At 44.0% G+C, this 57,671-nt stretch carries 51 protein-coding genes, 1 pseudogene and 1 riboswitch (1 of these 53 running past the window's edge); of the genes and pseudogenes, 35 read left to right on the forward strand and 17 right to left on the reverse strand.

Features of this window, described 5'->3' with window-relative positions; genetic code table 11:
* Nucleotides 1-71 precede the first annotated feature (71 nt).
* The 4 genes from ACED48_RS11800 to ACED48_RS11815 all read left to right on the forward strand — a co-directional run bounded on the left by ACED48_RS11800 (nt 72) and on the right by ACED48_RS11815 (nt 2,024).
* Entirely contained in the window at nt 72-425 is a 354-nt protein-coding gene (locus tag ACED48_RS11800; protein WP_017058478.1) for a hypothetical protein, read from the forward strand.
* On the forward strand, nt 400-1,161 hold the full coding sequence (locus ACED48_RS11805; protein WP_017058477.1) for a DUF6161 domain-containing protein: 762 nt from the start codon (nt 400-402) through the stop codon (nt 1,159-1,161). The genes ACED48_RS11800 and ACED48_RS11805 overlap by 26 nt, the downstream gene beginning before the upstream one ends.
* Before the next feature lie 123 nt (nt 1,162-1,284).
* On the forward strand, nt 1,285-1,536 hold the full coding sequence (locus ACED48_RS11810; RefSeq protein WP_017058476.1) for a TIGR03643 family protein: 252 nt from the start codon (nt 1,285-1,287) through the stop codon (nt 1,534-1,536).
* A 146-nt stretch (nt 1,537-1,682) separates the two neighbouring features.
* On the forward strand, nt 1,683-2,024 hold the full coding sequence (locus ACED48_RS11815) for an SH3 domain-containing protein (RefSeq protein ID WP_017058475.1): 342 nt from the start codon (nt 1,683-1,685) through the stop codon (nt 2,022-2,024).
* 86 nt (nt 2,025-2,110) lie between these two features.
* Here the strand turns inward: ACED48_RS11815 and ACED48_RS11820 are convergent, their stop codons facing one another.
* Complete coding sequence (locus tag ACED48_RS11820; protein WP_017058474.1) at nt 2,111-2,599, reverse strand: Sbal_3080 family lipoprotein; 489 nt, start codon at nt 2,597-2,599, stop codon at nt 2,111-2,113.
* Nucleotides 2,600-2,786: 187 nt separating this feature from the next.
* Here ACED48_RS11820 and ACED48_RS11825 point away from each other — a divergent pair, with 187 nt between their 5' ends.
* Nucleotides 2,787-3,074, forward strand: coding sequence for a hypothetical protein (locus ACED48_RS11825; RefSeq protein ID WP_017058473.1), 288 nt, complete (start codon nt 2,787-2,789; stop codon nt 3,072-3,074).
* Nucleotides 3,075-3,274: 200 nt separating this feature from the next.
* Here the strand turns inward: ACED48_RS11825 and ACED48_RS11830 are convergent, their stop codons facing one another.
* The 7 genes from ACED48_RS11830 to ACED48_RS11860 all read right to left on the reverse strand — a co-directional run bounded on the left by ACED48_RS11830 (nt 3,275) and on the right by ACED48_RS11860 (nt 10,862).
* Entirely contained in the window at nt 3,275-4,276 is a 1,002-nt protein-coding gene (locus ACED48_RS11830; RefSeq protein WP_017058472.1) for a substrate-binding domain-containing protein, read from the reverse strand.
* A gap of 152 nt (nt 4,277-4,428) precedes the next feature.
* Nucleotides 4,429-5,373, reverse strand: a complete 945-nt coding sequence (rbsK, locus tag ACED48_RS11835) for a ribokinase (protein ID WP_017058471.1) — start codon at nt 5,371-5,373, stop codon at nt 4,429-4,431.
* 212 nt (nt 5,374-5,585) lie between these two features.
* A complete protein-coding gene (gene rbsB / locus ACED48_RS11840) occupies nt 5,586-6,464 on the reverse strand; it encodes a ribose ABC transporter substrate-binding protein RbsB (protein WP_017058470.1) in 879 nt (292 codons plus the stop codon).
* A gap of 126 nt (nt 6,465-6,590) precedes the next feature.
* Nucleotides 6,591-7,583 (reverse strand): ribose ABC transporter permease, encoded by a 993-nt coding sequence (rbsC, locus tag ACED48_RS11845; protein ID WP_017058469.1) that lies wholly within the window; start codon nt 7,581-7,583, stop codon nt 6,591-6,593.
* The gene (gene rbsA, locus ACED48_RS11850; RefSeq protein ID WP_017058468.1) at nt 7,580-9,085 is read right to left on the reverse strand and encodes a ribose ABC transporter ATP-binding protein RbsA; all 1,506 of its coding nucleotides are present in this window, start codon (nt 9,083-9,085) and stop codon (nt 7,580-7,582) included. The genes rbsC and rbsA overlap by 4 nt, the downstream gene beginning before the upstream one ends.
* Nucleotides 9,086-9,184: 99 nt before the next feature.
* Nucleotides 9,185-9,604 (reverse strand): D-ribose pyranase, encoded by a 420-nt coding sequence (gene rbsD / locus ACED48_RS11855; protein ID WP_017058467.1) that lies wholly within the window; start codon nt 9,602-9,604, stop codon nt 9,185-9,187.
* Between the two features lie 214 nt (nt 9,605-9,818).
* Entirely contained in the window at nt 9,819-10,862 is a 1,044-nt protein-coding gene (locus tag ACED48_RS11860; RefSeq protein WP_017058466.1) for an endonuclease/exonuclease/phosphatase family protein, read from the reverse strand.
* A gap of 192 nt (nt 10,863-11,054) precedes the next feature.
* Between ACED48_RS11860 and bla the strand changes: the two genes are divergently transcribed.
* From bla to ACED48_RS11890, 6 genes are all read left to right on the forward strand, one after another.
* Nucleotides 11,055-11,918, forward strand: coding sequence for a class A beta-lactamase (gene bla / locus ACED48_RS11865; protein ID WP_029627291.1), 864 nt, complete (start codon nt 11,055-11,057; stop codon nt 11,916-11,918).
* Between the two features lie 234 nt (nt 11,919-12,152).
* A complete protein-coding gene (locus ACED48_RS11870) occupies nt 12,153-14,048 on the forward strand; it encodes an extracellular solute-binding protein (protein WP_017058464.1) in 1,896 nt (631 codons plus the stop codon).
* A 12-nt stretch (nt 14,049-14,060) separates the two neighbouring features.
* The gene (locus ACED48_RS11875; RefSeq protein WP_017058463.1) at nt 14,061-15,149 is read left to right on the forward strand and encodes a microcin C ABC transporter permease YejB; all 1,089 of its coding nucleotides are present in this window, start codon (nt 14,061-14,063) and stop codon (nt 15,147-15,149) included.
* Nucleotides 15,150-15,180: 31 nt separating this feature from the next.
* On the forward strand, nt 15,181-16,203 hold the full coding sequence (locus tag ACED48_RS11880; protein WP_004730360.1) for an ABC transporter permease: 1,023 nt from the start codon (nt 15,181-15,183) through the stop codon (nt 16,201-16,203).
* A gap of 9 nt (nt 16,204-16,212) precedes the next feature.
* Nucleotides 16,213-17,835, forward strand: a complete 1,623-nt coding sequence (gene yejF / locus ACED48_RS11885) for a microcin C ABC transporter ATP-binding protein YejF (protein WP_017058462.1) — start codon at nt 16,213-16,215, stop codon at nt 17,833-17,835.
* A 117-nt stretch (nt 17,836-17,952) separates the two neighbouring features.
* Nucleotides 17,953-18,498 (forward strand): RNA-binding S4 domain-containing protein, encoded by a 546-nt coding sequence (locus ACED48_RS11890; protein WP_017058461.1) that lies wholly within the window; start codon nt 17,953-17,955, stop codon nt 18,496-18,498.
* Nucleotides 18,499-18,729: 231 nt separating this feature from the next.
* Here the strand turns inward: ACED48_RS11890 and ACED48_RS11895 are convergent, their stop codons facing one another.
* Nucleotides 18,730-19,620, reverse strand: coding sequence for a LysR family transcriptional regulator (locus tag ACED48_RS11895; protein WP_017058460.1), 891 nt, complete (start codon nt 19,618-19,620; stop codon nt 18,730-18,732).
* A gap of 157 nt (nt 19,621-19,777) precedes the next feature.
* Between ACED48_RS11895 and ACED48_RS11900 the strand changes: the two genes are divergently transcribed.
* The 7 genes and pseudogenes from ACED48_RS11900 to ACED48_RS11930 all read left to right on the forward strand — a co-directional run bounded on the left by ACED48_RS11900 (nt 19,778) and on the right by ACED48_RS11930 (nt 29,283).
* Nucleotides 19,778-20,176, forward strand: a complete 399-nt coding sequence (locus tag ACED48_RS11900; protein ID WP_017058459.1) for a RidA family protein — start codon at nt 19,778-19,780, stop codon at nt 20,174-20,176.
* 198 nt (nt 20,177-20,374) lie between these two features.
* On the forward strand, nt 20,375-21,835 hold the full coding sequence (locus tag ACED48_RS11905; protein WP_017058458.1) for an aldehyde dehydrogenase family protein: 1,461 nt from the start codon (nt 20,375-20,377) through the stop codon (nt 21,833-21,835).
* Nucleotides 21,836-22,017: 182 nt separating this feature from the next.
* On the forward strand, nt 22,018-23,013 hold the full coding sequence (locus ACED48_RS11910; protein WP_017058457.1) for a membrane dipeptidase: 996 nt from the start codon (nt 22,018-22,020) through the stop codon (nt 23,011-23,013).
* A 229-nt stretch (nt 23,014-23,242) separates the two neighbouring features.
* Entirely contained in the window at nt 23,243-24,850 is a 1,608-nt protein-coding gene (locus ACED48_RS11915) for a BCCT family transporter (RefSeq protein WP_017058456.1), read from the forward strand.
* 233 nt (nt 24,851-25,083) lie between these two features.
* Nucleotides 25,084-26,888 (forward strand): annotated as a pseudogene (locus ACED48_RS11920) (hypothetical protein).
* Entirely contained in the window at nt 26,885-27,622 is a 738-nt protein-coding gene (locus ACED48_RS11925) for a DUF3726 domain-containing protein (protein WP_017058454.1), read from the forward strand. Before ACED48_RS11920 ends, ACED48_RS11925 begins: the two are co-directional and overlap by 4 nt.
* 368 nt (nt 27,623-27,990) lie before the next feature.
* Nucleotides 27,991-29,283: an alpha/beta fold hydrolase gene (locus ACED48_RS11930; RefSeq protein ID WP_017058453.1), complete on the forward strand. Its 1,293-nt coding sequence runs from the start codon at nt 27,991-27,993 to the stop codon at nt 29,281-29,283.
* 105 nt (nt 29,284-29,388) lie between these two features.
* Here the strand turns inward: ACED48_RS11930 and ACED48_RS11935 are convergent, their stop codons facing one another.
* On the reverse strand, nt 29,389-29,571 hold the full coding sequence (locus ACED48_RS11935; RefSeq protein WP_017058452.1) for a hypothetical protein: 183 nt from the start codon (nt 29,569-29,571) through the stop codon (nt 29,389-29,391).
* 294 nt (nt 29,572-29,865) lie between these two features.
* The gene (locus ACED48_RS11940; protein WP_017058451.1) at nt 29,866-30,090 is read right to left on the reverse strand and encodes a PAS factor family protein; all 225 of its coding nucleotides are present in this window, start codon (nt 30,088-30,090) and stop codon (nt 29,866-29,868) included.
* Nucleotides 30,091-30,363: 273 nt separating this feature from the next.
* On the opposite strand from ACED48_RS11940, the gene ACED48_RS11945 reads away from it, so the two are divergent.
* From ACED48_RS11945 to ACED48_RS11955, 3 genes are all read left to right on the forward strand, one after another.
* Nucleotides 30,364-31,164 carry a PhzF family phenazine biosynthesis protein gene (locus tag ACED48_RS11945; protein ID WP_017058450.1) on the forward strand — a complete coding sequence of 267 codons (801 nt, stop codon included), beginning with the start codon at nt 30,364-30,366 and terminating at the stop codon, nt 31,162-31,164.
* 148 nt (nt 31,165-31,312) lie between these two features.
* On the forward strand, nt 31,313-31,816 hold the full coding sequence (locus tag ACED48_RS11950) for a YgjV family protein (protein WP_017058449.1): 504 nt from the start codon (nt 31,313-31,315) through the stop codon (nt 31,814-31,816).
* Between the two features lie 12 nt (nt 31,817-31,828).
* The gene (locus tag ACED48_RS11955) at nt 31,829-32,293 is read left to right on the forward strand and encodes a GNAT family N-acetyltransferase (RefSeq protein WP_017058448.1); all 465 of its coding nucleotides are present in this window, start codon (nt 31,829-31,831) and stop codon (nt 32,291-32,293) included.
* Between the two features lie 254 nt (nt 32,294-32,547).
* On the opposite strand, the gene ACED48_RS11960 is transcribed toward ACED48_RS11955, so the two are convergent.
* Nucleotides 32,548-33,045, reverse strand: a complete 498-nt coding sequence (locus ACED48_RS11960) for a fasciclin domain-containing protein (RefSeq protein WP_017058447.1) — start codon at nt 33,043-33,045, stop codon at nt 32,548-32,550.
* A gap of 511 nt (nt 33,046-33,556) precedes the next feature.
* On the opposite strand from ACED48_RS11960, the gene ACED48_RS11965 reads away from it, so the two are divergent.
* The gene (locus ACED48_RS11965; RefSeq protein ID WP_017058446.1) at nt 33,557-34,051 is read left to right on the forward strand and encodes a GNAT family N-acetyltransferase; all 495 of its coding nucleotides are present in this window, start codon (nt 33,557-33,559) and stop codon (nt 34,049-34,051) included.
* A 213-nt stretch (nt 34,052-34,264) separates the two neighbouring features.
* Nucleotides 34,265-34,364: riboswitch (purine riboswitch) on the forward strand.
* An 89-nt stretch (nt 34,365-34,453) separates the two neighbouring features.
* On the forward strand, nt 34,454-35,452 hold the full coding sequence (locus ACED48_RS11970; RefSeq protein ID WP_017058445.1) for an adenosine deaminase: 999 nt from the start codon (nt 34,454-34,456) through the stop codon (nt 35,450-35,452).
* 80 nt (nt 35,453-35,532) lie between these two features.
* On the opposite strand, the gene ACED48_RS11975 is transcribed toward ACED48_RS11970, so the two are convergent.
* From ACED48_RS11975 to ACED48_RS11990, 4 genes are all read right to left on the reverse strand, one after another.
* Complete coding sequence (locus tag ACED48_RS11975) at nt 35,533-36,177, reverse strand: DUF2057 family protein (protein ID WP_029627289.1); 645 nt, start codon at nt 36,175-36,177, stop codon at nt 35,533-35,535.
* Nucleotides 36,178-36,542: 365 nt separating this feature from the next.
* Entirely contained in the window at nt 36,543-38,918 is a 2,376-nt protein-coding gene (locus ACED48_RS11980) for an ATP-binding protein (RefSeq protein ID WP_017058443.1), read from the reverse strand.
* Nucleotides 38,911-40,005: a cytochrome-c peroxidase gene (locus tag ACED48_RS11985; RefSeq protein ID WP_017058442.1), complete on the reverse strand. Its 1,095-nt coding sequence runs from the start codon at nt 40,003-40,005 to the stop codon at nt 38,911-38,913. Before ACED48_RS11985 ends, ACED48_RS11980 begins: the two co-directional genes overlap by 8 nt.
* Before the next feature lie 326 nt (nt 40,006-40,331).
* On the reverse strand, nt 40,332-41,894 hold the full coding sequence (locus ACED48_RS11990; protein WP_017058441.1) for an arylsulfatase: 1,563 nt from the start codon (nt 41,892-41,894) through the stop codon (nt 40,332-40,334).
* A 347-nt stretch (nt 41,895-42,241) separates the two neighbouring features.
* Between ACED48_RS11990 and ACED48_RS11995 the strand changes: the two genes are divergently transcribed.
* From ACED48_RS11995 to yegS, 10 genes are all read left to right on the forward strand, one after another.
* On the forward strand, nt 42,242-43,789 hold the full coding sequence (locus tag ACED48_RS11995) for an arylsulfatase (protein ID WP_017058440.1): 1,548 nt from the start codon (nt 42,242-42,244) through the stop codon (nt 43,787-43,789).
* A 192-nt stretch (nt 43,790-43,981) separates the two neighbouring features.
* Nucleotides 43,982-46,390: a tetratricopeptide repeat protein gene (locus ACED48_RS12000; protein WP_017058439.1), complete on the forward strand. Its 2,409-nt coding sequence runs from the start codon at nt 43,982-43,984 to the stop codon at nt 46,388-46,390.
* Between the two features lie 95 nt (nt 46,391-46,485).
* Nucleotides 46,486-47,469 carry a MoxR family ATPase gene (locus tag ACED48_RS12005; RefSeq protein ID WP_017058438.1) on the forward strand — a complete coding sequence of 328 codons (984 nt, stop codon included), beginning with the start codon at nt 46,486-46,488 and terminating at the stop codon, nt 47,467-47,469.
* Nucleotides 47,470-47,481: 12 nt separating this feature from the next.
* Nucleotides 47,482-48,444 (forward strand): DUF58 domain-containing protein, encoded by a 963-nt coding sequence (locus ACED48_RS12010; RefSeq protein ID WP_017058437.1) that lies wholly within the window; start codon nt 47,482-47,484, stop codon nt 48,442-48,444.
* Nucleotides 48,445-49,005: a DUF4381 domain-containing protein gene (locus ACED48_RS12015; protein ID WP_017058436.1), complete on the forward strand. Its 561-nt coding sequence runs from the start codon at nt 48,445-48,447 to the stop codon at nt 49,003-49,005.
* Nucleotides 48,998-50,077 (forward strand): VWA domain-containing protein, encoded by a 1,080-nt coding sequence (locus ACED48_RS12020; RefSeq protein ID WP_017058435.1) that lies wholly within the window; start codon nt 48,998-49,000, stop codon nt 50,075-50,077. The genes ACED48_RS12015 and ACED48_RS12020 overlap by 8 nt, the downstream gene beginning before the upstream one ends.
* Complete coding sequence (locus ACED48_RS12025; RefSeq protein ID WP_017058434.1) at nt 50,070-51,794, forward strand: VWA domain-containing protein; 1,725 nt, start codon at nt 50,070-50,072, stop codon at nt 51,792-51,794. The genes ACED48_RS12020 and ACED48_RS12025 overlap by 8 nt, the downstream gene beginning before the upstream one ends.
* A complete protein-coding gene (locus ACED48_RS12030; RefSeq protein WP_017058433.1) occupies nt 51,791-53,173 on the forward strand; it encodes a BatD family protein in 1,383 nt (460 codons plus the stop codon). Before ACED48_RS12025 ends, ACED48_RS12030 begins: the two co-directional genes overlap by 4 nt.
* 78 nt (nt 53,174-53,251) lie before the next feature.
* A complete protein-coding gene (locus ACED48_RS12035; protein ID WP_017058432.1) occupies nt 53,252-54,157 on the forward strand; it encodes a LysR family transcriptional regulator in 906 nt (301 codons plus the stop codon).
* A gap of 34 nt (nt 54,158-54,191) precedes the next feature.
* Nucleotides 54,192-55,100, forward strand: coding sequence for a lipid kinase YegS (yegS, locus tag ACED48_RS12040; RefSeq protein ID WP_017058431.1), 909 nt, complete (start codon nt 54,192-54,194; stop codon nt 55,098-55,100).
* Nucleotides 55,101-55,266: 166 nt separating this feature from the next.
* Here the strand turns inward: yegS and ACED48_RS12045 are convergent, their stop codons facing one another.
* Nucleotides 55,267-56,055 carry an SUMF1/EgtB/PvdO family nonheme iron enzyme gene (locus ACED48_RS12045; RefSeq protein WP_017058430.1) on the reverse strand — a complete coding sequence of 263 codons (789 nt, stop codon included), beginning with the start codon at nt 56,053-56,055 and terminating at the stop codon, nt 55,267-55,269.
* 137 nt (nt 56,056-56,192) lie between these two features.
* Between ACED48_RS12045 and ACED48_RS12050 the strand changes: the two genes are divergently transcribed.
* Complete coding sequence (locus tag ACED48_RS12050; RefSeq protein ID WP_017058429.1) at nt 56,193-57,524, forward strand: anaerobic sulfatase maturase; 1,332 nt, start codon at nt 56,193-56,195, stop codon at nt 57,522-57,524.
* Between the two features lie 93 nt (nt 57,525-57,617).
* Nucleotides 57,618-57,671: the start of a hypothetical protein gene (locus tag ACED48_RS12055; RefSeq protein ID WP_017058428.1), read on the forward strand. Its footprint extends 1,005 nt past the window's final position; only the first 54 of its 1,059 coding nucleotides appear in the window; the start codon lies at nt 57,618-57,620; the stop codon falls past the right edge of the window.

A 57,671-nucleotide genomic window follows, 5' to 3' on the forward strand; every position in this document is an offset into this window, starting at 1 on the left:
GGTGTTATGCGGTGGCTTCGTATTGCGTTGCTCACTACTTAGCTTAGCGTTAGAAGTTACAAGGAGATTAGATGCACAAGTTACAACAAGAGATAGAAAGTTGGTCTTGGTTAGAAGGTATAGATCATGGTTTGGATGGATATGAGCAACTTAACCAAATAGGACTTAAACTCAATAAAGAGCTACAAAAAGCTAGTCCATCAGACAGCAAACTACAGACTTTTGAAGAAAAAATAGAAGAACTAAGCCAAGAACGAAAAATATTCTTATCTCAAAGTGTAACTGGTCGCTTCATCAACAGTATTGAGGATAAAGCTGTTGCAGTTAGTTGTTTACGCACGCTTTTGAACCAACAAGACTCTGACATTGAGGGTATTGTTACAGCAATTTCTAGATTTGATGTCAGAGATCAGAATACAGGCTAAAAAGCAACAAGAGTCTTTGGAAAGTGAGTCTATTGCTCTAGAGAAACGAGCCCGAGAATCTGAACAATTAGTCATCAGCTTAGATGACAGAGTAAAAAAGGCTATTCAAGAGGCTGAAGAAAACAAGGATACATTTGTTGATCGGGTTGAAACTGACTTACAGGAAACTATCAACCTCAATTCCAAAAGGTACGAAAGTCAGATTGAAGAACTAAACACTAAACTGGAGTCTGAAAAACAGAAAGCTAAAGAAAAAATATCCAATTTTGTTGAGTCATACAAAAGTGAAATCCAACTCAAAGCACCTGTTTCATATTGGGAAGATAATAAAAAGTTCCACAGGAAACGAGCAAAATACTTTGGTATTGCATCTTTAATTATCGCTCCGTTCATTTTTGCTTTAATAACGTGGGTTGGTTGGGAAGTTCTTTCTACGGACTCAATTGTTTGGGGGAAGATCGGAGTTATTGTATTTGCGACATCTTTAGCTGTATGGCTCATAAGAATTTTGGTAAGAATGTATCTTAGTCATAATCATCTTGAATTAAGTTCGCAGGAAAGAATTATAATGACTAAATCTTACCTAGCTCTCTTAAGTGAGGGAGGCGCTTCTTCTCCTGAAGAAAGGCAGTTAGTTCTACAATCAATATTCAAACCTTCGGCAACAGGTATCATCTCAGATGATGCGGCACCACCAAGTGTTATTGAACTGATAAACCGAACGACCTCAAGATAGTAACTCTTAGTATCAAGTTTGAAGTGCGACTCCTTACCGTTTTGAAGGTTAAGCTATATATTTTGTGAACCATAAGCTAGAAATTAACGTACAAAATGCGACTTTTTAACTTAGGAATACAAAATGACTCTACAAGAAGAAAGAGCATCTAGAATTATTGAAATGGCATGGGAAGATAGAACTCCGTTTGAGGCGATAGAATTACAATTCGGCTTGAATGAAGCTGAGGTTATTCGCTTCATGCGTAGTAAACTGAGAAGCGGCAGTTTTAAATTGTGGCGCTCTCGAGTTTCGGGACGCTTAACCAAACACCAAAAACTGCGAAGCTTTGATATTACAAGATCTTATTGCCCAACTCAGTACAAGCATCGTTAAACTTACACCATACAAAACATTTAAGGCAGACTCCCAACGCTTGGCATTTTCGGTTTGCCTTGAATTTAGTGTTTACGGCACAATGGTTTAGGTTTGGTGGTAGCGTTGCTCACTACTTAATACAACGTTGATACTTTGGAGGATATATGGAAGTAGTTACTACTCAACAGCATGTCTCAGAGTACCCAAATCCGTTTTATTTGAAGCGAGGCGATAAAATAACGCTGGGTGAAATAGATGACGAATTTCCCAATTGGATTTTTATAACCAATGATACTGGTGAGCAAGGCTGGGCTCCAATTCAATATATAGAAAAGGTCGAAAGCAGCTCCTTAGGGGTAATGCTTGAAGATTATGACAATGTTGAGATCGATACCGTCATCGGTGAAAAGCTGACAGTGCTGCATGAACTCAATGAGTGGTATCGAGTTTCGAGATCAACATGCGAAATTGGCTGGGTACCAGTGCGCTCTGTACAACGTATTTAAACGCAAGTCACATAACAATAAATCAATATGACAGGGTTTATATATCAAAATATAAGTAGGCCTCATTTTTATGAGGCCTTCGAATATTACTGGTTTGGCTGGCCGCCAAGACAGATTAACTCGTTTGCTTCTTCTTCAGTTAAATTACTTAATAGTAGATCTAGAGTAATTTCTGTGCGGCGTTGAGCTGAACCAAACTTGTCAAATCCACCACATTTTACCGTGTCAATTTTCACAAGTGCTACGGTTTGCTTGTTGTCTTTTATTTCAACATTTAGAAAGCGCATGTAACTAGCCATATCCCACCACCAATTTGCAGAGTAGGTCAGTTTTGGGTTATCAGTAGTGCTAGAATTAGATTGCGAAATATCGACGACTTCATATTGGAAACCGTACTCATCTAATTTACTTGCAATGATATGTTTAATTGACTCTTTAGTGCGTCCATCATCAATGATCTGGATACTTTTATTTTCTATTTTAGTTGAATCAAGCTGCTGAAGTTCAAGGATGGCATTATTTGCACAGCCAGATATGAGTAGTATTGAAAAAATCAGGACGATTTTATTAAGCATTATAACGGTTCTCAATTATTATTTATATTAACTAAATGTTACCATATGGTATGGTGTTCATAAAATAGTTTTGTTCGTCTTAGAATTAAAATCCATTGCTCGCCCAAGGTTTCTTAAGTTAGCCCATGATACTGGAGCCTAGTACCTTTCTTGGGGGCATTATGTCTATGTACTATGAGGAATCGTTATGATAGTTAGCGAATATGTAGTGAAAAAACCTAATGATAAAGCGCTAAATTTGATTATTGAGCTAGGTTTGCCTGAACCAGGTTCAACGGGTGACTATCGTTGTAAATTTAGTGTTCTGGCATTGGGTATTGACGAGTATATTTATGGTGTAGATGCCATGCAGTCATATTGTATGGCTCTAAAGCGCTTTAATTTTCTGATAAATGACCTCATCTCGGAAGGTTATAAGTTCTACTATCCTGGCTTTCTTGATATGGAACTAGATATTCTTTCAACGTACTTTTAGGTACGAACATAACAAGAGACCATGGCATCAATAGCTAATTTTTGGCGTTATTCTTATCCTACATTAGACCGTCTTTAAGCATTACATCTTGTGTCATGACCATCTTTCGTATGTAGGTAACTTCAAGACAGCTGGGATACTTACATATCAGCCCGTTGTGAGTCTGTTGATATGCCTTGTTACTTTTTTTAGCAGACGATCTAGATTGCTTTTACGCTACTTCGTTCGACTAATGTTGGTTCGAGTTCCACAACCTGTGGGTAAGCATCAGGAGTTTGTAGTCTGCTTAAAAGGGTATCTACTGCGACTTTGCCTAAACGGTGCTTTGGCTGGTGGATTGTACTTAACGCGGGTGTCATGTACTTCGACAGGTGGATGTCATCGTAGCCAATGATAGACAGATCATTCGGAATCGATGTGCCATCTTGCGCCGCAGCGTGAATCACGCCCATCGCCATCATATCGTTACTGACGAACAAAGCAGACGGCATTTCGCCACGAGTTTTCAATGTCTGATAAGAGTCAAAACCACCGTCACATTCAAAGTTGGATTCAACAATCCACTTAGGGTTGATCTCTAAGTTGGCTTCTTCCATTGCTTGCTTGAAGCCTTGATAACGAGACGAAGCTTGATTGCGATGCAGTGGGCCAGTAATACAGCCAATATCCGAGTGACCATTATCGATCAGGTGTTTGGTTGCCATGTAGCCACCTTGGTGCGAGTTATCTTGGATCTTATCGCTCGCAAACAGCATCGGGCCCCAGTCCATTACCACAACAGGCAGTTCTGGGTAGCGATCAAATACATCGATATGTTCGCCTTCAAGGGTAGAACACATCAGCATCAAGCCATCGACACGCTTTTGCAGCAAGGTATCGATAGAGGATTTCATGCGTTCGCTATCGCCTTCGGTGTTACACAAGATAAGATTGTAGCCTTTTTCATAGCAACGACGTTCCACACCTTTTACTACTTCACCAAAAAAGGGGTTGGTGGATGTGGTCACTAGCATTCCCAAGGTTTTGGTTTGCTTCATTTTCAAGCTGCGAGCCAATGCAGAAGGCGCATAGTTTAGTTCTTTAGCTGCACTGTTAACACGCTCAGCAATCTCTTCACTGACAAAGCGTGATTTGTTGATCACGTGGCTCACGGTAGAAGTCGAAACCTTTGCGAGCCGTGCGATGTCTTTCATTGTTGCCATAAAAAATCCTTGTGGGAATAACCTTCCACGTTGGGCGATATTCTGCCTGAAAACAGGGGCTTATGCTTGTTATTTGTTGTTACCGAATTTGAAGGCTAACATCCGTTAACCATGGTTTAGCTCAGGACTTAAGCCTTCAAATAGGTATCAAGCTAAGCAGACAGTTGCTCTGCCAAAAACGCATCGGTTTCCGCACGGCTTGGAATCGACGTTTGAGCACCAAAGCGTGTTACAGAGATAGCAGCTGCAGCGTGGGCAAATTTAATCGCACGCTCTAGTGGCATATCTTCAAGCAAGCCTGTCACTAACGCGCCGTTAAAGGTGTCACCAGCGGCGGTTGTGTCTGTTGCTTCAACACGGAAGCCTGCGATTAATTCACCTTCGCTAGCTTCATTACCTTGACCGCGATGACTCACCCACACGCCTTTCGCGCCTAGCGTGATCATTACCGTTTCAATGCCTTTAGTATGCAGAGCCAACGCAGCTTGATGAGCAGATGCGTTGTCCGTAACGGTAATGCCAGTTAGCACTTCAGCTTCGGTTTCGTTTGGTGTAATCACGTCAACACAAGCAAGCAGCGAATCCGATAATGGACGAGCAGGAGCCGGGTTAAGAATCACTTTAGTTCCACTCTCTTTTGCTACTTTTGCTGCGTATTCAATGCCTTCAATTGGCGTTTCAAGCTGAGTCAGTAGGTATTTAGCGCCGCGAATCTTTTCTAGGTGCGGTTCGATTTGATCGCAAGTCAGTTTGTCGTTGGCTTCTGCTGAAAGACAAATGCTGTTTTCACCGGTTGCTGATACTTGGATCATCGCGATGCCCGTCGGCGTGTTGTCTGCAACGATCACACCGTCGATGTTGATACCATCTTTAGAAAAATCTTGACGAATGTTGGTGCCAAATGGGTCGTCACCAACACAGGCGATGAAGCCAATGTCTGCGTTTAATCTTGCTGCTGCTACGGCTTGGTTTGCGCCTTTACCGCCAGGAATGACCTGATAGTTACCGCCAATCAAGGTTTCACCCGGACGAGGGAACGAAGGAACTTGCAGTACGTGGTCAGCGTTAACGCTACCTAAAACAATCAGTTGAGTCATGATACGAGCCTTATGATATATCGTATTTGAAAATGCATAGGTCTTTCTCATTACGTTAATTCACATTACGTTCATTGCTAGCCTTGTTAGCGGCTTATGAGAAACAGCGATGCACTATCGGGTTTTGCTTTTGTCTTGAGCCAGTGCGCTAATGAGTCAAGCAAAGCAGGGGATAGGGGACCCCTGCTTTATATTGCGTTATCTAGTAACGATTACTTAGCGATGATTTTTAGAGGTACTGGAACGTACTCGTCTACTGTTTCGCCTTTCAGTACTTTGTCTGCCATTTCGATACCTAGAGAACCGATTAGGTCAGGCTGTTGTGCAACCGTTGCGCCAAGTAGGCCGCGGTTAACTGCTGCGATGCCGTCTTCAGTGCCATCAAAGCCAACGATCATCACTTCTTTACCTGAAGCTTGAACGGCGCGAAGTGCACCTAGAGCCATTTCATCGTTTTGAGCGAATACCGCTTGTACGTCTGGGTTAGCTGCAAGCAAGTTTTCCATTACGTTCAGACCTTTAGTACGGTCGAAATCAGCTGGTTGGCTTGCTAGAAGCTCAAGGTCACTGCCGTTTACTGCGTTCATAAAGCCTTCACCACGTTCACGAGCAGCAGAAGTACCAGCGATACCTTCAAGTTGGATTACCTTTGCTTTTTCACCCACTTTTTCCATGATGAAGTGGCCTGCCATTTCACCGCCGATTACGTTATCAGAAGCGATGTGGCTCACTACGTCACCACGGCTTGCGCCACGGTCTAGCGTTAGTACAGGGATGTCTGAGCGGTTAGCAATACGAATCGCGTTAGACACAGCGTCTGAATCTGTTGGGTTGATCAGGATTGCCTTAACACCACGAATGGTTAGATCTTCAATGTTCGACAGCTCTTTGCTTGGGTCGTTTTGAGAATCAAGAACGATAAGCTTGTAGCCTAGCTCTTCAGCTTTCGCTTCTGCGCCATCTTTCATGGTTACAAAGAATGGGTTGTTCAATGTAGACAGAACGATTGCCATTGTATCTTGCGCCTGTGCAGACACAGATACTGTTGTAGAAAGAAGAGCAGCAGAAATAAGAGTCGCTAATTTTTTCATGGTGTAAGTCCTTTGTGTAGGGTGAGCTAGGAGGTGAGTCCTAGCTCGTAGTTACATTATTTATAGATTCTAATATTTTAAGGTAAAACAGGGTGTTACTTGTATTAACCTAGGATGTGAATAGGTTTATTTGTTTTTGTTGTCGACCAATACCGCCAGAAGAATAACCACTGCTTTTGCAATCATCTGGTAGTAAGAAGATACGTCTAATAGGTTTAGGGCGTTGTTTAGGAAACCGATAATCAGAGCACCAATCAATGTGCCCATGATGCGACCACGACCGCCGGCCAAGCTTGTGCCACCCAGAACTACGGCGGCAATGGCGTCTAATTCATAACCCATACCTGCGGTTGGTTGAGCTGATGACAAACGAGATGCCACGATGATGCCTGCCACTGCTGCTAACAGACCACAGATTGCGTAAACACCGATTTTTACTTTGTCTACGTCGATGCCTGATAGGCGAGTGGCTGATTCGTTGCCACCCAGTGCGTAAACGTAACGACCAAAGCGTGTGTGGTTAAGTAGGTACCACACTGCTGCGAATACCACGACCATGATCCATACTGGAACTGGGATGCCCATTGCGTAGCCTGTACCGAACCAAGCGAATGCGTCCGCTGTGTCAGTGAAGCCCGTTGAAATAGGACGACCATCTGTGTAAACCATGGTTACGCCGCGCAATAGAGTCATGGTGACTAGTGTTGCGATGAAGGCTTGAACCTTACCCTTGGCGATAATCACACCACTGATAGCACCTAATGCAGCACCTGCGACTAGAGCGGTTGGCACTGCGATCATCACTGGGATTTCCATACCAATCATGCTGGCTGCGAATGCACCACAAAGTGCCAGTACCGAACCAACACTCAAGTCGATACCTGCGGTTAAGATAACCAGCGTCATACCCACTGCGATAATGGCGTTGATAGAGGTTTGGCGCAGAATGTTTAGGATGTTGTCGACAGTAAAGAAATTCGGATTTAGAAAAGAAACGACAACAATCAGGAAGATCAAAGCAATTAATGACTTTTGATCAATCAGCCACTCTTTACTGATTAACGGTTTCTTCTTTGGCGCTTCAGTTTCAGTTGTTTTGTTTATGGTTTTAGTACTCATGCTGCGTCCTCGTTGAGCTTTTTACCGACCGCACACGCCAGTAATAATTCTTGGTTTGCTTCTTTTGCATCAAATTCACCGCTTACACGGCCTTCATGCATCACCATGATGCGGTCACTCATTCCTAATACCTCTGGCATTTCAGATGAAACTAAGATGATGCTCATGCCGTCGGCTTTAAATTTATTAATGAGTTGGTAAATCTCTTTCTTAGCACCGACATCGACACCACGAGTTGGTTCGTCGAGAATCAATACTTTTGGTTTAGTCATCAACCCTTTAGCGATAGCCACTTTCTGTTGGTTGCCACCAGAAAGGTTACCAATAATTTGCTCGCGAGTTGGTGTTTTGATGTTGAATAGCTTGATGAAATCATCAACCGCCATCACTTCGTCTTGGTGTTGAATTTGACCACTCTTAGTCAGTAGATCCAGTGAACATAGCGACATGTTCTCTTTCACTGAAAGCCCAAGCACTAAACCATCGCCTTTACGGTCTTCAGAGATGTAAGCAATACCATTGGTAAGACCATCTTTTGGACTTACAGGATTAATGGTTTTGTTTTCCAGGTTGATGACACCGCGTTCACTTGGAAGGGCACCGTAAATCACTTTCATCAGTTCGGTACGACCCGCACCCATTAGGCCAGATACACCCAGGATTTCACCGCGTTTTAGCGTAAAGCTCACGTCGTGAACACCAGAACCCGTCAGGCCAATCACTTCAAGACAGGTTTCACCGTGGCTCTGGCCGATACGTGGATATTGCTCGTCTAGCTTACGGCCAACCATCATTTCGATTAGGCCATCTTCGTCGGTGTCATTTACTTCACACTGACCAATGAACTTACCGTCACGAAGCACTGTGATGTCATCACAAATCTCGAAGATCTCTTTCAAACGGTGAGAGATGTAAACAATGCCACAGCCTTCATCGCGCAGTTCGTTAATCACCTTAAACAGAGACTCAGTTTCAGTATCGGTTAGCGCATCTGTCGGCTCATCCATAATGATGACCTTAGATTCAAACGATAGGGCTTTCGCGATCTCTACCATTTGCTGCTCACCAAGACTTAGCTGGCCTAAAGGTGTTTTTGAGCTGTGTTTTACGTTAAGGCGTTTAAGTAACTTGTCCGCTTCTTGGTACATTTCGTTCCACAAGATGCGACCCATGGTGCCCGTGATTTCACGACCTAAGAAGATGTTCTCGGCAATGGTCAACTCAGGAATTAGATTCAGTTCTTGGTGAATGATGCTAATGCCTGCTTGTTGAGAATCACGCGGCCCTTTAAATGCGGCAGGCTTTCCTTGGTAGGCGATAGTGCCGCCATCCAAGTGATAGATACCCGTCAACACTTTCATGAGTGTTGATTTACCCGCACCGTTTTCACCCATTAACGCCATTACGCGTCCTGGGTAAACGTTGAGGCTTGCCTTATCCAGTGCTTTAACACCAGGGAAAGCTTTCTCAATTGAGCTAAGTTCTAAAATGGCTTGAGTCATGTCGGTTCCTTTACTCGGGGCCAGTTGTATTTGATTGTTCTGTCTATGTATTCTTTTGGTTCAGTGATGACACTGAACTGTCATTGCGTTTTGCTTGAGCTAAAAGGTTACGCCAGCTTGGAAAATAACATTTGCGTATGGTGTGTATTCACCAGTGCGAATCACTGCACGGCTTTCATGCGTTCGCTGTTTGAATTCTTCATGAGTGATATAAGTAATCGAAAGCGATTTGCCACAACGTGCTTCTTCTGTCTTGATTAAATCAATCAGCGCTGCGTGGTGCTCTGGGCTTACTTTCGCAAACTCTTCTGCAATCACAACGCCTTCGATTTGAGATTCATCCAGCATGGTTTTTACCGTTTGCTGAAAGCTTGGGACACCGTGAGTCAAAGCAAGATCAATACGAGTTACGTGGTCTGGAATTGGTAAGCCCGCGTCACAAATCGTGATTTCATCTGTGTGGCCAAGAGTCGCCACTAAGTAAGAGAGTTCAGAGTTTATTAGAGTACTTTTTTTCATATCACGACCTATCGAAAAATAACGTTTAATGGGTTGAGAACAACTCAAGAAAAGCCATCGAAACGTTTCGATATTGATAATAATGTGTGATTTATCATTTGCACGTTTGATTGTTTTAGAGTGTGATAACGATCATCGAAACGTTTCGATGGTGCGTGTTTTGGTGATCGTAATCACTATTTATTTGCAGGGTGAATGTGTTGATTTACTTATTTTACGCTTCTCGTGTATGAGCTGTTACAGCAACGATGGCATGGTCCGTACTGAATTGGTCATGCTCGAAGCTTGGATTAATTAGGTGATGGTCTAACACTGTATAGCTAGAGATCTCCATCAAACTCGAGGAGTTCTGACAGTCAAACTCGTTTGACATTAAAATGTAGTCCAGCACAGAACCAGAAGCGCCGTAGTAATGGGTCGGCTTACGCTGTGCAAGCAAGTCTTCTTCATGTAGCTGATGGTAAAGATCCCAGCTGTCTTTTAAGCGAAAGTGGGACAGCCAATGCTTGCTGTTTTCGTCTCGGTTGATTGAGTAACTCAACAGTCCTTTAAACTCGTCGTTGAATAGAGGCTTATTAAAGTCACCCATCAACACGACAGGTTGATCGGTCTGGTAGCGTTGATGGGTGATGTATTGATGCAGCATCTGAGCTTCTAGACCGCGTTGGGCACTGGATAACCAAGAGCCAAGTTGTTCTTGGTGTAAGCGAGTGAGCGTGTCACTTTGTGGTTTTTTACCTTGCTGAGCGTTGTCTACATTGACCGATTCTGCTTTTGGTTCTGTCGGTCGTTGTGATTTGAAGTGCACCACATAACAGTCGGTTGAACCTAAATGGGGTAACGTAATCGTTGTGTGAACAGGCGTTCTGTTGAATGAGAATTTGTCGCCAAGGTTGAATGCTGTCAGTAACGTCGAATCTGGTCTAACAGGCTGTACGTTTTCAATCGGGTAACGGGAAACAATACCAACGACAGGTGAGGTATATAGGTAATCATCTTCAACGTGTGCGCTATCGACTACTGCAAAGTAAGGGTAGCCAAGTTCATTCATTAACTGCTCTAAAGACTGCGGGCTAAATATCTCTTGGAAGCCAATCACATCACAATCTAATGAACGAATCGCTTCAGCTATCCAGCCTTGTTTCTTTCGCCATTCGTCGAAGCTGTAGATATTTTCAAAATCATAATAAGCATTCGGTGGTTCGAGGTAGTTCAAAAGGTTGAACGTTGCGAATGTTATTTGGTTTGGTTTGTTCAAGGTTGAATCCTATTGAAATCACTCCTTTAAGGATATCTAAAATATGAAGATATTGTTCGGGTTTAGCCACTTATTTTCATTGGCTCTAGATTAGAGAGTCGTTTTTTGCTTAGATTCTCTCCACTCGACGCTTTTAAGGCGTCGCATTTATTTTTATCTGCGATCAATCGATCGTTTTGTGATGGTTAAAGAATGAAAAAATATACTTCCCTTACTCTTATGTCATTGAGTGCTCTCTTCTCTACATCGTCATTGAGTCATTCCCTTGAGGCATATTCTATTGCGAAAATCGAATCTCGTATCTCGGCGCGCATTGGTGTCGCAGTTTACGATTCCGCGACGGATCAAATATGGAATTATAAGGGCGACGAACGCTTTCCAATGATGAGTACCTTTAAAACTTTAACGTGTGCGAATCTTCTCTATGACCATGAAAGTGAAGGATTAGATTTAGATTCAAAAGTTGGGATAGAACCTGATGAGCTTATTGCTTGGTCTCCGATTACTAAATCGTTTGTCGGTAAAGAGATCTCACTCAGAAGCGCATGTGCCGCAACCATGGAAATGAGCGACAACACGGCCGCTAATATAGTGTTACGAAGCACAGGTGGGCCTAGCGGGTTAACTGAGTTTTTGCGTTTCATGGGAGACAGAAAAACACGCCTTGACCATATCGAACCCGATTTGAACCATGCTCGTCCGGGTGATCAGCGTGACACCACAACACCAAACACTATGGTCAAAACGTTAAACGAATTGGTGTATGGCAACGTGCTATCAGAAGAATCTAAAGCTCAGCTAAAGACTTGGATGATGGATAATAAAGTCTCCGATGGGATGATCCGTTTGATTCTGCCTGATGGTTGGAATATTGCCGATAGGTCCGGAGCGGGCGCTTATGGCTCACGTGCTATCACGGCTATCGTGTGGAGTGAAACTCGCGCTCCGTTAATCATCAGTATCTCTCTGACGGAAACCGAATTAGCCATTCCAGAGCGTGACACTGTGATCAATGAAATTGGTGAACTTGTTTTTGATGGTTACGGCGTTCAATAGTTAAGACCAACAACACTTCGCGCTAGTCACTGATACAGCTTCGGTTCTAGCGCGTTTTATTTCTTTAGACCGGACCAAGTAATTTATAAATAAACGGTAATAGATGGAGTGCTGATGGTTTTATTAGTTATTACATGATGTTAGATTTGAACCTATACTTGCTTTAACGGTGTGCATTTAAAGCCGGTCAATCAAGTTGGATATAGAATTTATAACATTTGAAGGGAGAATCAAATGGGAACAAATTTTCGAAGTAAAGCCTCGCAACGCACTCAGTTTTTCAGGTTTAAATTGAAGTCATGTGCAATCATGTTGCCGCTTATTGCTTTACAACCCTCCGTTACTTACGCTTCTGAAACTCAATCACCTCCTGCTGCCACCGTTATTGAAACCACACAACTGGTTGGTTTTGGTGAAGCAAAATATCCAGCCGATTTCACTCACTTCGATTACGTTAATCCTGATGCGCCAAAGCAGGGCAAAGTGACCTATGGCAGCATAGGTACGTACGATAGCTTTAATCGATTCGGTTCCCGCGGCGTTGCTGCAAGTTATACCGGAGAGATTTACGATACCTTGATGTTTTCTCCGAGTGACGAGATTGATGCGTACTATCCATTGATTGCTTCAAAGGTTCGCTACGCCAGTGATTTCACTTGGATGGAAATCGACATCAACCCAAATGCTAAATTCCAAGACGGCGAGCCTATCACCGCGCATGATGTTGCCTTCACTTTTGACAAGTTCTCAACCGAGGGCGTGCCTCAGTATCGTGTGTATTACAAAGAGATTAAGTCAGTAAAAGCGGTCTCTGATTTGGTTGTTCGCATTGAAATGAACAGCCCAAACCGCGAAAAACTGTTTAGCTTCGCGCAAAGCACTCGTGTATTGCCGAAACATTTCTGGAAAGACAGAAAACTGTCTGAGCCGCTAAGTGAGCCACCAGTCGGTAGTGGCCCTTATAAGATCATCAGCTACAAATCGGGCCAAAGTGTTACCTATGGTCTAGATGAAAATTACTGGGCAGCAGACCTACCAGTTAACGTTGGCCGTAATAACTTCAAGCAGGTGCAATACGATTACTACCGTGACGACACGGTAATGTTGGAAGCCTTCAAAGCAGGGGAGTTCGATCTTCGAACCGAGAACTCGGCTAAGTTTTGGGCCAACTCTTACACGGGTGCAAATTTCGATAAAGGCTACATCATTAAAGAAGAGATAAACCACGAGAAGCCTGAAACGACTCAAGGTTTTGTCTTCAATATTCAATCTCCTGTGTTCTCAGATCCTAAGGTGCGTGAAGCGTTAACGTACGCGATGGACTTTGAGTGGATGAACAAGAACATGTTTTATGGTCAGTACAAACGTACTCGTAGTTACTTCCAAAACACGGACTATGAAGCGAAAGGCTTACCAAGCGAAGACGAAGTTGAATTACTGTCGCAGTATAAAGATCAAATCCCACCACGAGTGTTTACTGAAGAATTCCAGCCGCCAGTAACCGATGGTAGCGGTCGTATCCGTAGCCAAATGCGTACCGCTTTCAAGCTATTGAAAGAAGCAGGTTGGGTACTGAAAGACAAAGTAATGACTAACGCAAAGAGTGGTAAGCCAATGTCTTTTGAGTTATTGATTTACAGCCCGACCACGGAGCGAATTGCAACACCAGTTCAAAAGAATCTCAAGCGCATGGGTATCGAGATGAAGATCCGAACCATAGATACCACTCAGTATATCAAGCGCTTGCGCGATCGTGACTTCGACATGGTGTCTTCATCGTTTTCTGCAAACCCTTACCCTAGCCCAAACTTAATGATCGTTTGGAACTCTAACTACATTGATTCTACTTACAATACTGCAGGTGTGATGGATCCGGTGGTTGACGCGTTAACAGAAAAAATTGCGCGTAACCAACAGCATCCTGAAAAACTTCTTACACTAGGTCGCTCACTTGACCGTGTATTACAGTGGAATTTCTACAACATCCCGCAATGGCACGTTGGTGAGTACCGCGTAGCAATGTGGGATAAGTTTGAGCGTCCAGATGTATTGCCTAAATACGATTTAGGTATTGATACATGGTGGATTTCAGAAGAGAAGGCGGCTTTGCTGCCTGAAAAACGTCGCTAGGAGTTAGTTAGCATGGCCGCGTATATATTTCGGCGTTTACTGTTGGTGATCCCCACGCTGTGGGCGATCATCACCATCAACTTTTTCATTATCCAGATTGCGCCCGGAGGTCCGGTAGAGCAAGCTGTTGCTCAATTAGAAGGGCATAACTCCGGCATCATGGAGCGCTTTTCTGGTGGTGGACAAGAAGTTGATTTAAGCGAAAGTGACCAAGCGTCTGCCAGTGGCTATAAAGGTTCTCGTGGGCTTGATCCGGAAGTGGTTGAAGAAATCAAAAAGCAGTTTGGTTTTGATAAGCCGATTCATGTTCGCTACTTTGAAATGTTGAAAAATTACGCGACCTTTAACTTCGGTGAAAGCTTGTTTAAGGGTGGTAACGTTATTGATTTGATCATCGAGCGACTGCCTGTTTCCATCTCCTTAGGGTTATGGAGTACCTTAATCATTTATGTGATTTCGATACCTTTAGGCATCATGAAGGCGATACATCACGGTTCTCGGTTTGATATTTGGTCGAGTGCGGTGGTGATTGTCGGCTATGCTGTTCCGGGCTTCTTGTTTGCGATTATCCTGATTATTTTGTTCGCGAGTGGTAACTACTTCAGTTGGTTCCCATTGCGTGGACTCGTGTCGAGTAACTTCGACCAGCTCAATTGGTATCAGCAAATTGGCGACTACTTCTGGCACTTGGCGTTGCCTATTTTTGCAATGGTCATTGGCGGCTTTGCCACGCTCAGCATGCTGACCAAAAACTCTTTCCTTGATGAAATCAACAAGCAATATGTGGTGACAGCGCGAGCAAAAGGTTTGGACGAGAGCAGTATTCTCTACAAGCACGTGTTCCGTAACGCTATGTTGATCATTATTGCGGGTTTCCCTAGCGCATTTATTAGTATTTTCTTCACGGGTTCTATGTTGATTGAAGTGATGTTTTCACTTGAAGGTATCGGTCTGCTTGGCTTTGAGTCGACCATTCAGCGAGATTACCCAGTGGTGTTCAGCTCTCTCTATATCATGACCTTGCTCGGCTTGGTACTGAGCATTATCTCCGACCTGACGTATACCTGGGTTGATCCTCGAATTGATTTTGAAGCGCGTTAATGGCGAATGAATAAAAAGGTATTGATAATAAATGTTTAACAACCCTTTAGCTGAAGCTCGTTGGTTGCGTTTTAAAGCAAACAAGCGTGGTTTTATCTCCCTTTGGATATTTACCATTCTGTTTGGACTGAGTCTGTTCGCAGAGATCATCGCCAACGACAAGCCACTCTTGGTTTCTTATGATAATCAGTGGTTTGTGCCTGTCATTAATGAATATGCCGAGACCGAATTTGGTGGCGAGTTTGAAACCGAAGCGGATTACAAAGACCCGTATGTTATTGAGCTCATTGAAGACAGCGGTTACATCGTGTGGCCAATCATTCCTTTTAGCTACGATACGATAAACTTCGATATTTCAGGCGCGGTGCCATCGGAGCCAGATTCAGTGAACTGGCTAGGAACCGATGATAAAGGGCGCGATGTGCTAGCTCGCATCATTTATGGGTTCCGTATTTCCGTTCTATTTGGTTTTATTCTGACGATTGTATCGAGCGTGGTCGGCGTCGTAGTCGGGGCGACACAAGGTTATTACGGTGGCTGGGTCGACTTGTTTGGGCAACGATTCATTGAAGTCTGGTCTGGTATGCCGACCCTGTTCTTGTTGATCATTTTGTCGAGCTTTATTGAGCCTAATTTCTGGTGGTTGCTCGGGATTATGGTGTTGTTCAGTTGGATGAGTTTGGTTGGGATTGTTCGAGCTGAATTCTTACGTTGCCGAAACTTTGATTACGTAAGAGCCGCGCAGGCCATGGGCGTGGATGACAAACGCATTATGCTTCGTCACATGCTACCCAACGCGATGGTGGCGTCGTTAACCATGATGCCGTTTATCCTCTCAGGCTCGGTCACCACATTAACGTCGTTAGATTTCTTAGGCTTTGGTCTTCCTGCGGGCTCGCCTTCGTTAGGTGAGCTATTGGCGCAAGGTAAAGCTAACTTGCAAGCGCCTTGGCTTGGTATTTCTGCTTTCGTCGTGCTTTCACTGATGCTGACGTTACTGGTCTTCGTTGGTGAAGCGGTGCGTGATGCTTTCGACCCACATCAACAGAAGTAAGGATAGGTTATGACTTCAAATACAACGCCTGCTTCTCCAGTTTTGACCATCGACAAATTGTCGGTCGGTTTCGGGCGAAAAGATTCGATAGAACAAGTGACGCAAGATGTCTCTTTAGAAATATACAAAGGTGAGACATTGGCGCTGGTGGGCGAGAGTGGCTCCGGTAAATCGGTTACAGCTAACTCGATTTTAAAACTGCTGCCTAAAGGCTCATCGCACTACTTAAACGGTAAGATTAATTTCTCAGGTACCGATATCCTGAGTTGCTCTGAAAGGCTATTGCGCGGGATTCGTGGTGGTCGCATCGGCATGATCTTCCAAGAGCCTATGGTGTCGTTGAACCCACTTCATCGAGTCGGTAAGCAGCTGGTTGAAACTCTTTCTATTCACCGAGGAATGCGAACCAATAAAGCGCAAGCCTTGGCGATAGAGTGGCTTTCAAAGGTGGGTATTCGTTACCCAGAGCAGAAGATATCCGCGTATCCGCACGAGCTGTCAGGTGGAGAGCGTCAGCGTGTGATGATTGCGATGGCACTGATCAACGAACCAGAACTGCTTATCGCTGATGAGCCGACAACGGCTTTGGATGTATCAGTACAAGCGCAGATTCTCGACCTGTTAAAAGATCTGCAACAAGAGCTGGGTATGGCGATGCTTTTTATCACTCATGACTTAAGCATCGTTCGTAAGATTGCCGACAGAGTAGCGGTAATGAAAGATGGTCGCTTGGTTGGAAGCAATGACTGCCAAACACTCTTTAATGCACCAGCTCACCCTTATACGCAAAAGCTTATCAACTCTGACCCGAAAGGCTTGCCCGTTCCAGTTTCTCCGGAAAGTGAACCTCTGCTCGATGTTAATCAACTTCGTGTTTGGTTCCCGATTACGGGCGGTTTATTTAAGCGAACCATTTCTCATGTCAAAGCCGTAACAGACATGGAGTTCACTTTGAAGAAAGGGCACTCAATCGGTTTAGTTGGCGAAAGTGGCTCGGGTAAATCGACAACCGGTATGGCGATACTCAAATTGGTGCAAAGTGAAGGTTCAATTACCTACGCTGATGAGCAAATTCAAGGCTTAAACCGCCAACAAATGCTGCCGTTTAGAAGCCGCATGCAAGTGGTCTTTCAAGACCCGTTTTCTGCATTGAATCCAAGAATGTCGGTCGCTCAGGTGATTGGTGAAGGTTTGTTAGTGCATCAACAATTGGATGAGAATGAACTCGACCAACGCATCTGTGACGTAATGAAAGAAGTCGACCTCGATCCAGAAACTCGTCACCGCTACCCCAACGAATTTTCTGGCGGACAAAGGCAGCGTATCGCCATTGCACGAGCTCTTATTCTTAAGCCAGAGTTTATCTTGCTCGATGAACCAACATCGTCATTAGACAGAACGGTACAAGCGCAAGTGTTAGATCTACTCAAGTCACTTCAAGAAAAGTACGGTCTGACCTATTTGTTTATCAGTCATGATTTGAATGTCGTGAAATCCTTGTGTCATTACACCATTGTAATGAAAGCTGGCGAGGTAATAGAGAAGGGCGACACTGAGACTTTGTTCGGAAATCCGCAACATGAATACACCAAGCAGCTTGTGAGTCTTTCAAATGTTGGTGGGACGTTATAACGGAGGTGACAGCATTAAAACAAATAATGACCTGATCAATTCAACATGGTCATTTCGTTGTTTTAAGATTACACTGCGCCCAATATTTCAGAAGTACATATTTAGGTAGAGGTCACCATGGACCAAGAACATTACGAAGACGCTGATTACGAAGGTTACGATCACGGTGAAGAAGGCGAAGAGATTGAAATCGAAGCCATTGGTATCGATGTTTCTTCTCAGCCAATCGAGCTCTACAAAGCGTTTAAGATCGCTAACCTAGTAAGCGGTGGCGGTGAGGCTAAACACATCATTTCTGAAGGCTACGTAGCGGTAAATGGTGAGCTAGAAACGCGTAAGCGTCGTAAAATGTACGATGGCGACTTCTTTGAATTCAATCAAGAATACTATGTAGTGGTGTGTGATCAGCCAGTACAAGAAGAATCAGAAAAACCGAAAAAGAAAGAAGCGCCGCAACAAAACAACAAGACGAAGAAAGGTCAGTCTAAAAAGGGTTCAAGCAAGAAAGAATCGCAGCGGAGCACTGCAGATACGCTAAGTGCTAAAGCTGAACCTAAGAAAGAGAAAAAAGAGGAGAAAGAAAACAAATCGAAAAAGAAAGCGGACACGCCAAAGCCCCAACGTGACGATAAAAGCGGCCGTAATTCGATTGAATTCTTCTAAGTTATAGTTCTAAACTGCTACTCTTTTTAAACCTAAGCAAGGTTTGACCTAGGTTTTACTTAAGCAGATATCAAAAGGCTCGCTATTTAGTGAGCTTTTTTTGATCCACTAAACTTAACCTATGGCCTGGGGTTAAGGCTTGCTTGAAAAAAGCTATGTGTATGTCTAGCACCAACGAGCCGTTGAACTGCGTGAAAGTTTCTAATTCTGACCAATCATGTATTTAATGAGTTACGCTTTGTTGTCTTCATAGCTGAGGTATTGGATACACAGATCATGAAAGGCCTGAGCTTGCGGTGAGATCGTACGGTCGGCCAATCTAAATATGCCGATTTGTCGTTGCAAGGGCGGGTCAATCAACGGAATCCAGATTAATCGGGTCTCATTGGTTGGGAAGGCCAGCTTTGGCAGCGTGGTTAAGCCTATCCCAAGTTCTAATACAGAAAACAGCGAAGTGATGTTCTCCACGGAATAGAGCGCTTGTTCACTGAGCATTCGTGCGGGTGTTGGGTCAAGTAGGGTACATGTCCCGTTGCGAATGAACGGTTGTTTTAACAAAGTTTGCCATTCTATTCCCTCGAACTGAGAGGCGATAGGGTTGTCTCTGAGGCAGACCACACCAATAGGATCGGAGAGCAATGGCGTGAAATCGATGCTCTCTTCTTCTAAATGGGAGATATTTCCGAGGGCAACATCCACTTCCCCAGAGAGTAATCTTGCTTCCACACCAGCCGCATTGTCATCAATCAAGCTTACCTCAACATTTGGGTACTGTTCACAAAAAGCCCCTAAAACACTAGGGATTAATTTTGCCGCTACCGATGGCACGCTCGCTATTCGAACTCTTCCTTGTTGTCCTGCGGCGGCGGCACGTAAGTCATTGTCTAATGCATTGTAAACATTAAGAAACTGGATGACTTTTGGAAGGCATATTTCCCCGAAAGGAGTCAGTGTGGATTTGTTGCCTGTTTCAAACAGTGGTTGGCCGAGTATTTTTTCTAGCTCTTTTATTGATGTAGAAAGTGCCGCTTGCGATCGATTTGCTCGGTGAGATGCTGCTCGAAATCCGCCTTCTTCGACCACTAAAACAAAATGTTTTAACTGTTGTAGCTTAATACTCATGGCACTGATCCTTCTCTAGCCCTTGCTATACCTTACTTTTTGGCATGTGATAGGTTTTATTTATCAAATGCACAAAATTTACCGTTAGATTTATCATTCGTCAAGGTGCAGTATTTAACCATCTTGAAACATAGTTGTTACAAAGTTGGATGGAATCGTGAACGCACAAACTAAAAAACACCCAGTAAAAACCGCTCTTTTTGCTTCAAAAGCACCACTAGAGTGGGCGATCGTAAATAACGGTACTCTATACACCGCGCAGATTCCAATTGATGAAACGGGCGCAGTCGTAGAGGGCGGTATTGAAACGCAAACGCGACAGACTTTTAACAACCTTGTTCATACGTTGGAGTGTGCAGGCGAATCTATGGATTCAGTGCTGCAAGTTCTGATTTACGTGACAGACCGTGAATACCTAAAAACGGTAAACAGCGTATACGGAGAATACTTCAATGCACCTTATCCAAACCGTGCTGCGGTCGTCGTTGCAGGGTTAGCAAGAGAAGAGATGCTGGTCGAGTTCGTGGTTTATGCATCGGCGTCTCAACCTGAATAATTCGACTGTGAACTAAGGCTATTTGCGGTTCAATACTCTTTGAATTAAAGCGGTTTATTGATACAAGCGAACGGGTTCACTTTAGATACAAAATATACGACTTATTTTAGCAATTAATTACCTGAATATTAACAGTTTATTAATTAACCAGATGGTTGCCAGGCTCAACCGCGACCAAACCGTTACAAGGACAGAATGATGACTCAATTACAGAATGTTCAAGCAGAAAACGCACTTTACATTGGCGGCGAATGGCAAGCGGGTGTAAGCACCGTTACGAACATTAACCCATCAGATATTTCTGAAAACATCGGTAACTTTGCACAAGCAAGTGCTGAACAAGTTCAACAAGCGATTTCAGCGGCAAAGCACGCTCAACCAGAGTGGGAAAAAACGCCAATTGAACGTAAGCAAGCAGTACTTCAAGCGATTGGTGATGAGCTGATTGCACGTTGCGATGAGCTAGGTACGTTGCTTTCTCGTGAAGAAGGCAAGCCTTTTGCTGAAGGTCGCGGCGAAATTTACCGTGCAGGTCAGTTTTTCCAATACTTCGCGGCTGAAGTGCTTCGCCAAATTGGCGACAACGCAGAATCAGTTCGCCCAGGCGTTTCTGTTGAAGTGACTCGTGAAGCTGTTGGTGTTATTGGCATCATCTCTCCTTGGAACTTCCCGACAGCAACAGCGGCTTGGAAAATCGCTCCTGCGCTTGCTTTCGGTAACAGCGTTATCTGGAAACCAGCAAACCTAACACCAGCAAGTGCGGTTGCGCTTACTGAAATTATCCACCGCCAAGGTATCCCAGCAGGCACGTTCAACCTTGTTCTGGGTAGCGGTTCAACAGTGGGTGATGCACTGATCAACTCAAAAGAAGTGAACGGTGTGAGCTTTACCGGATCGGTTGATACGGGTCGTAAGGTTGCCGCTGCAACAGCGCCAAACTTCGTTCGTTGCCAATTAGAGATGGGCAGCAAGAATGCACTTGTGGTTGCAGACGATGCTGATATCCAAACAGCGGTTGACGCGACTATCGCTGGTTCGTTCTCTGGCGCGGGTCAAAAATGTACCGCGTCTTCTCGTTTAGTGGTTATGGATGGCATTCACGACCAATACGTTGAAGCACTGATCAAGCGTATGAGCGAGCTAAAAGTCGGTCACGCACTGGAAGAAGGCGTATTCATGGGCCCGGTAGTTGACGGCAAACAACTCGAAGCAAACCTAGGTTGGGTTGAGAAAGCACGTCAAAGCGGCGGTGAGCTGGCATTCGGTGGCGAACGCTTGAGCATGAAACATGAAGGTTTCTACATGTCTCCAACTCTGTTCTTGAATACGAAGAACGATTGGGAAGTGAACCAAGAGGAAGTGTTCGCACCAATGGCAAGCGTGATTCGTGTGGCTGACTTAGAAGAAGCGATTGCGACGACCAACGATACTCGCTTTGGTCTAACAGGCGGCATCATTACTCAGAGCCTACGTACTAGCGCAATGTTCAAGCAACAAACGCAAACAGGTTGTGTGATGGTGAACCTACCAACAGCAGGCACGGATTACCACGTACCGTTTGGCGGCCGTAAAGAGTCTAGCTTCGGTCCTCGTGAGCAAGGTCAATACGCGAAAGAGTTCTACACAGTGGTGAAGACAGCTTACCAGCGTCCTTACTAGCTAGATCTGTATTAATTGACGTTCTATTAATGAAAAGTGGCCTGATTCACAGAGTCAGGCCAACATTCAAACCAAAACAGCAAACGAACTTAGACAAGTGATTTAACCCATTTTTGAAAACATGTTACTTGAGCGTGTTTTCAAAACCGAGCTAGAACACTGAGCTTTCAATAGGAGTGGTTATGTACCAGCAACGGATTGTTATAGATGGATTGCAATACTGCAATTGGAACAGAGAATATTTCCAAACATTAAAGGCGAGTGGCATTACTGCAGTTCACGCTACCGCGGTTTACCACGAGACAGCTCGTGAAACCTTATCTCGCTTTGCAGAGTGGAACTTAAGATTCGAGCAGAACGCAGACCTTATCATGCCGATTCACTCAATGGCTGATGTTGAGACTGCAAAAGCGACTGGCAAAGTCGGTATTTTACTTGGTGCTCAAAACTGTTCTCCAATCGACGATGAGATTGGTCTTATCGAAGTGATGCGTAAGCAAGGTCTTTTGATCATGCAACTGACGTACAACAACCAGAGCTTATTGGCGACGGGTTGCTACGAGAAGAACGATACGGGTATTACTCGATTTGGTAAGCAAGCCATCGAAGAGATGAACCGAGTGGGCATGATCATCGATATGTCTCACAGTGCCGAACGCTCAACACTTGAAGCAATTGACCTGTCTTCTCGTCCTATTTGTATCAGCCATGCGAATCCGACGTTCGCTCATGATGCGCTACGAAACAAATCAAGCGATGTGATTAAAGCCCTAACCGCACGCGGTGGTTTAATCGGATTCAGCTTATACCCATTCCACCTACCAAACGGCAGCCAATGTACGTTGGAAGACTTCTGCCAGATGGTCGCGACTACCGCTGACATGGTCGGCGTAGAACACCTAGGTATTGGTAGTGACCTATGCTTAAACCAACCTCAAGCGGTTCTTGAATGGATGAGAAATGGTCGTTGGTCTAAAGCAATGGACTACGGTGAAGGCTCTGCAAACAACTCAGGTTGGCCAGATGCGTTGCCTTGGTTCTGCGGTAGTGCGGGTATGGAAAATATATATAACGGATTGATGCGTCATGGTTTCAGCGAGTCTGAAGCTGGGCAAGTCTTGGGAGAAAACTGGTTTAACTTCTTGAAAGATGGCCTAGAGCCGCAAAGCAAGGGTTAAGCGTTTCTCGCTAGTCATCATCTAAAAGGCAGCCTTCTAACGAACGTTCAATGAGCAAGTGCTGCTTAACCAATTTCACTATTCAAAAGGAACAACGGTCTATTTCGCAACGCGGTAACCCAAACATGGATTAGCCTGCCTAACACAAAAAACAATAGGGCAGGTGTTAAATACACCCTTGTAGTCATCATTCAAATGACAGCTGCAAAGAAACCTCTGGAGTCAGAGTATGTCTGATTTAACCAATAGCGTGAAATCTTCAAGCTTAAATGCGGGTCAAGCACACACAGCAAGTAATACAAACAGCAACACAAACCAGTCTGAATCTACGTCAGACAAATTAGGGCTAACCAACCCAGCACTTTGGTACAGCGGCGGTTTTATCGCTCTGTTCGTGGCACTTGCTTTGTTTGATGAGGAGTTGTTATCAAGCCTAGTAAATACGGGCTTTGCATGGTCTGTAAAAGTGTTCGGTCCTTACTGGCAAATGCTTCTTCTTCTGACTTTTCTTATTGGTCTTGGCCTGGCGGCAGGGCGAACAGGCAAGGTTATCCTAGGTGGCATCGCTAAACCTGAAATGGACGGCTTTCGTTGGATGGCGATCATCTTCTGTACGCTACTGGCTGGTGGCGGTGTATTTTGGGCTGCAGCAGAGCCGATTGCACATTACGTTAGCCCACCACCATTGTATGGCGCGCAAGAAAATGCACAGCAAGGCGCAGTGAATGCGTTATCACAATCGTTTATGCACTGGGGGTTCTTAGCATGGGCCATTGTGGGTAGTTTGACCTCGATTGTGGTTATGCACCTTCACTACGACAAAGGCTTGCCGCTTAAACCTCGTATTCTGCTTTATCCTGTATTAGGCGAAAGAGCACTGAAAGGCCATACAGGCGCATTGATTGATGCATGTTGTATTGTCGCAGTAGCGGCGGGCACTATTGGTCCTATCGGGTTCTTGGGCTTGCAAGTGAGCTACGCACTGAACGAATTGTTTGGTATTCCAGACGGTTTTACGACCCAACTGATCATCATCTTGTTTGCGATCGTTCTGTATACATTGTCGGCATTAAGTGGTCTTAACCGCGGAATGCAAATGCTAAGCCGTTACAACGTAATTTTGGCGATGGCATTGATGGTCTACATCCTGATTTTTGGTCCAACAAACTTCATCTTCAATGGCTATATTCAAGGTGTAGGCAGCATGATTGACAACTTCATTCCAATGGCAACTTACCGTGGTGACGAAGGTTGGTTGAGCTGGTGGACCGTGTTCTTCTGGGGTTGGTTCTTAGGTTACGGCCCAATGATGGCAATCTTTATTGCTCGTATTTCTCGCGGTCGTAGTATTCGCCAATTGGTATCAACCATTAGTCTTATCGCACCGTTTGTTACTTGCTTTTGGTTCACGATTGTTGGCGGCTCTGGTCTTGCGTTCGAAATCGCAGATCCAGGCAGTGTAAGTAAAGCGTTTGAAGGCTTTAACTTACCAGGCGCGCTACTGGCGGTCACTCAGCAACTACCAATGCCAATGCTTATCTCTATTTTGTTCTTGATCTTAACCACGATCTTCATCGTAACGACCGGTGACTCAATGACTTACACCATCAGTGTGGTGATCAGTGGCGAGACAGAACCTAATGCAATTATTCGTACTTTCTGGGGTGTGATGATGGGGGTAACAGCGTTAATTCTAATCTCTCTAGGTTCTGGCGGTATTTCAGCGCTGCAATCCTTCATTGTTATCACTGCGGTACCAGTGTCCTTTATCTTATTACCATCGCTTTGGAATGCGCCTCAAATCGCAATCAAGATGGCGAAAGAACAAGGTTTATAAAAGAGAAGACGCTGTAAGAAATTGATGAAATAAGAACAAATCAGCCTTTGAAAGAAGGCTGACACAAGATTCCGAAAGGAAGAGGAAAACCGTACTGATGAAGATACATCGGACGGCATTATTTAGGTGAAGAGACTTAGTGAGAACAAATAATAATGGGCGAGTTCGCTTGCTTTAATAACTATCAAAAACGTGGAAGCTAACCAGCATACTGTTAATAACAAGTGCTTTAAATGACGGCAACGTCCAGTTCTGAATGGCTAGCAAGTCCCTTATAACTACAAAGGTGGTGAGCAAAATGGATGCACATCGTTCTACCTACACTGAATCAGCACTACGTGACGCAACCGTCGTCATGGCACCGGAAAGACTGGGTGCTATGCACCAAACACGTATCAGCTTCGTAAGAACTCTGATTCGTAAAATGGCGCAACAGCAATGGAAAGTGACTAAGCATGAGTGGCAATTAGACGCTCAAGGTTTTGGTCACGTTATCTATAAGCTAGCGACGCCAAATCATGTTTATCATTTGGTTGTTTTTTGTGATGAAATTGCAGACGACGAACGAAATGACCGCGTAATTGCTGAAAAGTGGGACGTAACGTTTGCGCTTGTTCTTGGTGATGTTGATGTCACCCTACTTGAAAGACTTCGTGCGAATGTACCGCTTCAAGAAGCAGGTCGTAACTCTAACAATGTGCTTGTTTTAGCGCGTGCCAACAAAAGTGTGCGTGTGTTTGAACATATTGTTAGTCATTTGGCTAAAGGTGTCCAGCCAACGCCGAAAGAGCTAGCTGAAGTGGGCTACATCCTACGAACGACTGCGGTATATGGTAATGGAAAATTTGGTATTGCTGATTTTAGAATATTGGAAAACAATCCAGATTTTAACCAGTCGTTCAGTGCACAAATGTGTGCAGTTTATATGCTGCGAGAATTCAGCCTAGATTGGGTTCAATATCTAGCAGAGCAACAAGGCGGCGAACAAGCAATTACTTTGCACCGTGGATTACAGCGCTATTTAGGTGTGGGTAATGCAACAGGTTTAGGCATGGCGCCGTACCTTATTAACCATCCAAGGATTGTCGATCAATGGATGACAACCCGTGAACAAGCATTGGCTGCGGTATTGGCGAGTCAGACTGATACGGCGTTGATCGAGCCACTACGTACCTTAGTTAAAAAAGCGATTTGTCATTTAGAGCAAGTCGTTACTATCAATGAAACACAGCAAGAGCTGAACAAAGCTGCTGTTGATGATTTGAAGCACACAGATCAATCATTAGAAGCTTCTGTCAGCCTGTGCGATACATGGGCACAGTTAGTCGAACAATCTAAGCACATGAGTATGGAAGCCCAAGAAATCCTTATCTCATGCTTGATGGAATTGTACCCAGAATTAGTGGACGCCCATCAAGAGCAAATGAACTGTAGCGAAACATTGTCGCTTCCTAGTGGTAAAAAGATCCAAGACCTATTGGTTGTGTTAGAAGAAAAGTACCGTTGGGCGATCACCACCGACTTCACGAAAGCAGAGAACAACTACTGGTTCTGGTATCGCTCTCAAGACAAAGAAGAGCCAAGACTCGGTGTTCGAGGTGAAGAGCTGGGTGAAGAGCGTGAATTGCCGTTAGATATCGGCCGCCAAGCTTACCGTTTGTACCATGCTTTATTGCAATTCGCGCCAGAGCTTTCATTGGCTGAGTTCCTGGTTAAGCAGCCGCAGCATCGTGCTATTGCACGTCGTGTATGGACGCTAGGCAACAAAGCGATGGGCGACATTCAAATGAATGTTCTGCACCAAGATTCGCCACCAATGCACTTACTGCGTTGCAAGCTTGCGATGTTTGGTGCGACTAAGTTTGATCCTCGCTCAGACCGTTGGGTACGAGTGACGTTTTTCCAAGGTGCGCCATTGCTTGATGAAATTCATCAGGACGAATGGGTGTTCCCAGTATTACCAAGTGAAGCGGAGCTCGCTGATTCACAAAAAGCTACTACACATATTAATGCTCAACATGGAGGTAAATCGTTATGATCGTTTCTCACAATGAACTGGTAGCGGCCGTCAATAAAGCCTTTCTGGGTATGCGCCGTACATGTGGTGAAGCCGATGTGATAGCGAACATGGTGGCAGATTTACAAATGGTGGGGTTGGATGGTGTTCGTCATTTTAACAATGCGAGCAACTTCATTGGGTTAGAAGACGATTGCCCAGTGGACATTCAAGTGCTTAGTGATAACACGGTTGAAGTTGACCTGCACAAGGCAAGTTTAGCGTGCCACCTACCTGTGGTGATGGATTACGCGATTGAAAAAATGGTGGGCAAGAAGACGCTGAAAATTGAGCTAAACAACTGCCATAACCGCTGGTTAGCGTACAGTGAGCTTGTAAAACTCGCAGCGAAAGGCATCGCGTGTACCGCACGTTGGGAAAATGGCTCAAACCCTAAGAGCACCTTGTATGTGCTTAACCGTGGTTGTGTTGCTCCAGAACTGTTTTTATCAGATTCGCCACTGACATCGGACGAACATATCCACAATATGACCATCGAACTTTCCGTCCAGGATTTCGATATCGAACGTTTGTCAGTTGGCTACCAAACACACATTGAGTCGGAAGCGCTTTTTAAAACTCAAGAGAAAGCGTGGAACGATGGCATTGAAGTTGATGAGGCAGAGTGGGGCGCGTTAAAAGAAACCGCAACGGCCATTCTTGTCGAAAGCAGCCAACGTTCGATTCAAGGTGCAGGTGAGCTAACAACTTCATAATTTAGTGCTTAGTGCTTAGTGCTTAGTGCTTGGTGCTTAGTGCTTAGTGAATCGATAGCATTATTGATAACACACGCTATAACAGATAAAACCAAAGAGCTTAACGTATCCTCACCTCGTTAAGCTCTTTTTATTTGTCTCCCGTTTTCATTCTTCCTCTCAATAGAGCCCCCCTTAAACCTTCTGTTTTGAAACAAGTTGTTACGCGTATAAAGCTAATTTGGCGATTTAATGAAGTACCTTCACATTCAGGTTCAACAAACGGTTTCATTTACAAGCTAGTATGCGTATCTTGCTAAGAAAGGTGCCAAAGGGCGCCGGTTTTATTCGTACCGATGACTTTAGAATCAGATAAAAAGGAATGAAGCGTGCAAGCTAACTTTATTGATGGAACCACCCTGTATCGTCAGCACTCTTTTGAGTTGCCACTCGATTACCAAGCCAAAGATGGACAACAGATCCAAGTCTTCGCACGTGAGCTAGTTGATCTCGCTAAAGATTCGCAAGAACTGCCGTGGCTTATCTACTTTCAGGGCGGTCCAGGCTTTCCATCTCCACGAGTGAGCGGTCAATCAGGTTGGCTAAAGCGTGCATTACAAAACTATCGTGTTCTGCTTCTGGACCAACGTGGTACTGGCAACAGCACGGTTATTAGCCATGAAACCTTGGCGCATTTGTCTCCAGAACAACAAGCTGAATACTTAACGCATTTCAGAGCAGACAATATCATTCGTGACGCGGAAGCGATTCGTGAGCAGTTCGGTATTAAGCAATGGTCGACGATTGGTCAAAGCTTTGGTGGCTTCTGTACACTGAGCTATTTGTCACTGTTCCCTCAAAGCCTACAGCGCTGCTATGTGACGGGCGGCATTCCTTCTATTAAACGAGAAGCTGACGATGTTTATCGTGCGACTTATAAGCGTGTCGAAGACAAAAACAGAGCCTTCTTTGCTCAGTTCCCACAAGCGCAAGCGATGTGTCGTGAGATCTCTGATTACCTGCTTAACAACGATGTGAGACTGCCAAACGGTCAGGAGTTCACGGTTGAGCAATTCCAACTTATTGGCATTAACCTTGGTGGCGGTGAAGCGAACCTGCCGATGTATTTCACGCTAGAGAGTGCCTTTGTTGAAGTGAATGGTAATAAGCAGTTGAGCTACAGCTTCCTAAATCAAATGCAACAAGAGCAGGGTTATTTAACTAACCCAATTTACGCAATCTTGCATGAATCGATTTACTGTCAAGGTACAGCGTCTAACTGGTCTGCACACCGAGTGCGAGAGCAGTATCCACACTTCAACTACCAATCGGGTAGTGAGTTCTGGTTTACTGGAGAAATGGTCTACCCGTGGATGTTTGACCAACTAGAAACGTTGAAGCCATTACGCGAAGCAGCCAATCTATTAGCTGAGAAATCGGATTGGGGTACTTTGTACAATGCAGAGCAGCTGAGCAAGAATACGGTTCCGATGGCGTGTGCGGTTTACGCAGATGACATGTACGTAGAACTGGATTACAGCCGCGAAACACTGGCTAATATTCCAAACTCGAAAGCGTGGGTTACCAACGAGTATGAGCACAATGGTTTGAGAGTGGATGGCGAACGAATTGTCGATAAGTTAATGACGATAGTTGATACATTAGAAAATTTGCCCAAATAATCAATTTTCCCGGCCAGAAACAAGAAAACGCTGCATCCGTGCAGCGTTTTTATTAGGTCATCGAACTTAGATATTAAGAACTAGGAGGGGTAGCTTTTAAAACCATTAGGGCTGGATGACGATATCTTGAGTTTCGGTAGTCGTTAAGCTGGCGCGATTCTGTTCGATAAGTTGAGCCGCATAAGAGGGAGTCACAGCTTGAATTTCGCCCTTTGAACGAATGGTTAGTGCTTCCCACGCATGGTCTCTGTATTTGCCAGTTTGTGTATATTCAATAAGTACTCTCATGAGCCTTCCATCTAATGTGTGGTTAACGTGCTACTAACATTAGTCATTTAGACATGGTTACGCACCTGTTAAATATGAAACATAAGATTAACCAAATGTATCGGGCGATAACCTTGATAAATTTGTTATATACATTTGTAACAAGTAATTGTGGGAGGTCGGTACGGTGTGGAGAGGTCAAGGTTATTGTAAGTTTTGCTTAGGGTGAAAGATAGAATATGTTTTTATATAAAAAACGCTGCATATAAGCAGCGTCTTTAACGATGGTATCAAACGATCCGTATAACGGAGTGTTTACTTTTTCAGACCAAGGCTTTTACTTGCAGAAATAGCGGCACTTTCTAGGTCGGTAATACGCCCTGCACTGGCTGGACCTAGGACATTTGAATACAAGGCTAACTGTTTCTCAAATGATAAATCCAATTGGTTATAGAGATTTTGGCGAATTTGAGCGTGCTGTTGCGGCTCAGCGTTCGATAACCCTTCCAATGTATCGTAGATGAGAGCTGTTGTATCCATAGATGGTCCTTAGTAAACCTTTACAAAATAAGGAGGATTATGCACTCAGTCTCATCTTTGTTCTGCGATATCGATCTCATTATGTGTGAATTGACTGTATTATGTAATCAGTTAGTTAAAACGTTTGGTGACTGAAATGCCGAAACTGGTGTAATTAGGCTCTCTATAATCAACAAGACGTGGACAATAGTTTTTGTTAGCTACTTGTAGCAGAGAGTATTTGTGCTTATTGTGTTAAACAATATTTAACCTATGCCCTCACTAGGAGTCATTGTGGAGTTAGAGATACATCAGGTTGATTCGTTCACAGCCCAAGCTTTTAAAGGAAACCCTGCAGGGGTTTGTATTTCACAGGTGTCCTTGGATGAGTCATTAATGTTTTCAATCGCAGAAGAGATGGCGGTGTCAGAAACGGCTTTTCTGGCACTTAACACCATGACGCTTAGATGGTTCACGCCTGAAGTTGAAGTGAAACTATGCGGACACGGTACTTTGGCTACAGTCCACGTATTGAAAGAACAACGATTTGTGAAAACAGGTGACCGAGTCGTGTTTAATACTTTGTCTGGAGAGTTAGCTGCCACCGTTTGTGAGTCTTCTATCGAGCTTGATTTCCCTAGTACTGATTTATCATCGAGTTCTGATCCCGACGGAGCGTTGCTTGAACATTTGGGCTTAGTACGGAATCAAGTTGTATCATTCAGGGAGTTTGATTCAAAGCAGTTAATAGAAGTCGTCGATGAGCATGTACTATTGAATTTGTCACCTAACTTTGATGCCTTGAAAGGCATTAAGGGGCGAGGAGTTGTTGTGACGGCATTATCGTCAAACCCTGAGCTCGACTTTGTTTCTCGTTACTTTGCTCCATGGGTGGGGGTTAATGAAGACCCTGTAACCGGGTCGGCACATTGCGCTCTGACTCAATACTGGTCAGAGAAGTTGAATAAACGCAGTTTTGACGCTTATCAAGCATCGTATCGTGGTGGTTATATTTCTACGAAGTTACAAACGAACGGACGGATTAAGCTGATAGGTACTGCAACCACCGTGATCAGTGGAATGTTGAGGTTGTAGTTTCTAACCAAGTTGTCTTATGAGCTTGTATTTTCTAACTTGCTCTTATTTTCAATGTCTGTTTTTATTAGTCGGGCTTATGCTTCAGTCATGCCTATTTGATTGACTAAATAGCTAAAGTGTCATTGTCATTATTTAAGGAATCGCCGTGTCAGCCTTCTACCTTTCACAAGTGCTCGTCGCCATCGCTATATGTTTCGACTTGTTGTCTTTTCAGTTCAAAGAAAGGAAGAAAATCGTTACGTGTTTGTTTTTCGCTGGTGTTCTTATTTCGAGTCATTTCATTCTTCTTGAGCAATGGACAGCGGCGAGTTTGATGATTATCGCGACTGTACGTTATTTGACGAGTGTGTTCTCGACATCACCTAAATTAAAATACTTCTTTTGTTCTATGTCATTAGTGGCAACAGTTTTTACTTATTCTGGGGTTGTGAGCGTATTAAGTTGTTTGGCTTCAGTTTTTCAAACTTTAGCGGCGTTCAATAAAGACGATCGTCGCTTGAGAGAGTTGATGATAATAGGAACCAGCTTTTGGCTAATTCATAACTATTTGGTTGGTTCTCCAACCGCAGTGGTAATGGAAGTCTTGTTTATATGCAGTAATTTAGTGGGTTATTACCGTTTTTATTTCAAAAAAAGTGCAGTGGTATAAAAGGAGTATGTCGTGGTTAAGATTCGAAACTATCAAGCGAGTGACGCCAAAGCGCTGTGGGACATTTACTTTAATACCGTTCGTAATATTAACGTTCGTGATTACTCTCAAGAACAAGTCGAGGCTTGGGCACCAAGTTATTTTGACTCCGAACTTTGGCAAAAGTGTTTGCACCGTATACGACCCTTCGTGGCCGAGTTAGAGGGAGTTGTGGTTGGTTATAGCGACCTTCAACCGAATGGGTTGATTGATCATTTTTTCTGTCATCATGAATACCAGGGCAAAGGTGTAGGAAGAGCTTTAATGGAACATGTGTTTTTTATTGGTGCAGATCTCGGAGTGACTCGGTTTTTCTCTGAGGTGAGTATTACCGCCAAGCCTTTCTATGAGCACTTTGGTTTTACGGTGGTGAATGAGCAGGAGGTCGACATGCGTGGAGTTAAGCTGACAAATTACGTAATGGAGAAAGTGACCTAATAGCCTAATCTGATTTTAGTTTGGTTATCGCCAATGCTATTTCATATTAAGAGATGAAGAGTGTCGAAAAGTTCAAGCTATGAGCGCCTGTTTGCTTGATACAGACCTTTATTTAAAAGTGTTACTTATTTCGTTGCAAAAGCATCCTTTGTAGTGAGAGTAAAGTTTGTAGCGAAAAAACAATCTGTAGCAAAGGATGAAAGGGCGTGATCCAATCACACCCTCTAAGAATTGTTCGTGTTTATCTCTTTTGCTTACTTTGGCAGTAACACTTTATCGATCACGTGGATTACGCCATTGCTTGCTTCAACGTCTGGCATTGCGACTTTAGCGTTATTAATCATTACGTTACCATTGTCAATTGCTATCATTACAGCTTCCCCTTGCACCGTTTCAGCACTATTAAGCTTCATGACTTCTGTTGCCATTATTTTTCCTGGCACCACATGATATGTGAGCACGGCGACTAACTTGTCCTTATTTTCAGGTTTCAACAACATATCAACCGTACCTTCTGGCAGTGCCGCGAATGCTTCATCGGTTGGTGCAAACACCGTGAAAGGGCCATCGCCTTTCAATGTCTCGACTAAGCCTGCCGCTTTCACTGCTGCTACTAAGGTGGTGAAAGAACCATTTTCAGCCGCCACATCAACGATATCTCTCTTCATTTCATGATGGTTAGCTTGAGCAAAAGCGGTGAAAAGAAGTGTTACAAATAGTACTGACAGAGTCTTACTTAAGTTATTAAACATATTGTCGTCCTTTGAGTTTGTCTGTATTTCCGACAATCATTACGAAAGTTTAAACTTAATAGATCAACTTATTGAACCTTCGATCAACATCCTTTTATAGCCAACGTCATCATACGAATAAAAATACACTGCTAAATCATTGTTATAATTTCACTTATCTACGTATAGCTGAAAGTAATTACTCAATTAATGGATGTGAATATGATTTTTTACCTGTTTTACTGTCGGGATTTGCGTCAATGTGGACGCGAAAGGTGGTTTGATAGGTTATCAAGATTGGTCCTAATATCGATTTTTATAACTCCGAGTAAGTGTTAGCAGCTGTTGGTGTCGACTATAAATTCTAACTACACTCAGATTCCAAACTGTGATTTTCATTATTCGCTTAGCTTTCTCTTCATTATTTGTTCAAGTATTTTTAGTTCTTACCACTTTTAAGGTTGTAGGTGCTCGTTGCTATCCGTAATATGAAAAATAGGTTACAGGTAGGAAGAATTAATAAGGAAGTGCTTTGGAAATACAAATTAGACACCTTGAACTCACGGACAATTCAGATATTTTCGATATTTATCGTTATCCATCAGTATCTGAAAATACTTCACAAAAGCCTTTCCTTAGTTCAGACCAAGTTGAAAGGTTGTTTGGACATTCTGACCATTTTTCTTTGGTGGCTGAAGTCTCGGGTAAAGTCGTGGGACATATGACCTTATTCATGACTACGAAGGTCAGAGACAGACACTGCGCAGGGCTTGGTATCGCGATTCATCCTGATGCCCACGGCAAAGGGGTCGGTAAGGCATTAATGCAAGAAGCGATCAATCAGGCGGATAACTGGCTTAATCTAGTGCGCCTTGAACTTGAGGTTCATGCTGATAACCACGCCGCAATTGCTTTGTATGAAGGTGTCGGTTTTCAATTTGAAGGCACTAAAAGGCTCAGTACATTCAAAGCCGGGAAATATATCGATATGTTATTAATGTCGAGAATTCGACCGGATTACCTCTAATATCTCGCTATTTGTTTACCTTTAGTGGACGGATCCTATAGTGATAACTGACAGCCCCAAACCGTTTGTTGTTTGGGGATTTTATATAGAATGAACGGGTTATTTATTATTTATCCCAAACCATAGCGCAGCGAAAACTGGATTAATTCAGTATGGTTGTCGAGTTCACAATCTTACTGAGTAATTGGTTAGTGAAATTCCCATCTAATTCTGTATAGTTACAACAGTTTGCTTCGTATAACCCCAATGATATGGTTTGGGGGTCTCTACCAGCTCCCGCAAAGTGCTGATTACGAAGGGTTTAGATCACAATAGTGTTCTTACTCTTTGTAATGGCGTTCAAAAAACATCTTGTCTATTATTCAGAGTAAGTACACACCTAAAATCCATAGTAGGTGAAATATGAACGCATTTATTCAAGGGCTTCCAAAAGTAGAGTTGCATTTACATATTGAAGGTTCATTAGAACCCGAGTTACTTTTCCAACTGGCTCAACGCAATGGCATCGACCTGCCTTATTCATCTCCAGAGCAATTAAGAGCTGCTTATGAATTTGATGATCTGCAGTCATTTCTTGATATTTACTATCAGGGCGCTAATGCTCTGCGTACAGAACAAGATTTTTACGATCTAACATGGGCATACTTAGAGCGCTGCCAAGCTGACAACGTTATCCACACTGAAATTTTCTTTGACCCTCAAACACATACTGATCGTGGCATTGCATTCGATACCGTGATTAACGGCATTCACCGTGCGCTTGAATACGGTCAAAAAAAACTAGGAATTACCTCTCAAATCATTGCCTGCTTCTTGCGTCACCTGTCTGAAGAGAGCGCCATTCAAACGTTCGCTGATATTCTCAAGCATCAAGATAAAATTATTGGTGTTGGATTAGATTCTTCTGAATTAGGGCATCCACCCGAGAAATTTAAGCGAGTATTTCAGAAAGCCAAACAAGCGGGTTTCCTAACGGTAGCTCATGCGGGAGAAGAAGGGCCAGCTCAAAATATTGTTGATGCGATTGAAATGCTCGGTGTTAGCCGAGTAGACCATGGTGTGCAATGCATGACTGACGAGGCCTTGGTAGAGGAATTGATTGAAACCAAGATGCCACTGACTGTATGTCCACTGTCTAACACTAAATTACGCGTTTTCGATGCGATGGAAGACCACAACATAGTCGAGTTGTTAAGAAAGGGCGTAGCTGTCACCATTAACTCTGATGATCCTGCGTACTTCGGTGGTTATATGTCGGATAACTTTAATGCTGTGAACCAAGCTCATGACATGACGCAGCAAGAACTGGCGCAGTTTAGCTTGAATGCTATTGAAGCGAGCTTTATTGGAGAGTCATTAAAGCAGAAATATAGAGAAGTTGTGTTGGCTTATATCGCATAGCTTTCTGCAATATATGAAGGTAAAGAAGCTGGCTATAATAACGTGCCAGCTTCTTTAGTTTGAACGAGAGATAAGCCGATCTACTTGTTCACGTAATCTTTGAATTTTTGTTTGGTTTCAGAGTCAGCTTTTTCGTACCAGAAATAGAGCATCTCCTCGGCTGTGTTCGCAGCGTTAGTATCTATCTTAGCTGGCAGAGTAACTGGTTGAGCAGCAACGGACGTAGTCATGCCAATGGCTAGTGCCGCAATGCCACCTTTCTTGTTGTATTCTTTAGCTTCTTGAGGGAACTTACGACCAATTTGCATGCCGTCTTTAATTAACTTGTCTTGCTTAACACTGATAACGTTTTGGTTCTCATCAACCAATTTCCAATCTAGGTTCTCAAAGCCTTTCTTCGCTTCACGGGTATTATGGTATTTAGGCATATCGAACATCAATGCAGCGTCGGTAGCACTGAAGGTTGCGATAATAGCATCGCTATCAACAAACTCACGGTCGTTACCTTTGTCAAAAGCAAGCTGATATTGGAATACGATCTGGTTTTTACCGTCTGGAACGGTGAGCGTTTTATGAGAAGAGAATAAGCTGCCATCTAGATCTGGCTTAGCTTCGTTGACCGCTAGAATATCAACACTTGATGGAACTTGAATTTCAACGTCAGCTAATACTGCAGGTGTTGCAACGATAGCTGTAAGTAGGGCAATGCTTTGGATTGTCTTCATAATCATACAGTTGTTTATAGTTAGATAAATCACATTCTCATGCAGAGCGAAGTATTTCAAGTTACCTTGTCTCTATTTGATAAAATTCACCGAAACTTAACCTAAGCCTAATTTTTGAACGAATTACTCGCACTTTTCCACTCAGATAAGGGGGCGTTTAACGACTCATGAGGTGTAGGGTTTATATCGAAGCTTTAGGACTCAAATCTGTAAGGGGCATGGGATAAAACGCTACATACATTGAAAATATTAGAAACCTAACTGGCAACCGCTTACTTGAAAGCGGCAAATCAGTTTGTTGCTCGTTTGAAGAAAGTAAACAAGCCAAACGTACGAGCAATTGCCCACATAGCGGCAGAGGAGGTCTACCCCGTTTTTTGTTGTTGATGGAGTTTGTGTATTAATCGCATTGCTTGGTGACTATTGACCATTAGCCTATTAATGAGTTGTTGAAGTAGCTCAGCCTCGGGCATCATATGTTGTTCGGTGATTTCTTCAGCGGAGATTGATAGCTCAAGAACCTCCGACATTTGAAACTCTGCGGCGATACTTTTTACTGCTTGTAAGGTGTCGTAGAGTTCATCAGGTTCTGAATCAGAAAATATCTTTATTAATTGATCAATTTCGTTCTCTAACTTATTGACCAGAGATCTTAAACATTCAAGCTTCTCGCTGGCTTTAAGCTCTTCGCCAATCAGTAATTGGCAGCGAGATATCTCTTCTTCTGTCATCGGCAGCTTATCTTTTGGATGACGAGTAAGTACCGTAACATTGCCCCTAGCTTCGTTCTGAAGGCTTTGCAGATGCGAGGATCTGTGTCGATTTATCTCAAACTTATGACGAAATTCATTAATGGCATTTTGGAGACTGTTTTTTTGTAGTGGCTTAGTGAGAACGAAATCAGCCCCTGAAAGCAAAAAATCGTCATGAGCCTCTTTGAATACGTCTGCGGTGCACGCGAAAATGACGGTCTTGAGTTTAAGTTCATTTCGAATTTTATGTATCGCTTCTATACCGCTCATGTTAGGCATGTGGTTGTCCATTATGATTAAGTCATATTGGTTTGAAATCAATTTATCCAATGCCTGTAATCCGTCGTAGGCGTTCTCAACGGTTAAGTTTATCGACTCACAGAACTTTCTTATCACCATTGCGTTAATCTTGTTGTCTTCTACTAATAGCACAGAAAAATTATCGAGTGTCTCACTATATTTGGGTAGTACTTTTTCTACTATTTGTCTTTCAATCTCATACATTTCCAATGGAAGAGTGATGGTAAATTTAGTACCGAAATTTATCTGACTGAAAACCGAAATCGTCCCTCCCATCAATTCGACTAACTGCTTCACAATAGAAAGTCCTAATCCTGTTCCGCCAAACTTACGTGTCGTTGAAAGCTCTGCTTGTTCAAATGCCGTGAATATGTGGTCGATTTTGTCTTCGGCAATCCCAATCCCTGTGTCGGCGACCGTAATATGTACACTTGGTGGGTTCGTTGATGTGATCTGGAATTCAACTTCGACTTTCCCACTTTCGGTAAATTTAACGGCGTTGCCAGCAAGATTAAATAAGATCTGACGTATACGTGCGGGATCTCCAATGAGCTGAATATTGGTTGGTGTGCTGTCTTTTATGAGAAAAGATAAGCCTTTTTCGGCGGCTAATGGTGTCAGGGTTTTATCAAGATGGGTAATGATGTCTGTGACTGAGAATGGGCTTAGTTCTAGCTCCATTTTCCCTTGTTCAACTTTAGAAAAATCAAGAATGTCATTGAGTATTGTGACGAGATGTTGACCTGAATCGATAATAATTTGGGCCTGCTTTCGGGTATCGGTACTTTGTGAGTCCTCTTTGATGATTTGAGCGATGCCCAATACGCCATTCATCGGCGTGCGTAATTCATGGCTCATGGTCGCGAGGAACAAAGACTTCGCTTCGTTGGCTTTGTGTGCTTTGTCAGCTGCTTCTTGGTAAGAAAGGTTGTTCCGTTTCAACTCGAATACACGCAGAATAAAGAGCGTGATTGAGAAGGCAAAGGTAAGCAGGGCGAGGGTGATGATGAGTCGAACGATAAACCCGACTAGTTGATCTTGAAAGTTTGTAAACTGATGTGCAATTTGATCTAGATATTCCATGCTATGAGCGGCAAGGACTTGCGAGAGAAGCTGGCTTTGTTGTTGATTAAGCACCACAAACGTTTCTGATAGATTCGCCAAATCTGAGTCTACATTTTGTTGCTGGATGGAGGCTCCGGTTTGCAAAATACTGGCGAGAAGTCCGCTTGGTATTTCTAAGTTCATAGAAGAAGATAAGCGGTTATCAGTGAGCTTAAGAGTCAGAGATTGCAGAATGAACTCTCGAGCGACACTTAGCCCGACAAGGTTGTCTAGCTTATCGATATTAGCCATTGAAGCATTGTGGAAGCGCTCAAGTAATTTAACCGTTTGTAAGTCGCTAAAGAACGTGGAGTGTATTTTCTTTCCTTGATAACTCTCCCTTAATGTTTGTAGTTTCTTTTCTAAACGGACTAGATTTGCCGACATTTGATAAGGGTTTGAAATACCTGCGAGAGCACTGTTCGTGACTTTATCGCGCATTTCTAAAATTTCATGGCCTAATTCACGAACAGACTCACTGTATTCAACGACATTCTCATGTTCAGTGTAGGTGAGTACGATGGCGCTGATTAGACCCACGAATAGAGAAACAAAAAGTAAGAGGGCGAGCCTGATTTTATTCATTTTCAAACTCCACTAATATTGGAGGTCGGAGACCTGTAAGTGTTTTTAAAAATACTTTAAGATCACTAATAGTTTGTTTTTCGAATGTTTTACCGAGCTGGCTTTCACCCATAATTTTGATTGCTTCTTCTAAAGTAGGTGTTTGACCATCATGAAAATAGGGTGCTGTAATTGCCACATTTCTTAGGCTGGCGACACGAAATAGATGTTTATCTTGTGGTTGACCGGTAAACATAAAACGGCCTTGATCTTTACTTCTCTCTGCACCTGTTCTTGATAACCCAAAGTAGCCAAATCGCATTACCATGCCGCCGCCAATATTGGTGCCTTGGTGGCAACGAATACAGCCTTCCTCTTGAAAGGTTTTCCACCCCCTTTTTTCACTTGCAGAAAGTGCAGAGTTATTGCCTCTTAAATATTGGTCGAAAGGAGAGTGAGGTGTCGTTAAGCCTCGCATAAACTCAACGAGAGCTGCTTTAATTGAGGCCTCGTTAATAGCTGTTCCCTCTTCATTGAATAGACTAACGTAATCATCTGCCTGGGATACATAATCAATAATATATTCCCAGTTAGAATCCATTTCGGCGACGTTATGTACGGGGCCATCGATTTGGTCAGTAAGGTTGTTAACGCGACCATCCCAAAAGAAGCGGTAGTTAAAGGTCGCGTTGAACACTGTGAGTGAATTTCTCATTCCGCTGCCGTTTACTCCAGCAGATACAGGGGTCACTTCAGCCCCATTGGTTTGCAGGCTATGACAACTTTCACAACTGACACTTTGATCGGACGATAAGTTGGGATCCCTGAATAAAATCCAACCTATTTTGGCAAGCTTCTTATCAATTTGAATTGAATCTGGAATTGGTGATACTGGAGATTTTGCAGATGGGATCTGTTTGGTATTTTGGGTATCTGTAGTGGAGGTGTGGGCTGCTGAAAGGAAGGTTTCATAGTCGTTATTACGAGAATGTTGTTCTTCATGTTCAAGTAATACATGGACCTTTGAAGAGGAGGTATCATAAACCAATACGGAGATTGAAACGCAAATTACCGTTACGCTTATTACAGCCAGATATGGCGTTTTCATAGCATCAATTCCAACTGATTATGACCACTCAGAGTCGCTCTGATTCCACCTTCATTCCCTTGTTAATGAAGGTGTGACTTTATAAACCTAGTTGCAATAAATTGATGTTGCAAGGCTGGTGGAAGGAAATTAAACCGGTTTGGTAAGTATGCTCGGGAATGGACTGATAAACTGGGGCTAATGTAGGTGCGATGAAGAAAAGCCGTAGTCACTGTATTGAGTCACCACGGCTTTATTATTTCATAATGCACTTACTTTATATATCTGAAGTGCGTATGTTTACTCGAAGTACTAATGTTTACTTGAAACATCTCTCCTAAATCGGCTTATTTAGCTTGCGCTGCTGCTGCTTCTAGTTGCTTAAGTTTACCTTGAAGCATGTATGTATTCTGGTTGAAGTTACCAGGGTTCAGTACTTGGCTGTTCTGCATTGGGTAGTCAGGTAGCGTGTTCATGAACTCTTGTACTTTGCCGCCTACTGGTACGAATAGCCACATGTTGTCTGCCATCCAACGTAGGTACATGCCAGATTCGTGTGGGGCTTTTTCGAATGGGTCTGCACGTAGGTGAACGACTTGAGGCCAGTTTGGTTGGAAACGTACCGCATCGGTAATGTTACCGTCCATTACCGCGAATGAGATCTTGAAGTCATTCCAACGAACTGCGTTTAGCTCAGCGTTTGCAGAGAAGTAAAGCATGCTATCACGAGGGCCTTTCTCTTCTTTACCTTGGAAGTAAGGTAGGAAGTTGTACCCATCTAGGTGTACGCGCCAGTTTTTACCGTTGTAAGTTGCACCTTTGTCAGACGCAAGTTTCTCAACCACTTTATCATCACCAGCGGCTGCTAGTAGAGTAGGGATCCAGTCTTGGTGGCTCATGATGTCATTGATCTTAGTCCCCGGTTTGATTGTACCAGGCCAGCGAACGAGCTGAGGAACACGCATACCCCCTTCGTAAGTGGTACCTTTCTCACCGTGGAAGTAAGTTGCACCGCCATCAGGCCAAGATACTGTCTCTGCACCGTTATCGGTAGAGTAGATAACGATTGTGTTGTCTGCGATCTTAAGCTCATCAAGCTTATCTAGAAGGATACCCACTTGGTCATCGTGCTCTAGCATGCCGTCTGCGTAGATGCTGATACCAGATTTACCTTGGTATTTCTCTTGTAGACGAGTCCACACGTGCATACGAGTCGTGTTGTGCCAGATGAAGAATGGTTTGTCAGCTTTCACCGCTTTTTCCATGAATGCTAGAGATTCCTCTAGGAACTCTTCATCCGCGTGCTCCATACGCTTACGCGTCATTGGGCCTGTATCTTCAATCTTACCGTCAGAAGTCGATTTGATTACACCACGAGGGCCAAAGTTCTTACGGAACTCAGGATCTTTAGGGTAGTAGTATGTCTCAGGCTCTTCTTCCGCATTTAAGTGGTAAAGGTTACCGAAGAACTGGTCAAAACCGTGGTTTGTTGGAAGGTGTTTGTCTTGGTCACCCATGTGGTTTTTACCGAACTGGGCTGTCATGTAGCCCTGTTCTTTAAGAAGGTCAGCGATCGTTGGAGCCCAATCTGGGATACCGTGGTCTGAACCTGGCATTCCGATAGTCAATAGACCAGTACGGAAAGGTTCTTGGCCCGTTAGGAATGCAGCACGACCAGCAGTACAAGACTGTTGCCCGTAGTGGTCAGTAAACAGAGCGCCTTCGTTAGCAATACGGTCGATATTAGGTGTTTCGTAACCCATCATACCGTTGTTGTATGCACTGATGTTGAATACACCAATGTCATCACCCCATATAGCAAGAATGTTTGGTTTTTCTGCTGCTGTTGCCGCTGAAGAAGCTGCTAATAAGCCAACACCTAATGCTAGTTTATTAATTTTAGTACCCATAAGGACTCCGATTCACTTTAAAGATTAATGCGTTAGAGCAACACATCGTTGGGCAAACATTAATCTCTAAAATCGGTTGTGTCTTTTTATAGTGGTTATAACTAATTGTTATGGGGTTTTATTAAGGTTTTGATTTTTAGTGATTTTTTAATATTTTTGTTGGTTTGCCTTCTAACATTAGTTGTGATCATTATCATGTTTGTGTGCGGAATTTCTGTCATCTAGTTGTGCGTGTCGCTGTTAAGAAAAATGACAAATAGATTAATAGTTTAGCGAATCTCGCGATCGTTAAAAAAATGGACTATATGTTGTATGGCAGGATGCAAATAACTAACGAAGAGGTTTTTATGACAGCGAAATATGGCGTCAAACGTCGATTAGCAATTCTGGGTACTGCGATGATGGTGGCTTCCACCACCACATTCGCGGCAGAAAAACCGAATATTCTCGTCATTTGGGGTGATGACATTGGCCAATCTAATGTCAGTGCGTACACCTTTGGCTTAATGGGGTATCAAACTCCAAACATTGATAGCATCGCCAAAGAAGGGATGATGTTTACCGATTACTACGGAGAGCAATCTTGTACCGCAGGTCGCTCTACGTTTATTACAGGGCAAAGTGTACTGAGAACAGGCTTGAGTAAAGTAGGCTTGCCGGGTGCAGATATTGGTTTGCAAGCTGAAGATGCAACCATTGCAGAAATGCTTAAACCAATGGGTTACATGACGGGGCAATTTGGTAAAAACCACCTTGGCGATAAAGATGAATTCCTTCCAACAGCGCACGGGTTTGACGAATTTTTTGGTAACCTTTACCACCTAAATGCTGAAGAAGAACCAGAAAATGAAGATTACCCAACCGATCCAGAATTTCGTAAGAAATTTGGCCCTCGTGGTGTTATCAAGTCATTTGCTGATGGCAAGATTGAAGATACTGGGCCTCTAACGCGTAAGCGTATGGAGACTGTCGATGAAGAAACACTCGATGCCGCACTTGATTTCATGGATCGTGCGGTTAAAGCCGATAAGCCATTCTTTGTTTGGTGGAACGCAACACGTATGCACTTTAGAACCCACGTGAAAGCGGACAGTAAAGGTGTGACCGGTGTCGGTAACTACGCTGATGGTATGGTTGAGCACGATAGACATGTAGGCCAATTATTGAAGCAAGTGGATGAGTTGGGTATCAAAGACAACACGATTGTTTTCTACTCAACGGACAACGGTCCACACATGAACTCTTGGCCTGATGCGGGTACAACACCGTTCCGTGGTGAGAAAAATACCAACTGGGAAGGTGCGTATCGTGTACCTGCGATGGTTCGTTGGCCTGGTAAGATTGAACCGGGTAGTGTTTCTAACGAGATCATGCACCATATGGATTGGTTGCCAACTTTTGCAGCCGCCGCTGGTGATGACCAAATCAAAGAAAAACTTCTGAAGGGTCATAAGGCGGGCGATAAAACGTTTAAAGTTCACCTAGATGGTTATAACTTCCTTCCTTATCTAACAGGTGAAGAAAAAAAAGGTCGTCGCTCTGAAGTTTTCTACTTTACTGATGATGGTGATTTGGCCGCGCTTCGTTACAACCAATGGAAAGCGGTATTTATGGAACAGCGTGCAACGGGCACGATGCAGATTTGGGCTGAACCGTTCGTGACGTTACGTCTTCCTAAGCTGTTTAACCTGCGTATGGACCCATACGAAAACGCAGACATTACATCGAATACCTATTATGACTGGTTGTTGGACCATGCATATATGTTCGTTCCTGCGCAAGCGTATGTTGGTAAATTCTTAGAAACGTTTGCTGAATTCCCACCACGCCAAAAAGCAGCAAGCTTTAGCTTGGATCAGGTAATGGAGAAACTTCAGGAATCTCATAACAAATAAGTGATTGTTTGAGTGAAACTGAACAGATTGAAGAGCTCTTAGGAGCTCTTTTTTTATGCGCATACCGATGAGTAAATCCCGGTCGTGAATATGAGTCACAACTATCGTGCTCACTGCCACTAAATAATTGTAAATTCGTTGTTTTTGCGTCTACCTTATTAAGCATAAGGATGTATAAAAACAAGGAATGTTATGTCTGCATGGTTGTGCTTACTGGTAAACGGATTGAAACACCAGCAAGTCGCAGTATTATCCGCAATTTTGTCTCCATTGATGTTGTCGCTGTTCAGTTTGAACGCTTATGCCGGCGAACAAGATCCTAATAGCAACACTGAGACTTCAAAGCTCAGTTCTGTAGCTTCAGACGCTAGCTCTGATGTTTTACCTATCGGCTCTAAAGCCACCTATGTCGGATCGGAAGCTTGTGTTGATTGTCATAGTGAAGAAGTCGAAGCGTGGGAGGGCTCTCATCATGATATGGCGATGAAGCACGCTACAGATGAATCTGTATTAGGCGATTTCAACGATCAAACAGTCATTTATGGAGGTAAACCCAACCGATTTTTCCGCAAAGACGAAGAGTTCTGGGTCAATATCGAAGGGCCAGACGGCCAATTCAAAGATTACAAAATCAGCTATACTTTTGCCTTTAAACCTCTTCAACAATACATGGTTGAGTTTGAAGACGGCCGTGTACAGTTGATTCCTTTTGCTTGGGACTCTCGCACTGAAGGCGAAGGCGGTCAACGCTGGTTTCACCTCTATCCTGGTACCACCAACACTGATGAATTCTACTGGACCAATAGCGGTCAAAACTGGAATTTCATGTGTGCAGATTGCCATTCAACGAATCTAGAAAAAAACTACGACAGCGCGAGCAATACTTATAATACTACTTGGTCCGAGATTAATGTCGGTTGTGAAGCCTGTCATGGGCCTGCAAGCGCGCACGTTGAGCAGGCCAAGCTAGCCAAAGCTAACGGCGGAAAGGATGCTCAAGTCTCGGCGCATTATGGTTTTGATCGCGACTTGTCGAAGTCGGTGAAAGAGTGGATCTACCAAGAGGGCAACTCAACCCTGCAACCAAAAGACATCATCCATACCAATCAAGTTCAAACCTGTGCTCAATGCCACAGCCGACGTACTCAGTTAAATGAAACGGGTGATCACGTGAACGGGTCATTCTTTGATAAGTATCGCCTGAGCTTAATTACTCCTGAGCTTTACCACAACGATGGTCAAATCTACGATGAAGATTACGTTTACGGATCTTTCCTTCAATCCGTGATGGCTGAAAAAGGCGTCACATGTACTAACTGCCACGATCCTCATACCGCTGAACTAAAAATTGCGGAAGAAGCCGTGTGTAGCCAATGTCACATTGCATCAGAATACACGCCTGAAAAGCACACATTCCACGAAGCGAATACTGAAGCTTCACAATGCACGACTTGTCACATGCCAGAGACGACTTACATGGAGGTCGACCCAAGGCGTGACCACAGTTGGCATATCCCACGTCCTGATATTAGCCAACACATTAAAACGCCGAACGTGTGCACTAGCTGTCATGCAGATCAAACCGACCAGTGGGCAGATAAGCAAATCGGTGAGTGGTTCCCAGATTCTAAGTATCGTAATCAGCAGCATTTTGCCGTGGCCTTTTATGCTGACTCCATAGGGCATCGAGGGGCAGAGGATGCGTTGGCGTATTCGGCTCAGGATTCCAGCTTAAGCAATATCATTCGAGCATCGAGCTTAGAACGTTTGGGCGGTAATACGGGTAAGAATACGCTTATTTCGCTGGCAAGAGCGGTGAAACACGATGACGAGATGATCCGTTTGGGTGTGGTACAAGGCTCGTCTGGTTTCCCATTCACTGACCGTTGGCAGATTCTAGAACCGCTATTGAAAGACCCGGTATTGTCGATTCGTTCAGAAACCGCAGGCGCATTAGTGCGTTATTGGGGAGAAATGAATCCTCTGCAGAAAGACCAAATCAAACCTGCATTGGAAGAGTACATTGAGATACAGCAATTTAATGCCGACAGAGGATTTGGGCGTACTAACCTAGGCAACGTTTACCGAGATTTAGGTCAGCACGATAAAGCGATTGAGTTCTATCAAGGTGCTATCGAGATTGAGCCTTACTTCGAAAACAGCTACGCCAACTTGGCGGATTTGTATCGAGCGCAAGGTAACGAAGCAAAAGCGTTATCAACCTTGAAGCAAGGTATTGAAGCTCAGCCTAAATCGAGTGTTTTGCCATACAGCACAGGATTGTCTCTGCTTCGTGTGAAAGATTACGAACAAGCAACGGACTACCTTAAACAAGCCGCTGAAACTGCACAAACCGACCCTCAATATTGGTATGTGTACGGATTGGCTTTGGAAAAATCGGATGTTCTTGCGGCAAGTCAATCACTGCATAAGGCTTACCAATTTAGCCGCAACCCACAGCACCTGTATGCCCAGTGTGAAGTGTTGGCGCGAAACAGCCATATACCGGGCGTACCAAAGGCGTTTGAGCAATGTATTTCATCATTGAGCAAAGTGGCTCCGCCGGAGGCAATTAACCAATTGAAAGCTAGGTTTAAATAAAGCGATGAGGTGAGCTTGGCTATCGAGCTTATAACTAATAGTTATGGGGCTTGTGAGTAGGATGTACGCAGCCAGATTGAATTAAGGGAAGACTTATGAACCATGCGCAACAAGCAATTAACCAACTGATTGAACAAACAGAGAAAAGTGTTATCGGTCAGAGCCACGTCGTTCGGGCTCTGGTGATAGGGTTATTGACTAATGGGCATGTGCTTTTAGAGGGACTTCCCGGTACAGCGAAAACTCGTTCAGTGAAATCGCTGGCGAACCTACTGAACACCAGTTTTGGTCGAATTCAGTTTACGCCTGACCTGCTGCCATCAGATGTAACGGGTACAGAAGTGTATCAAGAGCTTGATGGAAAGCCTCAGTTGCATTTCCAACCGGGTCCTATTTTCAACAGTATTGTTTTAGCCGATGAAGTGAACCGTGCTCCTGCAAAGGTACAAGCGGCTCTGCTTGAAGCCATGGCGGAAGGAACGATTACGGTGGGTGGTCAAACTCATATCCTACCTGATCTATTCATGGTGCTCGCTACGCAAAACCCAGTTGAGCAAGAAGGTACGTATCCACTGCCTGAAGCACAGATGGACCGTTTCATTATGAAAGTCACGGTCGACTATCCAGAAGATGAAGCTGAACGCGGCATCATTCGACTCGTGCGCAGTGAAGAGTTGGGTAGCGAAACGAGTTCAGAATTAGTCACTCCACAACATATTGAACCTGAATTGGTGCTTGAAGCGCGCCGCCAACTTCCAGACATTGCCGTTTCCGATTTAGTTGAGAACTACATCGTGGCTTTGGTAATGGCGACACGAAAACCTGAGCGTTATCCAGAATCAGACTTATCGAAATGGATTGAAATTGGTTCAAGTCCTCGTGCTTCTATTTCATTGGATAAATGTGCTCGCGCCTATGCGTGGCTGCAAGGGCGTGACCACGTCACGTTAGACGATGTGCGAGCAATGCTACCTACCGTATTAGGTCATCGATTCTCACTCTCTTATGACGCATTGGCCGATGGTGTTGACCATCAAAGAGTGGTTGAAGAACTGCTTGATAATGTTGAGATCGGATAATTAGGGGGCGTCATGGCGAAGCCAACACAAGCTCCCAAATCACAAGGCCTTGATCCTCGCTTATATTGTGATTATTCAAGGTTAGTGCGAATACAGGCTCAAGCTGAGTCGTTTTCTCTGTTGCCTCATCTTAAGGCGGGCAGTGTATTGTCGGGGCGACATAATTCTCTGTTCCGTGGCCGTGGTTTAAACTTCGAGGAATTACGTCATTACCAATTGGGTGATGATATCCGTAATCTCGATTGGAAAGTTACGATGCGCACGGGTAAGCCTCATGTTCGCAGTTATACCGAAGAGAAAGACCGTAATGTGATTATCTGTGTCGATCAGCGCAGTTCGATGTTTTTTGCTTCTCAAAACACTATGAAATCTGTTGTTGCTGCCGAAGTGGCGGCACTGTGTGGGTGGCGAGTGCTTAAAGATGGTGATCGTGTCGGCTTCGTTTTGGCCTCGCACCAAAAACTGTTTCATACCAAAGCTCAACGTTCTCAATCTGATTTATTGGCTCAGCTAAAACACCTTACCAAAGCCAATCAAAGCTTAGGCGTCAATGTAAGTGATGGCGATAATGTTGGTTTTAGCCAGTGGATTGAACTGATCAAACGAATGAGACTCAAGCAATCAACCTTGATATTCATTAGTGACTGGCGAGACTGCCGAGAACAACATCTCGATCGACTAAAGCAGTTACAGCAACACAACGATATCTTGGCCATTATGGTCACCGATCCATTAGAACAATCATTGCCTCAAGATCTGGCAAGCGCAAACTGGGTAGTGGGTGATGGTCGTTTTCAACTTAATCTGGATAGCCAATCTAAGGTTAACCTTGCAAGTGAAAGCCTTGCCCAGAAAGCGGCACTCCAGAAACAGTCCCTTGCTAAATTGATGGCGATGAAAAACCTCCCTTATATAGAATTAGACACCTCGGGCAATCACATATCGCAGCTTCAAAAGCTGGTTGGAGGACGCTAAATGGCTGTTGAACATACGCCTCCAAGTACTTATATCCTTCGCGATCTACATGATGTCGCCATTCCCGAGAGTGTGAGCTGGATACCGCAAACTATTGGTTGGAAGATCCTCGGTGTCGCCTTGCTGTTGATCGCCATCTATCTGGCTTATCGTTTGGTGCAGAGATGGTGGAATAACCGTTATCGTAAAGAAGCGCTTCAAGAGCTCATGGTATTGGATGCACGAGACAAGAACTCAACCGAGCGAACCTTCAAGGTACTGAAAGTGGTGCTTCGTTACCTAGACAGCAGCAATGCCAAGTTGTTTGGTCAGGCTTATGTAAACCGTCTGAACGCTTATCTGCCTGTTAGCGCTAACACCAGTGAAAACAGCAATGCGTTCTTTGCCGATGAAGTTTCGGAATTATGGATGCAAAGCCTAATTGACCCTAATGTGCGTTTGAGCTTTGAACAGCGTTTAGAGGTGATTCAAACCGCGATGATGTGGCTAAAACTTCATAAACCAGATCTACAAGCGAAACCGGATGTACAAGCAAAACCAGAGGGGCAAGGCAATGTTTGATGTTTTATCTTCCAGCTTTGAATTTGCGCATCCGCTGTGGTTTATCGGGTTGCCTTTACCGTTGTTGGTCTACTTTGCGGTGCCAGCTTATCGGACTAAGCAAATGGCGATTAAAGTGCCATTTTTTCGAGAATTGGTTGAAGCGATTGGGGAAGCGCCGTCAGAGGGTGCTAGCCAGTTAACACCTAGCTGGTGGCAACGAACCACGTTGATTATTACTTGGGCATTAGTGGTGTGTGCGCTCGCTAAACCAACCATTCTTGGCGAGCCGCAAGTTCGCGAACAATTAGGTCGTGATGTGATGGTAGTGGTCGATTTATCTGGCTCAATGGCAGAACAAGACTTTACCTCAAAGCAAGGCGATAAAATCTCTCGCTTAGATGCGACCAAAGAAGTGCTGGCTGATTTTGCGACTACCCGAAAAGGGGACCGACTCGGTTTGATTCTTTTTGGTGATGCAGCGTTTGTGCAAACGCCGTTTACCGCAGACCAAGATGTATGGCTTGAACTACTCAATCAAACCGACGTGGCGATGGCAGGGCAAAGTACGCACTTGGGCGATGCAATTGGCTTGGCGATTAAGGTGTTTGAACAAAGCGAAAAGCAAAGTGTTGCCGTTCAAGATTCAAGTGTTGATTCCAACGAAAAAGAGAAGGTCGTGATCGTATTAACCGACGGTAATGATACGGGAAGCTTTGTTGAACCGATTGATGCAGCCAAAGTTGCGAAGGCGAAAGGCGTTCGTATTCACGTGATCGCCATGGGTGACCCACAAACCGTTGGTGAAGTGGCTTTGGATATGGAAACCATCAAACGAGTGGCTCAAGAGTCTGGTGGCGAAGCCTTTGAGGCGCTTAACCGCGACGAACTGACCAAAGCCTACGCTCAGATTGGTGAGCTAGAACCACAATTATATGAAAGTACCACTTATCGTCCTAAACAAGGGCTGCACCATTACTTAATGGCGATTGTTGTTGTGATGTATCTGACTGCCTTTAGTCTGGCGACTTTACGTAGAAGGTCGCTTTTGGCTTCTAAAACTAAAAAATTGAAAGGAGAGGATGATGCCTGATTCTCTCACTCTGCAACAGTTCTTTACCCAGCTTCATTTTATCCGACCTTTGTGGTTGTTGGCCTTTATTCCGATGTTCTTCCTGCTATGGGTTCGTTGGAGAGAAGAGACCAAACCAACGTGGAAAGACATTCTACCTGCACACTTACGTGATGCTTTGACGATTGGCGAAACAGGCTGGCGTAAGCAGTTGCCATTGAAGCTATTGGTGGTGATTGTAACTATCGCCATCATTATCTGTTCTGGCCCAACATGGCAGCGTGAGGCTTCTCCTTTTGGTGAAGACAAAGCGTCGATGTTGGTTGTGCTTGATAACAGTGAATCTATGCTCGCTAAAGATTTGCCTCCAAGTCGCTTGGAACGATCCAAGCAGAAAATTAGAGACTTATTGGCAGCTCGCAAAGGCGGTAATACTGGCTTGGTGGTTTACGCAGGCAGCGCACACGTCGCGATGCCCGTCACGCAGGACAGCAAGGTATTTGAACCGTTTCTTGCGGCTATCACACCCGATATCATGCCTGTTTCAGGTAAGTCAGCAGAAGAAGCGTTGCCACTCATAAACCAGCAATTGTCTGGTGAGTTAGGCTCGTCAGTGTTGTTGGTATCAGATGGTGTGAATCCAAGTACGACGCGAGCTTTTGAAACTTTTTTCAACGAAAACCTATATCAGTTGCTTATTTTGGCTGCTGGAAATAGCGATGTGGTGAGCGATAACCCTGTCGACCTCGATTCACTGCGTGACTTAGCGAGTAAGACGGGTGGACGAGTGGTTGAGGTGACCGTTGACGATTCGGATATTCGACAACTGAATCAAGCGGTTGAAAGAAACATGCAACTTAACGGTGAATCTTCTATGCCATGGAAAGACATGGGCTATGGCCTGCTTATTCCAATGGCGATCATCATGTTGTTGTGGTTTAGAAAAGGGTGGTTGGTGCAGTGGTGTGTCGTTGGCCTAGTGATTTCGGGCAGCCTGTACTCACCAAGAACTTTGGCGAAAACAGTCAATTTAACTGCTGAGAAACCCGTTGTGGTGGAGTCGCTTACAGCTTGGGATAAGACCGCTCAATGGTGGTGGGACTTATGGCTAACGCCCGACCAACAAGGTCAACGTTTATTGAATCAGAAAGAATACCTTCAAGCTACTAAACATTTTACTGACCCCATGAGAAAAGGTGCGGCTTATTACTATGCTCGTGATTTTAAGCTCGCTCACAGTGCATTTTTGCAAACCAAAACTGACCTTGGCTTATACAATGCAGCGAGTGCGTTAGCCAGGCAGCGTGAATACCTTGCCGCACGAGACCTCTTGAAATCATTAAGCGAGAAAGAGGATCTTTCACCAGAACTAAGAACGGATGTGGAAAATAACCTTGCAGTGCTTAGCGGGATTGTCGAAGAGGTAAACCGAACCAGCGAAAGCCAGTCTGGAACCACAGATGGTCCTGAAGAATCTTTAGAACTCGAAGACGATCAGCCGCGAACGGGTGATGGCGCCGAAGAAGAAACGGTAGCGGAATTGATGCTTAAGGAAACGCTGAATGCCAATGAAATCTTGGGCAGTCAAGAGCTTGCCGACAAGTGGTTAAAACGCGTCGAAGCGGATCCTAAGTTCTTCTTGAAGTCCAAGTTCCAAATTCAATTAAGAGACCCTGCACCTTCGATAGAACAGACACCGAAACAGGAACAGGCAACAAAACAGGGGCAAGCACAATGAGTCGATACGATTTAGCTCTTGAAGCGGTTCAATCAAAGGGAGCGCGATTCACAGCCCGCTCATGGTTGCTGTCGATGGTTCTACTATTCAGTTCTGTTTTTCCTATTCTTGCTTCGGCGGCTGATATTTATGACCTGCAGAAGAATGGTGATGTTGAACTGATTGCTTGGGTCGGAGAAAAACCGAAGTCAGGCGACAAGATAACACCGACCAAAGTCAGCGTAAATGAGCAGGTCATTCTGAACATTGAGGTGGCGACACCGCGCTGGTTAACAGGCGGCACCCGAATCGGCAGTATCGAAATCCCTAACGTGATCGCTAAGCAACGTAACCAACTCGCGACTAATTACACGGAACGAGTTAATGGCACTACATGGTCACGTCAACGATGGGAAGTGACACTCTATCCGATGACTTCTGGCGAGTTTGTCATTCCAACCGTGCCGGTTCGTATCCAAGTTTCTGCTCCTGATGGTTCAAACGTTGGTGGCACGCTTTACACGCAGCCGATTAAGTTTGAAGTTTCGTTGCCTTCAGGTTTACTCGATAATGAAACGCCTTGGTTTTCTGCAACAGAGGTAGATGTAGATCAGCAATGGCAACGTTCAAGTGACGAGCTAAAAGTTGGCGATGCCATTACTCGAACTATCACGATTAAGGCAAAAGACAGCCTTTCTGTGTTGCTGCCAGACGTGCTAACCAATGAGTCCACTCAGCAGTTCCAAGCTTACCCACAGCCCAACCGTTTAGACGATGCGCAAGAACGTGGTGATTACCGTTCTAGCCGAGTCGAAGAAACGGTTTATGTTATTCAACAAGGTGGCGAATTTACCTTACCGGATTTCTCATTCCAGTGGTGGGACAGCAGGAATCAACGTCTTGAAAGTGTTGTCATAAAAGGCGAGGTGTTTGAAGCAAAACACACTGTTCAATCCTTCATCAAGGCTTATATGTCGGTCTTTATCAGCGTTGGTTTGGCATTAGTGTTGTGTGTTGCGTTATTTGTTTCTTTGAAGCGTTATTACAAGAACCGACCGACACCGAGTTGGTTGGTATTCCGTCGTTTGCTTAAGCAAGGTAATTGGCCTGCATTGAGAACCTTTATCTACCGTCAATTGCGAACAGAAACGACTCAGTTAGAGCTGGATAAAGTGAAACTGAGTAAAGCGCAACTTGGTAAATTGAATGGACAAAAACGTTGGGTGGAAGACAGCGAAGCACTTCAGCAAGGGTATGAAGATAAAAACGTCTTTACTCGTTTGTGGAGAGGGTTAAGTAACCTGTCTAATGATCAATTAAACTCAAGCCATTCTCGTTCGATTTTCTCCCGCTTGAAAATCCCTAAAGCCTTGCCAGACTTAAAAAATAAAACTAAGTAGCAACCTTTAGTTATTCGCATCGAACATAATCGGCAGGCTCTCTATTATGGGGAATCTGCTTCTTTAATATGGAACTGTATGAAAAATACCGAGCTAAATTTAATTCCTATATTTGTTGCTATCTATGAAGAGCAGAACTTGTCTAGGGCTGCTAGTCGCATGGATATCAGCCAACCTGCTGTGAGCAAAGCGCTTGCACGGTTGCGAGATATCTATGACGAGCCACTGTTTCACCGCACCACATCAGGCGTAGAGCCAACCACATTCGCTATTGATATCTATCCTGCAATGGCTGCCGCACTCAAGAACTTCACTTCTACTTTATCGGATTCAAGAGACTTCGACCCTAAAACCTCAGGCCGCGTCTTTTCAATTGCTTGCGTCTCAGCGGCGAGTTACGAAATGATGCCAAGAGTCATGCAGTTAATTAGTCAAGTGGCGCCTGGTATTGCATTGGAAATTCATCCTTTGTTTACTGAAGATTACGAGTCCGATTTAAGATTACAAAGACACGATGTGATTGTTGATATGACGCCAAAGGGAAGAACCATGCTCAAGCATGAGGTGATTTCTAAAGAGGAGCTGGTGGTTGTATGCAGAGCTGATCATCCTACGGTTGGCGACACCATTAATATGGAGCAATTTCTTTCTCTTGGTCACGTCGTGGTATCTCGCTGGCACGCCCGTAAAAGCTTGTTAAGTTCTGAACACTATGATGGCTTAGAACAGCGCAGGGTAGTTTACCGAGCGGCTGGCGTTGTCGAGATGCTCCCAGTCATTGAGAACTCAGATTATATCGGTATGCTGCCAATATCGTCGGTTCGCTGTTTCTCAGAGAAGTACAATGTCAAAATACTGCCTTTACCATTCGAGTTGGAAGACCTCGAAATGTGTATGATTTGGCACCCAAGCCGTACCAACGAGCCAAGCCATAAGTGGCTGCGTGATAAAATAAAAGTGGCGGCAAAAGAGTTATCAAGTTAGTTAGCACTATATTAGTTATTATAGAGGACATAGCATGGACAGCATTCGCGCGATTTTCAATGGTAAGAAAGCCAATACTCCAGAGTTAAGACAAGCGGTTTTTGATGCAAGAGACCGTGATATCGACCTACAAGTTAGAGTGACTTGGGAGCCTTCAGATATGTATCGTCTAGTAAACGAGGCAATATGCGATGGTGTGAAACGCCTCATTGTTGCTGGTGGCGATGGGACGGTTAATGAGGCCGTTAGTGCGCTCAACCAGTTTCAAGTGAGTGAAAGGCCGCAACTTGCGATTATTCCCATGGGAACCGCGAACGATTTTGCTACTGCAACGGCTATTCCGAGTAATATTGCAGAGGCTTTTGCACTCGCATTAGAAGGCAATACTTTCGCGGTCGACAGTGTTCGTGCTAACGACCGCTATTTCATGAATGTAGCGGCAGCAGGATTTGGAGCTGAAGTGACCGCTGAAACTCCTGTTGAATTGAAAGACTTTCTTGGTGGCGGTGCGTACACGTTAACAGGCGTGGTGAAAGCGTTAGGATTTAAGCCTTATAGCGGCACCTTAACCGTAGATAAAGGCACTTTTACTGGCGAAATTCTGGTTGGTGCGTTTTGTAATGGTCGCTTGGCCGGTGGTGGTCAATCACTTGCGCCTGAAGCTTTGATAGACGATGGCTTAATGGATCTAACATTAGTTAAGTCATTTGTGGCGTCAGAATTACCGCAAGTTCTTGAGGAGTTAAAAAGTCCTGATGAAGATGGTAAGTATATTGTGCATACTCAAACGAGTTGGCTTGATATCGATTTTACTCAACCTTTACCGATTAATTTAGACGGAGAGCCTTATCGTTCAAATAACATCCGCTTCGAAGTTGTCCCATCAAGCATCCGTCTGGTACTTCCTGATGACTGCCCTTGTTTAAGTAAGAACTGCGTTTGAATATGTTCAATGTCATATGGTGTTACTGAACGTGAGATCGGCTTTGCTTCAATAGTGTGCTCCGCGTACTGAGTGCGCTTGCAATATTTCCTGCGTTCTTATCGTCAGCCGAGATCCGGGTTAACGTTGTGCTGTGTAATACTGAATTATTTTAATCCGCCTGTAACTAGTCTGCGTCTTTAACTAGGCGCAGACCCATGTCCGACATGGTGATTGACTGGCTTGCGAAATCACGGCGGTAACTTTCAGATTCATTTGCTTCATAGGCGAAACTGCCACCGCGCACTGATTTATGTGATAGCCCTACGTCACTATGTTTTGCATTGTTTGGATTATCTGTTGGACCGAATCTGTAGAAGGTGTCATCGAAGGCATCAATCACAAACTCTCCCACGTTTCCTGTCATGTCATATAAACCTAGTTCATTTGGTTTTTTTAGTCCGACAGGATGAGCACTGTTTTTTGAGTTTGCTGAGTACCACGCGACATCACCTAAGCTATTGGAACCGCTGTAAGTATAGCCTTTACTTCTGTTGCCACCCTTCGCTGCAAATTCCCATTCCGCTTCAGTTGGCAGGCGGTACTCTTCGCTTGTTAACTCATTCAACTGCTCAACGAAATAGTTCGCCTGTTGCCAACTTAAGTTGTTAACTGGGATTTGTGGGTTTTTGAAATAACTAAGAGACGACCCCATCACTGATTCGAATAGTTCTTGAGTCACCTCAAACTTCGCAATGTAAAAACTATCTACAACTACTTCACGGGCTGGTCGTTCAGCTTTGGTTGCTTTCTTGCTGTTTGAGCCCATGGTGAATGTTCCGCCTTCAACTAACACCATCTCTTGGTCAATTTTTTGAGCGATAGGGTGTGTAGGCACGCTTGCACAGCCGCTTAGGAAAATAGTCATTGTGACGCCGCTAACTGCTGCTAAATGTTTGTAATTGATAAATTTCATCACGTGCCTCAAATATTCGAAATAGGATGTAATTCTAACGTTTTTGGTCATTCCTATTGGTTATAAAGGGTATAACATGCCACTGAGTTAATTCGGAATTATGATGGTGACAAGATACTAAGATAGGTAGGTAAATCATGCATATTACTCAAGGTCCACAATATAACGGTAAAGCGTCTAAGCGCCTGCATGTTATGGCTAAGCCGATTGGCGCAGCGTGCAACATTGACTGTAAATATTGTTATTACCTAAGTAAGCAAGATTTGTTGGAGTACAAGAAAGGCAGTTCTCCAAGAATGGATGATGAGACGCTAGAGACTTACATCCGACAATACATCGAAGGTCAAAATACACCTGAAATCATCTTCTCATGGCAGGGTGGTGAACCTACCATGTTAGGTTTGGCTTATTTTGAGCGTGTGGTTGAGCTACAGAAAAAGTATCAGCCCGAAGGTGTGTTAATTTCAAATGATCTACAAACTAATGGCACATTATTGAATGATGATTGGGGTCGATTCTTAGCAAAGAACAACTTCCTAATCGGTTTAAGTATTGATGGCCCTGAAATGCTGCACAACGCTTACCGTACCAACAGAGCGGGTCGTGGCACATTCAAACAAGTGATGGCTGCTGTTGAGCTGCTACACAAGCACAAAGTCAAATTCGCCACGCTAACCTGCGTGAATAACCTCACCAGCCAAAATGCATTAGAAGTGTATCGTTTCCTACGTGATGTGGTGAAGTCTCCACAAATGCAATTTATTCCTATCGTAGAACAAAAAACCTTTAGAACCGTTGCACCGCAAACGTCTCAAGTGAGTGAGCAACTTAAGCAAGGTGACAAGCGTCTGATTCCGGGTCATAAAGATTCGATCATGGAATCATGGTGTGTATCGGACTTAGCGTGGGGTAACTTCCTGATTGCTGTGTTTGATGAGTGGGCGAAGCAAGACATCGGTAAAGTGTTTGTTCAATATTTCGAAGCGAGCTTAGAAACGTGGATTGGACGCCCGAACCCGCTTTGCACGCTGAATGAGATCTGCGGTAAAGGCTTAGCGATGGAGCCAAACGGCGATGTGTTCTCTTGTGACCACTACGTTTACCCTGAATATAAAATCGGCAACATCCATCATGAAAAGCTTGATGACCTAGCATATAGCGCACCACAACAGAAATTTGGCTTTGCTAAATTACGCACACTGACGAGCCAATGCCAGCAATGTGACTACAAGTTTGCTTGTCATGGCGAATGCCCTAAAAACCGCTTTATCAAAACCCGTGTGGGTGAGCCGGGCTTGAACTATTTATGTGCGGGCTGGCACAAGTTCTTCTCTCATGTTGATAAATCGATGGCGTATATTGCGCGTGCGATGAGACACCCTGTTGCTCATGGTAAGTACAGTGATTCTGTGATGATGGCGCGTCGAGTAGAACAGGCGCAACAAGCTACGTTCGAGACCAAGTTTTAAATCAAGTTCTAGGTTTAGAGCTATCGATCTTAATGAAATTTAATCAAATATGAGTCTAGGGACAAGCTAAGTTCTCCAGCTTAAGGTAATACTATGATCAAGAAAAGTTTAGCGACAGCGGTTGCTTTATTTATTTCAACGTCCGCA

Origin of the sequence: Vibrio sp. 5S239 (assembly GCF_041439575.1) — a bacterium.
GTDB classification, from domain to species: Bacteria; Pseudomonadota; Gammaproteobacteria; order Enterobacterales; family Vibrionaceae; genus Vibrio; species Vibrio kanaloae.

Coding starts and splice junctions, on each gene's coding strand:
- ACED48_RS11800 (WP_017058478.1), top strand. CDS start 72: ATGCACAAGTTACAACAAGAGATAGAAAGTTGGTCTTGGTTAGAAGGT.
- ACED48_RS11805 (WP_017058477.1), top strand. CDS start 400: ATGTCAGAGATCAGAATACAGGCTAAAAAGCAACAAGAGTCTTTGGAA.
- ACED48_RS11810 (WP_017058476.1), top strand. CDS start 1,285: ATGACTCTACAAGAAGAAAGAGCATCTAGAATTATTGAAATGGCATGG.
- ACED48_RS11815 (WP_017058475.1), top strand. CDS start 1,683: ATGGAAGTAGTTACTACTCAACAGCATGTCTCAGAGTACCCAAATCCG.
- ACED48_RS11820 (WP_017058474.1), bottom strand. CDS start 2,599: ATGCTTAATAAAATCGTCCTGATTTTTTCAATACTACTCATATCTGGC.
- ACED48_RS11825 (WP_017058473.1), top strand. CDS start 2,787: ATGATAGTTAGCGAATATGTAGTGAAAAAACCTAATGATAAAGCGCTA.
- ACED48_RS11830 (WP_017058472.1), bottom strand. CDS start 4,276: ATGGCAACAATGAAAGACATCGCACGGCTCGCAAAGGTTTCGACTTCT.
- rbsK (WP_017058471.1), bottom strand. CDS start 5,373: ATGACTCAACTGATTGTTTTAGGTAGCGTTAACGCTGACCACGTACTG.
- rbsB (WP_017058470.1), bottom strand. CDS start 6,464: ATGAAAAAATTAGCGACTCTTATTTCTGCTGCTCTTCTTTCTACAACA.
- rbsC (WP_017058469.1), bottom strand. CDS start 7,583: ATGAGTACTAAAACCATAAACAAAACAACTGAAACTGAAGCGCCAAAG.
- rbsA (WP_017058468.1), bottom strand. CDS start 9,085: ATGACTCAAGCCATTTTAGAACTTAGCTCAATTGAGAAAGCTTTCCCT.
- rbsD (WP_017058467.1), bottom strand. CDS start 9,604: ATGAAAAAAAGTACTCTAATAAACTCTGAACTCTCTTACTTAGTGGCG.
- bla (WP_029627291.1), top strand. CDS start 11,055: ATGAAAAAATATACTTCCCTTACTCTTATGTCATTGAGTGCTCTCTTC.
- ACED48_RS11870 (WP_017058464.1), top strand. CDS start 12,153: ATGGGAACAAATTTTCGAAGTAAAGCCTCGCAACGCACTCAGTTTTTC.
- ACED48_RS11875 (WP_017058463.1), top strand. CDS start 14,061: ATGGCCGCGTATATATTTCGGCGTTTACTGTTGGTGATCCCCACGCTG.
- ACED48_RS11880 (WP_004730360.1), top strand. CDS start 15,181: ATGTTTAACAACCCTTTAGCTGAAGCTCGTTGGTTGCGTTTTAAAGCA.
- yejF (WP_017058462.1), top strand. CDS start 16,213: ATGACTTCAAATACAACGCCTGCTTCTCCAGTTTTGACCATCGACAAA.
- ACED48_RS11890 (WP_017058461.1), top strand. CDS start 17,953: ATGGACCAAGAACATTACGAAGACGCTGATTACGAAGGTTACGATCAC.
- ACED48_RS11895 (WP_017058460.1), bottom strand. CDS start 19,620: ATGAGTATTAAGCTACAACAGTTAAAACATTTTGTTTTAGTGGTCGAA.
- ACED48_RS11905 (WP_017058458.1), top strand. CDS start 20,375: ATGACTCAATTACAGAATGTTCAAGCAGAAAACGCACTTTACATTGGC.
- ACED48_RS11910 (WP_017058457.1), top strand. CDS start 22,018: ATGTACCAGCAACGGATTGTTATAGATGGATTGCAATACTGCAATTGG.
- ACED48_RS11915 (WP_017058456.1), top strand. CDS start 23,243: ATGTCTGATTTAACCAATAGCGTGAAATCTTCAAGCTTAAATGCGGGT.
- ACED48_RS11925 (WP_017058454.1), top strand. CDS start 26,885: ATGATCGTTTCTCACAATGAACTGGTAGCGGCCGTCAATAAAGCCTTT.
- ACED48_RS11935 (WP_017058452.1), bottom strand. CDS start 29,571: ATGAGAGTACTTATTGAATATACACAAACTGGCAAATACAGAGACCAT.
- ACED48_RS11940 (WP_017058451.1), bottom strand. CDS start 30,090: ATGGATACAACAGCTCTCATCTACGATACATTGGAAGGGTTATCGAAC.
- ACED48_RS11960 (WP_017058447.1), bottom strand. CDS start 33,045: ATGTTTAATAACTTAAGTAAGACTCTGTCAGTACTATTTGTAACACTT.
- ACED48_RS11970 (WP_017058445.1), top strand. CDS start 34,454: ATGAACGCATTTATTCAAGGGCTTCCAAAAGTAGAGTTGCATTTACAT.
- ACED48_RS11975 (WP_029627289.1), bottom strand. CDS start 36,177: ATGAAGACAATCCAAAGCATTGCCCTACTTACAGCTATCGTTGCAACA.
- ACED48_RS11980 (WP_017058443.1), bottom strand. CDS start 38,918: ATGAATAAAATCAGGCTCGCCCTCTTACTTTTTGTTTCTCTATTCGTG.
- ACED48_RS11985 (WP_017058442.1), bottom strand. CDS start 40,005: ATGAAAACGCCATATCTGGCTGTAATAAGCGTAACGGTAATTTGCGTT.
- ACED48_RS11990 (WP_017058441.1), bottom strand. CDS start 41,894: ATGGGTACTAAAATTAATAAACTAGCATTAGGTGTTGGCTTATTAGCA.
- ACED48_RS11995 (WP_017058440.1), top strand. CDS start 42,242: ATGACAGCGAAATATGGCGTCAAACGTCGATTAGCAATTCTGGGTACT.
- ACED48_RS12000 (WP_017058439.1), top strand. CDS start 43,982: ATGTCTGCATGGTTGTGCTTACTGGTAAACGGATTGAAACACCAGCAA.
- ACED48_RS12005 (WP_017058438.1), top strand. CDS start 46,486: ATGAACCATGCGCAACAAGCAATTAACCAACTGATTGAACAAACAGAG.
- ACED48_RS12010 (WP_017058437.1), top strand. CDS start 47,482: ATGGCGAAGCCAACACAAGCTCCCAAATCACAAGGCCTTGATCCTCGC.
- ACED48_RS12015 (WP_017058436.1), top strand. CDS start 48,445: ATGGCTGTTGAACATACGCCTCCAAGTACTTATATCCTTCGCGATCTA.
- ACED48_RS12020 (WP_017058435.1), top strand. CDS start 48,998: ATGTTTGATGTTTTATCTTCCAGCTTTGAATTTGCGCATCCGCTGTGG.
- ACED48_RS12025 (WP_017058434.1), top strand. CDS start 50,070: ATGCCTGATTCTCTCACTCTGCAACAGTTCTTTACCCAGCTTCATTTT.
- ACED48_RS12030 (WP_017058433.1), top strand. CDS start 51,791: ATGAGTCGATACGATTTAGCTCTTGAAGCGGTTCAATCAAAGGGAGCG.
- ACED48_RS12035 (WP_017058432.1), top strand. CDS start 53,252: ATGAAAAATACCGAGCTAAATTTAATTCCTATATTTGTTGCTATCTAT.
- yegS (WP_017058431.1), top strand. CDS start 54,192: ATGGACAGCATTCGCGCGATTTTCAATGGTAAGAAAGCCAATACTCCA.
- ACED48_RS12045 (WP_017058430.1), bottom strand. CDS start 56,055: ATGAAATTTATCAATTACAAACATTTAGCAGCAGTTAGCGGCGTCACA.
- ACED48_RS12050 (WP_017058429.1), top strand. CDS start 56,193: ATGCATATTACTCAAGGTCCACAATATAACGGTAAAGCGTCTAAGCGC.